The organism is Caballeronia sp. INDeC2 (assembly GCF_023631325.1).
In the GTDB taxonomy this organism is placed as follows: Bacteria; Pseudomonadota; Gammaproteobacteria; order Burkholderiales; family Burkholderiaceae; genus Caballeronia.
In genome coordinates, this window is record NZ_JALQDG010000003.1 from 961,235 (window position 1) to 1,015,586 (window position 54,352).

Here is a 54,352-nt window from a genome sequence, read left to right on the forward strand (position 1 = left end):
GTTATTTTGCGATGGCGTCGCTCGCCGGGCTGTTGTGCAGCATGCGATCGCTGTTCGGCGGCGGATTCGGACGCTTCACCGGCATGTTGTCGGGGTTGTCGGGGCGTGTGGCGCTTGCGGATGGAGCGCCGGGTGCGCTCGGCGGTTTGACCATCGAGGCGTTGTCGTCGGGGCGCGCGGTCTGGGCGTGGGCCGCAAACGTCGTAAATGTCGTGATGAGCAGAAGGGCGGCTGTGGCGAGGCAATGTCGGGTCATGATCGCTCTCCGCGAAGGGGAGACTTTTTGATGTGCATGGCGCGTGCCCGGCGCCCGGCGCGATTGGCAGGACGACCGATCCGCCGCGCTGCGGTAAAATCGCGGATTCCCCTTCAGATTCAGGCGGTTCGCACGAAAGCGCGGCTGCCGTCGCCCATGTCAGCCGTATCGAAGATCAGCCCCCGCCGCGTTTCCGTCGCACCGATGATGGATTGGACGGACCGCCATTGCCGGTCCCTGCATCGCCTCGTGTCGCGTCATACCTGGCTCTACACGGAGATGGTGACGACCGGCGCGCTGCTCTACGGAGATGTCGCCCGGCATCTCGCGTTCACGCCCGCCGAGGCGCCCGTCGCGCTGCAACTCGGCGGCAGCGAACCGGCGGATCTCGCCAAAAGCGCGAAGCTCGGCGAACAGTGGGGCTACGACGAGATCAACCTGAATTGCGGATGCCCTTCCGAGCGCGTGCAACGCGGCGCATTCGGCGCGTGCCTGATGAAGGAGCCGCAGCTCGTCGCCGACTGCGTGAAGGCCATGCGCGATGCCGTTTCGATTCCGGTGACGGTCAAGCATCGCATCGGCGTGGATACGGTCGAAGAATACGAGTTCGTGCGCGATTTCGTCGGCACGATCGCCGATGCGGGCTGCGAGGTGTTCATCGTGCATGCGCGCAACGCGATCCTGAAAGGCCTGAGCCCGAAGGAGAACCGCGAGATTCCGCCGCTCAAGTACGAGTATGCGTATCGTTTGAAGCGCGACTTTCCGCATTTGGAAGTGTCGATCAACGGCGGCATCAAGACGCTGGATGAAGTCGAAGAGCATCTGAAGCACGTCGACGGCGTGATGCTCGGCCGTGAGGCTTATCACAATCCGTACGTGCTCGCGGGTGTCGATACGCGCTTCTATGGCGCCGATACGCCGGTTCCCTCGCGCGAGGACATCGAGGCGGGGCTGATCGACTACGCGCGTGACGAACTTTCGCGCGGCACGTATCTCGGCGCGGTGACGCGGCATGCGCTGGGGCTGTATCGCGGCGTCGCGGGCGCGCGCGGATGGCGTCGCGTGCTCTCCGACAATCGCCGCCTCGCGAGAGGCGACCTGACGGTTTTCGACGAAGCGCGCAGCCACCTTCGCGAAGCTTTGGAAGCAATCGAGTCCTGACGCGCTCGCTTCGGAAAAAGATGCTCAAAGGTACTAGGCAAGCGCAATCTTTGTTCGTATAATCTCGCTTCTTGATTGCTGCGGCAAGTTTGAAGCGGTCAGGATCGCGGTAACAGTGGTGGCTGTAGCTCAGTTGGTAGAGTCCAGGATTGTGATTCCTGTCGTCGTGGGTTCGAGTCCCATCAGCCACCCCACCGAGAATTCAAGCAAAAAGCCCAGTCATTCGACTGGGCTTTTTGCTTTTCTGGCTCCGGCGGCGCAAACGTTCACCCGCTTTCCTTCACCATGCTAGGATTTCCAAACCACCCCCAACGACGACACTGGAGGCAGACATGACCACTTTGGCGATCGACGGTGTGCGCTGGGTCAACGACCGCGTGACCAACGTGCGCTGGGGCAGTTTCGATCCGGCCACGAACGACTGGGCCGCACCCACCACCATCGTGGACGTCCAGCAAGTCGTGGACGCCATCAAAAGCGGCAAGGAAGTCCGCACGCTCTTCACGCTCGGCGGCCGTGCGTTCCTCGGTCCGAAAGTCAGCGCGCTGCCTTATACGAACGGCCATATCGGCATCGAGGCGCGCGTGCAGGACGGGCAGATCGAGAAATCGCTCGAAGACCTGCCGCCCGTCTGAGCATGTCGCGAAAGGGCGCTCGCGGAGACACGCGTTGAATCGGCAACAGGCGCTTCAGTTCGAGACCGACTTCATGCCGCGCATCGTCGAGCGCGTGATGCGGGTCGTCGGGCACGGCGTGCGCGTCGAGATTCTTCCCTACGAGCGTGCGGCCGTGCCGACGCGTCTGCATGTCAGCGCCGAGCGCGCGCATCACGAGCGCGATGATCCGCGCGGCTATCCGTATTCGCTGAATGTATTTCTGACTTGGGACGACGAAGAGATCGAGCGTCTGATGGGCGCCGGCGGCGAGGCCCGTTTCCTGCGATATCTCGACGCGATGGCCGCGAAGTTCGACGCCTGGCAGGGCGCGCGCGACGTCGATCTCGCGACGCGCTCGCAAGCGGAGCCGTCGGTGCTGTTCGGCGGTCTCGATTTCGAAGCCTGATCACGGCGGCCGGCTGCCGCCTGTTAGCGTCCGTTCAGCCGACGCATCGTTTCCGCCTGCGCTCACGTATCGCGTGACGCCGGCAGGGCGCATCAACATGAACGTGGAGGTCGATATGGCATCGTCGAATGAAGGCGATCTGCGCGCATTCGTGCAGACCGCGGAACAAGCGGGCGGCTTTGTGTGGGTGCTGACGCTCGTCGATTTTTCGGCGCGCGAAGTCAAGCGCACCCTTGTCTCCGAAGAAAACTTCGCTACCGCCGACGCGGCCCGCGACGCCGGCAACGATCGCCTGAAAGGAATGTCGAACGACCGCTGACGAAGCGTCACACGCGCGGCGCGCGACGGATTCACTTCGTCGCGATCACCATCGAATCCGGTCCCACCAGAGGCTCGACGCGCGCCGCTGAAATCCCGCTTCCTTCATCCACGCTCGGCATTTGCGCGCCGGTGTAGTCAAGCCGCGAAGCGTCTCGACAGCACGTCGGGCTCATCAGAAGCCGAGCGCGTTCTGACGCCGTTCGTCGTCGATGAGGGCTGCCGCCCGGCTGCAGCGCCGCATGACCACTTCACATCTTCTGCGGCAGATTCCAGTCGTGCAGGACTTCGAGAAATCGCCCGCATGAAAGCGCAGCCGCTCCTGCAGTACGTTCGCCGCGATGTAATCGTCGAAGATCGGCCTGACCCCGGCAAGGCGGAGCCGCTTCCCGTCAGAAGATTTGCGGGCCGCATCACGCACAGAAAACTCGTTCGACGATATCGAACATGTGCGCCAACCATGTCGTACGGCAGCGCGCGAAGTCCCGCCCATAATGACTTCACACTGATCAACGTTCACAAGGAGAACGTCATGAATCGCTTCGAAGGCAAGACAGTTCTGGTCACCGGCGGCAACAGCGGTATCGGTCTCGCGGCAGCGCAGGCATTTGCGGCGGAAGGCGCGCGCGTCATCATCACGGGCCGTGACGAAAGCTCGCTCGCCACGGCGCGCGAATCGCTGGGCGCGAACGCGATCGCCATTCGCAACGTGGCCGGCACGGTCGGCGCCGCGCGTGAGCTCGCGCAATCGCTCGTCGATGCAAACATCCGGCTGGATGCGATCTTCGTCAACGCGGGCGTCGGCACGTTCGCGCCGTTCACCGACATCGACGAAAAGGCGTGGGACGAAACCTTCGCGATCAACGTGAAAGGGCCGTATTTCCAGATCCAGTCGCTGGTGCCGCTCTTGAACGAAGGCGCGTCGATCGTACTGAACGGTTCCATCAACGCGCATATCGGCATGCCGATGTCGTCGGTGTACGCGGCGAGCAAGGCGGCGCTCGTGTCGTTCGCGAAGACGCTGTCGGCGGAATTGCTGCCGCGCGGCGCGCGCGTGAACGTGGTGAGCCCCGGCCCGGTCTCGACGCCGCTGCACGGCAAGCTCGGCCTCGTCGACGAAGCCGCCGCCCAGCTTCAGAGCCAGATTCCGCTCGGGCGCTTCGGCAAGTCGAGCGAAGTGGCGGCGACGGTGCTGCATCTGGCATCGGCGGAATCGGGCTTCATCGTCGGCACGGAGATCGTGATCGACGGCGGCATGAGCCAGCTTTGAGCCGGCTTTGAGTCAAGCGCGCGGACCGCACGCGCGGTCCGTGCACCGTGAGGCATCCATCATGAGCGACATCACTTCTTTCGTCGTGCATCTGCCGGGCAAGCCGGAGCATCGCGAGGAACTCGAAACGCGTCTTCTCGACGTGCTGGAACGCATGTCCGAAGAGCCGGATTTCATCAACACGTATCTGCATCGCGCGGCCGACGATCCGGACACGCTCGTGCTGTATGAAACGTGGGCGTGCTCGGCCGAGCATTTCCGTGCGCAGCATCTGGGGCGGCCTTATCGGCAGGCATACGAGGCCGTTCTGCCGCAATTGCTCGCGCGCGAGCGGACGATCGAATTTCTCACGCCGCTGCGGGCCTACGAACGGAGCGCGCTCAGCGCATCGACGGCTGCAACTCGCCCCAGCTGACGAGAATCTGCTGGATGCTGCGCGCGTAGGCATCGCGATGTTTCGGCGACTCCGAGTGATAAGCGCCGATCGCGCGCCACGTGTTGCCGTACTTCACCATCTTCTGCTTGAGGAGCCACGCGGCGACGAACACGTTGACGCATGGATCGGCGAGCGCGCGATGCGGAATGCCCTGACGCGCGAGATCGGGAAAATGGATCGAGTTGATCTGCAACTGGCCTATATCGATCGAGCCGTTGGTATTGCGGTTGATCGCGGCGGCATCGCCCTTCGATTCGCGCCAGGCGACCGCGCGCAGCACGAGGGGATTCACGCCCTGATAGGCGCCGGCCTGCTCGAAGCAATCGTCGGCGTGCGCGGCGCTCGTCGCAAGCGATGCGCCGAACAGCACGCAGGCGGCGAGGGCGGCATGGGTCGATCGGAACATGAAGCGTGGCTCCTTCGGGAGTGGGACGTGGCGCTCAAGGCGCGAGCGCGATGTCGATGCGATGCTCGATGTCCTTCATGTACGTGCGCGATTCGTCGGACACGACGAGACGCGGCCCCGGGCCGCTGCATTTGCAATCGACGGCGACGCGGCGCGCTTTCTTGCTCTTTCTGCTCGCGGATTTGACGGGCGGTTCGTCGTCGTCGATGGCGGCGGGCGGCAGCATCGCGAGCGTCGGCAAGGGCGGATAGACCTTCTGGACGACGGGCGAGAGCGCCGCGAGCGTTTGCACGGAAGCGGGCGCGCTCACGTCGAGCGGACCGGCGATGGCGCTCGCCGAAAGCAGCATGGCGAGGCTCGGAATCAGGATTCGGCGCATCGCTTCAGCCTCCCTGCGTCGGCTTGATCGACACGCTGTAGGGCTGTCGCGCGCCGGCGGTCAGGTTCTCCAGGCTCAGCTTGACCGTGTGCCGGGAAGGAACGCCTTTCCAGATCGCCTGATTCAGATACGGGAAGTCCTGCGTGAGCGCGGTCACGAGGATGGTCGTCGGCTGCTTCTGCGCGGCCGCGAGCGCACCGGCTTTCGCGAGGATCGCGGTGAGTTGCGGGTCGCGCGCGCCGAGCGCGTCAGCGGGAATTTCGAAGCGGATGATGTCGGCGCTCGCCGCCGGCTTGTCGCTCTGGGCCGTGCTGAGCGGCGGCATCGGCGCGCAGCCGCTCAGGGCGAACGCGACGGCGACGGCGAAAAGAAATGAGGCTGCCCCCTTCACTGGAATCTCCTGATCGAATCGTGGCGATATGCGAGATGACGGCGCGCGCGCGCGACTTGATAGCCGCGCGCAAACGTTTCGCCAAATAGCAAGACTTGACTCAGAAGACAGCGATTCGAGAAATCTGCCGGCGCGCATCGCGTCGAACGATGCCGCGATGTCGCGGATCGGTCAGATGGGCCACCATGCGCCGATGCTCGGCTCGGCATCGAGTGCGCGGAGGAAGTCGTCGGCGAAGGCGTCGGCGGCGATCTCCCGTTCGGGCGAGCCTTCGGGCAGATCGTGAGGATTCTTGAGGCCGCGCGCGTGGCGGATGGCGGCAACCGTTTCGGTCAGGGCGGCGAGCGAGTCGAGGGTGTGGGAGTTCATACGGGGGATTACGGCACGCGCGGCGAAGGCTTGAGCCCTCACGTCATAAAACCCTCACCCTTTCGTCTTCCGATGCCCCGACACCAACGCGCCCGCGTCCCTCGCGAGCCCGAACAGATCCAGCACGCCGACGAGCCCGACAAACGCGACGATCAGAAACGCGACGCTGAAATCCTCCGGCCCGATCGAATGCGCATCGTGCCCGTGCAGCCACTCGCCGAAGCGCAATGCGATCGCGCCGACCGCGACGCCTATGCCCATCGTCATCTGAAAGAGCGTGCTCGAAAGCGCCGACGCGCCGCTCATCTGCGCTTTCGGTACGTCGGCGAAGCTCAGCGTATTGAGCGCCGTGAACTGGAGCGAGCGCGACAGGCCGCTCGCGAACAGCACGACGACGATCACGAGCGTGGGCGTCGCCGGCGTGAGCAGGCTCATCGCGGCAAGCGAGAGCGCCGCAATCACGCCATTGACGATCAGCACCGGCCGAAAGCCGAACTGGCGCATCACGGGCGTCGTGACGAGCTTCATCGACAGATTGCCCGCGAACACGGCGAGCGTGAGCAGGCCCGAATCGAACGCGTTCATGCCGAAGCCGACCTGGAACATCAGCGGCAATAAAAAAGGCGCCGCGCTGATCGCGATGCGAAAGAGTGATCCGCCGCCCATCGCCACGGCAAAGGTCTTTACCTTCAGCGCCGACAGATCGACGACCGGCTGCGCCGCGCGCCGCAGATGCCACCACGACACGATGCCCGCCGCCACGCCCACCGCGATGAGCACGCCGATGAAGGTCCAGTCGGCGTCGCTGCGGCCGACCAGCTCCATTGCGTAGAGCAGCGTCGTGCACGCGATCCCGCAAAGCGCGAAGCCCGGCAGATCGAAGCGCCGCGTCGCGTACTCGCGCTCGTTGCCGATGAAGCGCAGCGTCAGCAGCAAGCCGATCAGACCGAGCGGCACGTTCAGATAGAAGATCCAGCGCCACGACGAATACGTCGTGATGAAGCCGCCGAGCGGCGGGCCGATCACCGGGGCGACGAGCCCGGGCCACGTGATGATCGCGATGGCGCGCATCAGGCCTTCCTTGGGCGTCGCGCGCAGCACGGCGAGCCGGCCGACGGGCACCATCATCGCGCCGCCGATCCCCTGCAGCACCCGCGCCGCGGCGAACGCGGGCAGCGTCGACGTGGTCGCGCACAGCACGGACGCGGCGGTGAACACGGCGATCGCGCTCGCGAACACGGTGCGCAAGCCGAAGCGGTCGGCGGCCCAGCCGGAAATCGGGATGAACACGGCGAGCGTGAGCAGATAAGCCGTGATGCCGAGACTCATGTCGGCGGGATGCACGTCGAACGAGCGCGCCATCTGCGGCAAAGCCGTTGCGATGATCGTGCCGTCGAGGTTCTCCATGAAGAAAGTCGCCGCGACGAGCGTGACGATGAGCGACGAGCCTTTTTTCTCGCGATCGCTGGCGGACGGCATCGGTCGGGCGCTCCTGCATGACTCGTTGGAAGCTTGCCATTCTAGCCGCGAGAGCAGAGCTTTCGCGCCTATGGTAGTTTTTGCGATTGTCGGAAAACCAGCCCAGCAGCATTTCCGACAATGCGCCGACAGCGCGCAAACACAACGCCAACAAGAGGAATCAGCAATGAAGTTTCGGAAACTGGGTGATTCGGGTCTCGACGTCAGCCTGATCGGGCTCGGCACCATGACCTGGGGCGAGCAGAACACCGAAAGCGAGGCGCACGAGCAGATCGACTACGCGCTGGCCCAGGGCGTGAACCTGATCGATGCGGCCGAGATGTATCCGGTGCCGCCGCGCGCCGAAACGCAGGGCCGCACCGAGGAATACATCGGCACGTGGCTCGCCAGGAACCCCGCGAAGCGCGGCGACATCGTGCTCGCGACGAAGATCGCCGGGCCCGCGCGCCAGCCGCACAATCCTCGGCACATCCGCGGAGCGGGCAACCAGTTCGATCGCAAGAACCTGAACGAAGCCATCGACGCCAGTCTGAAGCGTCTGCAAACGGATTACGTCGACCTGTACCAGTTGCACTGGCCCGATCGCAGCACGATGACCTTCGGCCGCCCCGCATATCCGTACATCGACGATGAATACACGGTGCCTATCGAGGAAACGCTCGCGGCGCTCGCCGATCTCGTGAAGGCGGGGAAGATCCGTCATGTCGGCGTGTCGAACGAAACGCCGTGGGGCGTCGCGCAATTCCTGCGCGCGGCCGAAAAGGCGGGCCTGCCGAAGATCGTCAGCATTCAGAATCCGTACAGCCTCGTGAACCGCACGTATGAGCTCGGCCTGTCCGAATTCACGCACAAGGAAGGCGTCGGGCTGCTCGCGTATTCGCCGCTCGCGTTCGGCTGGCTGTCGGGCAAGTATGAAGGCGGGGCGCGTCCGGTCGGCGCGCGCATCACCTTGTTCGAGCGCTTTCAGCGCTATAGCAAGCCGCAGGCGCTCGCCGCCATCACGTCGTATGTCGAACTGGCGAAGCGCCATGGCCTCACGCCGACGCAGCTCGCGCTCGCGTTCGTCAACACGCGGCCGTTCACGACGAGCACGCTGATCGGCGCGACGTCGATGCCGCAGTTGAAGGAGAACATAGAGAGCGTGAACGTCGAACTGTCGGAGGAAATTCTGGCCCAAATCGAAGCGCTGCACGAACGCCAGCCGAATCCGGCGCCGTAAATTTCCCTGTCCGGTCAGGGATTTGTAGAAGAATCGGATGCGCCGGCCGCGAATGTGTCAGCATTCACGTTCGTATCAACGTTCGTCAGGCAGGCGTGCAGTGCCTGCATCCTTTTCGTAATACCGCCGTGCGTCGAAGCGCTTCACTGTTCGATGCACGGCGCACCCCTCGCAATGTTCGCCGTGCGGTGCCGGCTGCAAGGCACTACACTTGCTCGATGGTCCTGGTTGCCCGCTGCGGCGCCGTTCGCCACAGCGCGCTCTTCGCAAAGGAGTCGTCGCTCATGTCTCAAGCAACACCTCAGGCCAAAGATCTCGATCGCCTCACGATCGACACCATCCGCACCCTGTCGATGGACGCCGTGCAGAAGGCCAACTCCGGCCACCCCGGCACGCCGATGGCCCTCGCGCCCGTCGCGTTCCATCTCTGGCAGAACCATCTCCGTTACGATCCCGACGCGCCGCTGTGGCCCAATCGCGACCGCTTCGTGCTATCGGTCGGCCATGCGTCGATGCTGCTTTACTCGCTGCTGCATTTGGCGGGCGTGAAGGAATTCGACCAGAACGGCAAGCCGACGGGCAAGCCCGCGGTGTCGATCGAGGACATAGAGCACTTCCGTCAGCTCGACAGCAAGACGCCGGGTCATCCGGAATACCGCATGACGACCGGCGTCGAGACGACGACCGGGCCGCTCGGGCAGGGTCTCGGCAACAGCGTCGGCATGGCGATGGCCGCGCGCTGGAAGGAAGCCTACTTCAACAACGGCAACGACAAGATCTTCGATTACCGCGTCTACGCGCTGTGCGGCGACGGCGACATGATGGAAGGCGTGTCGCACGAAGCCGCGTCGCTCGCGGGGCATCTGCGGCTTTCGAACCTCATCTGGATTTACGACAGCAACCGCATCACCATCGAAGGCCATACGGATCTCGCCTATAGCGACGATGTCGAAGCGCGCTTTCACGGCTACAACTGGCACACGCTGCACGTCGACGATGCCAACGACGCGCAGGCGCTCGAAGACGCCATAAACAAGGCGAAGTCGCACACGGACAAGCCGACGCTGATCGTCGTGAAGAGCATCATCGGATGGGGCGCGCCGAACAAGCAGGACACGGCGAGCGCGCACGGCGAGGCGCTTGGCGAGGAAGAGGTCAAGCTCGCGAAGAAGTTCTACGGCTGGCCGGAAGACAAACAGTTCTATGTGCCCGATGGCGTGATGCAACACTTCGCCGACGGCATGGGCGCGCGCGGCAAGAAGCTGCATGCCGAATGGAAGGAGCGCTTCGACGCCTACGAGAAGGCCAATCCGGAACTCGCGAAGGAAGCGTGGCTGATGCTCGAATCGAAGCTTCCAGAGAACTGGGACGCCGACATTCCGACCTTCGAGCCTGACGAAAAAGGCATCGCCACGCGCGATTCATCGGGCAAGGTGCTGAACGCCATCGCGCCGCGCATTCCATGGCTGATCGGCGGCGCGGCCGATCTGTCGCCATCGACGAAGACGAATCTCAAGTTCGAGGGCGCGGGCAGCTTCGAGCACGACAGCTACGGCGGACGCAATCTGCACTTCGGCATCCGCGAGCATGGCATGGGCGCGGTCTGCAACGGCCTGGCGCTCTCCGGACTGCGTCCGTATGGATCGACGTTCCTGATCTTCAGCGACTACATGAAGCCGCCGATCCGGCTCTCTGCGATCATGGAAGTGCCGGTGATCTACGTGTTCACGCACGATTCGATCGGCGTCGGCGAGGATGGTCCGACGCACCAGCCGATCGAGCAACTGGCTTCCCTGCGCGGCGTGCCGGGTCTCTGCACGCTGCGTCCCGCCGATGCGAACGAGGTGAGCGAAGTGTGGCGCGTCGCGCTGACGCATTCGAAGGAGCCGTCGTGCATCGTGCTCACGCGCCAGGCGCTGCCGACCTTCGATCGCAAGAAGTACGCATCGGCCGATGGCGTGAAGCATGGCGCCTATGTGCTCGCCGGCGCTGACGGCGACAAGAAGCCCGAAGTTCTGCTGCTCGCGACGGGCAGCGAAGTGTCGCTGTGCGTCGAGGCCTACGAGAAGCTGAAGGCCGAGGGCGTCGCGGCGCGCGTCGTGTCGATGCCGTCGTGGGACATCTTCGAGAAGCAGGATCAGGCGTACAAGGACTCGGTGCTGCCGCCGGACGTGAATGCGCGCGTGTGCGTCGAACAGGCCGCGACGCTCGGCTGGGATCGCTATGTCGGCCGCCTGGGAACGCAGATCGTGATGCACACGTTCGGCGCATCGGCGCCATTGAAGGCGCTGAAGACGAAATTCGGCTTCACGCCGGAAGCGGTCTACGAAGCGGCGAAGAAGCAGATCGAACGCGTGAAATCCAACGGCAAGGAGTGAATCAACATGCAGATCGGCATCGTGGGACTGGGGCGCATGGGCGGCAACATCGGGCGGCGGCTGATGCGCGGCGGACATACATGCGTCGCGTACGATCACAATCCGCAAGCGACCGAAGCGCTCGCGAGCGACGGCGCGACGGGCGCGAAGGATCTGGGCGATCTCGTCGCGAAGCTGGCCGCGCCGCGTGTCGTCTGGCTGATGCTGCCCGCGGGGAAGATCACCGAAGACACGCTCAACGATCTGCGCAAGATCCTCGGCGCGGACGACGTGATCATCGACGGCGGCAACAGCTTCTACAAGGACGATATCCGCCGCGCCGCGCAGTTGCGCGAGCAGGGCATCCATTACGTCGATGTCGGCACGTCGGGCGGCATCTGGGGACTGGAGCGCGGCTACTGCATGATGATCGGCGGCGACGAAGCGGTCGTGCGCCGCATCGATCCGATTCTCGCGACGCTCGCGCCCGGACGCGGCGACATTCCCGAAACGCCCGGCCGCGAAGGGCGCGATCCGCGCGTCGAGAACGGCTACATGCATTGCGGGCCGGTCGGCTCGGGGCACTTCGTGAAGATGGTGCACAACGGCATCGAGTACGGTCTGATGCAGGCGTATGCGGAGGGCTTTCACATCCTGAGGCACAAGGAGTCGAAGGATCTCGCGGAAGGCGAGCGCTATACGCTCGATCTCGCGGATATCGCCGAAGTGTGGCGGCGCGGCAGCGTGGTGTCGTCATGGCTGCTCGACCTGACCGCGGGCGCGCTCGCCACCGACGGCACGCTCGAGCGCTTCTCGGCGGAAGTCGCGGACAGCGGCGAAGGGCGCTGGACGATCGAGGCGGCGATCGAGGAAGCGGTGCCCGCGCAGGTGCTGTCGGCGGCGCTGTACACGCGCTTCCGCTCGCGCGATGCCGAATCGTTCCCCGAACGCATGCTCTCCGCGATGCGCTTCGGCTTCGGCGGGCACCACGAGTTTCCCGCGAAGTAGCTTTTTTTCTTCGACGATACGGACACGGCGATGGACTAGCGGTCCAACGCCGTTTTTCATTTCATCATGCGTCGACGGAAAAGCCACGCGCACATAAAGAACGGCACGACCGCATACGCGATCAGCACGAGCACATGGAGCGCGGCGCCGTCGAACGGGCGGCCGAGCATCGCCGGGCGGATCAGTTCGACCGCGTGAAAGAGCGGCAGAACCTGCGTGACGTGCTGCGCGATCGCGGGCAGTTGCGCGATCGGAAAGAACACGCCGGAGAGCAGCAGCATCGGCGTGAGCGCGAGCGTCTGATAGAACATGAAGAAGTCGTAGCTCGGCGCGAGCGCGGTGATGACCATCGCCGTGCTGGCGAACGCGAGTCCCGTCAGCGCGATGACGGGCAGCGCGATCAGCATCGACGGAAAGCTCGCATAGCCGAGTGCACCCGCGACGATCATGATCGCCACGCCCGACAAGACCGACTTGCTCGCGGCCCATACGACCTCGCCGAGCACGATGTCGCCGAGCGTGAGCGGCGTATGCATGATCGCTTCCCACGTGCGCTGGACGTGCATGCGCGAGAAGCCCGAGTACATCGCCTCGAAGCTCGCGGACATCATCACGCTCGACGCCGCCGTGCCCGCCGCGAGAAACGCGATGTACGACACGCCGTCGACATGCCCGACCATCAGCCCGAGACCGAGCCCCAGGCCGAAGAGATAGATCATCGGATCGGCGAGATTGCCGATCATCGAGGCGATCGCGAGCTTCTTCCAGACGAGATAGTTGCGCCGCCAGACCGACATCCAGTGCGTTGCGTTGGCGGGCAGCGCGCTGGATAGCGGCGTGAATTTTTCCGCGTGCTTCGGCTCGCGTTTTCTTCCGATGCGGGATGGTTCGAGCGTATCCATTGTTTCAATCCACCATCTCGCGTCCCGTGAGACGCAGGAAAACATCTTCGAGATTCGCCGGACGATGCAGATAGCGCACGTCCACGCGGCCTTTCACGCGCGCGTGCACGGTCTGCGGATCGTCGACGTAGCAAAAGAGCGTTTCGCCGCTCACTTCCATGCGCGCGACCAACGGTTCGAGTTCCGCCGCGAGCGCTTGCGGATCGGGTCCGTAGATCTCGATCACATCCGAGCCGATCACCGATTCGATGAGCTCGTGCGGCCGTCCCTCGGCGATCTTGCGGCCTTCCTCGATCACGCAGACGCGGTCGCACAGACGCTCGGCTTCTTCCATGAAATGCGTCGTCAGAAGGATCGTCTTGCCGCGCGCGAGGAGCGAGCGCAGCCGCTCCCAGATCAGATGCCGCGCTTGCGGATCGAGCCCGGTGGTGGGTTCGTCCATCACGAGGACATCGGGATCGTTGACGAGCGCGCGCGCGAGCGTGAGACGACGCTTCATGCCGCCCGACAATTCACCGACGCGCGCATCGGCCTTGTTCTCCAGACGCGCGAATTCCAGCAGCGAAGGCACGAGCGCATCCATGCGGGCGCCGGTCAGACCGAAGTAGCGGCCGAAGACGGTCAGGTTTTCGCGCACCGTGAAATCGGGATCGAGATTGTCGAATTGCGGTACGACGCCCACGCGTTCGCGCGCGAAACGGGCGCGCGCGGGCACCGGCTCGCCGACGAGGCGGATCGCGCCGCTATCGGGCGAGGTGATGCCGAGCAGCATCTTGAGCGTCGTCGTCTTGCCCGCGCCGTTCGGGCCGAGCAGTCCGAAGCATTCGCCGGGACGCACATCGAACGACAGACCATCGACGACGGTGCGCTCACCGTAGTGCTTCCTTACTACGCTGAACTCGATGGCGGGCGCGCCGCTTTCGTCGGACTCGCGTGATGTTTGATCAGTCATGCATTCCTGCCGCAGGGAAAATCGCGTGTGGAAATCCAGCGGGCTAGTGTAATCCATTGCACCAAGGCGATGCCTGGCGTGCAACCGTGTGCGGCGAGGGCGTGTCAAACGTGTGCGGCGAGCGTCGAACCGGTTCCGGCCGAAAGTGCCAGAGGCTTGTCCGTCGGCGTGTTCGGAGTTCTGGCACGGTGCGAGCTAGCATGTTCGGGTCGGTAAGCGTTTTCCAGCGTTGCCACCCATGTGGCGACACACGATGATGAAGCAACGCCGCGGGTAAATCGCGCTTCGGTCGCATCGGGCGGGCGCGAAGGGCAAGTTGGCCAGGGAGGTCATGATGGAAAGCTACCGAAAAATTCTGCTCTGCTATGACGGCTCCAGAGAGGGTCGCAAGGCATTGCGGCAAGGCGCGAATCTCGCGCTGGATCTGAATGCGGAAACGCACGTCCTCGCGGTGGTCGACATGCGATCGAGCATCGCGCAGAGCGCTGGACTGCTAACCGATATGGCCTGCGGACGCTTCGAAGAGGCCGCGCGCGACATTCTGCAGGAAGGTGTCGACTGGCTGCGCGAACGGGGACTTCCGGCGCAGGGCCATTTCGCGTTCGGGCATCCGATCGACGAGATCGCGGCGCTCGCGGAAAGCCTTCAGGTCGATCTCGTCGTGGTCGGGCATCGCTGCCGCAACGGGCTCGCGCGCTGGTGGATGGGCGCGGGCAACACGCCGTTGCTCGACCGCGTGAAGTGCAGCATTCTCGTTGCCGTCTGTCAGGCCGGGGAGTCGGCGGAGGCCGAAGACGAGGCAGCCTACGCGGCGAAACCGGTCAAGGCCGAAGCCGGCGCTTGATTTGTCATCCGTTGAGATCGACCGCGACGAGCTTCCATGACACGAGGCCGTAGCGATGGAAGATCGCCGAGTATTGCGCGTCTCCCGCGCCGTGCCGATACGTGACGACGAACGTGTTCAGGCTTCGATAACCGGCCGTGGTCTGGGGCGGTTCCTTCGGTGCCGGCTGCGCGGTCGTGACGCCGGAGGCCGGCGCGTTCGAAGGCGCAGCCGGCGAGCCGCTGCCGGCCTGCGGCGGTTGCTCGCCCGGATCTCCACGCGGCGGAATGCCGTTGAGAATGGCCGCGACGCCGTCCGGGGTCGCATACGAATCCACCAGAGGACCGACGAGCGCCGCACCGATCATCGCCCCGATGATCGCGAGCGGATTGCCGCTCTTCTGAATGTCGACGCGGCGCGTGAGCAGCGCGCCGACCTGTTCCTTGAGGCTCGCGCGCAGCGCGGGAAAATCGACGTACTGATTGACGGTCTGAGCGTCGCGCGCATCGGCTGCGCGTTTCACGCGGTTCAGCGCGATGTAAGGTGACGCGTAGATAAAAGCGAGCGCCGCGACGAGAATCAGGACGACGAGCGCGGTAGCGACGGAGCGGGTCGTGCGGGACATGCGATGGCAAAGCCTCTTTCAAAACGTGAATCCCGGATTGACCACGCAGGCGCGCGATAAATCCCGCGAATTCACGTTCGTGCGAGTCCGCCTCGATTCAGGCGAGGATTCCGCCCGCAAGCCCCGCGTTTTCCTCGGCGATGCAACGGTCGATCATGCGCGACACTTCGTCGATCTTGCCGACCAGAATCACGCGCGACTGCCCGCGATAGACCCGCACCGGCGCGCGCTGCTCCGGCTCCGCATGCACCGTGCTGCTCAGCGACACACGTGCGAAAGCCGGTTGCCGCGACGGCAGCGCGGGCATTTCGTCGAAGAGATCGAGCGTGGGTTCGGCGCGCTGAACGCCGCACGTGATCAACGAGCGCAGATGGCGCAGGCGGCCGAATTGACGGAAGGGCAGCAGACGGGCAAAACGTTCCATGATGACTCTCCAGACGATAGGACGCACCGCGGCGCACCGCGCACGGCGGCCGTCATGCTTGTTTATGTTGAACCGCCTCGACTGAGCGTTAAAGCGGTTGGTGAGGCAATCTTGCGATGTCAATGAGACATTTGTTGTCCCGTTGCAAAAGTCTGCGGACAATTTTCCTTCGACTTTCGCTTCCCGCCCATGTCGAGCGCAGACCTCAGAACTCGCCCGACCGGATCAACCCGACCGCGATGCCTTCCAGCGCGAAATCGCTGCTCCCGGAGCGCACGAAAATGTTCTCGTAGTCCGGATTTTCGGCGATCAGCTCGACGCCGTCCGAACGGCGTTTCCAGCGTTTGACCGTGACATCGTCGCCAAGACGCGCCACCACGATCTGTCCGTCTTTCGCTTCAGTGCGCTTCTGCACGGCGAGCAGGTCGCCGTCGAGAATGCCGGCGTCGCGCATAGACAGGCCGCGCACTTTCAGCAGATAGTCCGGCTTGCTCGAAAAGAGCGCGGGATCGCAGGCGTAAGTTTGCGAGATGTGCTCCTGCGCGAGGATCGGACTACCTGCTGCGACGCGCCCGACGAGCGGCAGCGACAGTTGCATGATGCTCTGATGCGGAAGCGTGAATTGATGCGGCATCTCCTCCGAACGATCGATGCGCGAGGCATCGCCGAGCAGCCGGATGCCGCGCGACGAGCCCGCCGCCAGTTCGATCACGCCCTTGCGCGCCAGCGCCCGCAAATGCTCCTCGGCCGAATTCGCCGAGCTGAAGCCGAGCTCGGCCGCGATCTCGGCGCGCGTCGGCGGAAAGCCCGTGCGGTCGATCGCGCGCTGGATCAGTTCGAACACCTGTTGCTGGCGCGCGGTAAGCTTCGATGTCTTTGTCACTGGCTGAGGCCCTTGGTGCACTGTATGGATGGACAGGTGACTGTATTTTTATACAGTATTTCGCACTTTTCAAGCGTTACTTTAACTTCATCCCTGCCACGGCACCGCACGCTCGTTTCGTGACGACTATCGCTTTTTCCATACAGGAATATCGTTCTTAGCAGTTTTACGTATAAAAAAGTGACTAACGATTATTTTCAATCATATAGGCGCCTCGATAGACTGATTCCGTCAATTCGATAAGACGGAGAACGGGGAATGCAAAGCATCAGACTGGGATTGGGCAAAGGCGCGCGGCGCCTGCTCGCGGCGGCGGCGCTGACGGCGGCGGGCGTCGGGATGGCCGCGTCGGCGTACGCGCAGACGTCGTTTCTGAACGTCTCCTACGATCCGACCCGGGAGCTGTATCAGGACTTCAATCAGGCGTTCGCGAAGAAATGGAAGGCCGATACGGGCGAAACGGTGACCTTCAAGCAGTCGCACGGCGGCTCGGGCGGACAGGCGCGCGCGGTGCTCGACGGTCTGCAGGCCGATGTCGTCACGCTCGCGCTCGCCTACGACATCGATGCGCTGGCTTCCAAGGGACTCGTCAACGCCGACTGGCAGAAGCGCCTGCCGGACAACGCGTCGCCGTACACATCGACGATCGTGTTTCTCGTGCGCAAGGGCAATCCTAAGCACATCAGGGACTGGGACGATCTGGCCAAACCCGGCGTGTCGATCGTCACGCCGAATCCGAAGACCTCGGGCGGCGCGCGCTGGAACTATCTCGCGGCGTGGGCGTATGCGCAGCACAAGCCGGGCGGCAACGATCAGACCGCCAAGGATTTCGTGACGAAACTCTACAAGAATGCCGGCGTGCTCGATTCCGGCGCGCGCGGCGCCACGACGAGCTTCGTGCAGCGCGGCCAGGGCGACGTGCTGATCGCGTGGGAAAACGAGGCGTTCCTCTCGGTGAAGGAATTCGGCACGGACAAGTTCGAGATCGTGGTGCCGTCGGTGAGCATTCTTGCGGAGCCGCCGGTCGCGGTGGTCGACAAGGTCGTCGAGAAGCACGGCACGCGCAAGCTCGCCGACGCGTATCTCAAGTACCTGTATAGCGACGAAGGACAACAGATCGCCGCGCGCAACTTCTATCGGCCGCGCTCGGACAAGGTGCCCGCCGAACTCACGAAGCAGTTTCCGAAGCTGAAGCTCTACACCATCGACGACACGTTCGGCGGCTGGACCAAGGCGCAGAAGACGCATTTCGCCGACGGCGGCGTGTTCGATTCGATCTATCAGCCGCAGTAACAGAAGATGCGGGCGACGCGGCGCACCCATGACGCCGCGCGCCCGAAGCAGCGACGCGCGCCCGACCCCGGCGCGCAAAAAAGGATCAATCAAGGATGACGACCCTCACATTCAAGAAGCCGAGCGCGCTTCCCGGGTTCGGCTTGACGCTCGGCATCACGGTGGCGTACCTGAGCCTCGTGGTGCTGATTCCGCTCGCCGCGACCTTCGCGAAGACCGCGACGCTCGACTGGGCGCAGTTCGTACGCGCGGTGACCTCGCCGCGCGTGCTCGCGTCGTATCGGCTCACGTTCAGCGCGGCGCTCGGCGGCGCGCTCATCAACGCGGTGTTCGGCTTTCTCGTCGCCTGGGTGCTCGTGCGCTACACGTTTCCGTTCAAGCGCATCGTCGATGCGATCGTCGATTTGCCGTTCGCGCTGCCGACTTCCGTCGCGGGCATCTCGCTCGCCGCGGTCTATGCAGGCAACGGCTGGATCGGGCAATATCTCGCGCCGCTCGGCATCAAGGTCGCGTTCACGCCCCTGGGTGTGCTTGTCGCGCTGACGTTCATCGGCTTGCCGTTCGTCGTGCGCACGGTGCAGCCGGTGCTCGAAGAGTTCGAGCGCGAGCAGGAAGAGGCCGCCGCATGCCTCGGCGCGACGCGCTGGCTGACGTTTCGCCGCGTCGTGCTGCCTTCCGTTTTTTCCGCGCTCCTGACCGGCTTCGCGCTCGCGTTCGCGCGTGCGCTCGGCGAGTACGGCTCGGTGATTTTCATCGCGGGCAATGTGCCGATGAAGTCGGAGATCACGTCGCTGCTCATCATCACGAAGCTCGAACAGTACGACTATGCCGGCGCGACGGCGCTTGCCGTCGTGATGCTGTGCGTGTCGTTCCTGATGCTGTTGCTCATCAATACGCTGCAATGGTTCCTGCAACGGCGCACGAGCAGGACGGGCGCGCCGCCCGCCGTCGCGGCCGGCCCTTCGCTGCATGTCGGACATCAGGGCGGGGGGCACGCATGAGCACGCCCGATAGCAAGGCGCTGCCGGTACACGCCGCCGCGCGCGTGCGCAAGCACAGCCTGAATCCCGTCACCGAGCCGCGCGCCGTGCGCTGGCTGCTGACGGGCATCGCGCTCGTGTTTCTCGCGCTCTTTCTCGTCGTGCCGCTCGTCGCGGTGTTCGTGCAGGCGTTCGCGAAGGGCATCGACTATTACTTCGAGTCGCTGAAAGATCCCGATGCGTGGTCCGCGATCAAGCTCACGCTGATCACCGCCGCGATCGCCGTTCCGCTCAATGTCGTGTTCGGACTGGCGGCGTCGTGGGCGATCGCGAAGTTCGAGTTTCGCGGCAAGGCACTCTTGACCACGCTCATCGATCTGCCGTTCTCGGTGTCGCCGGTAATTTCCGGCTTGATCTACGTACTGATTTTCGGCGCGCAAGGCTGGTTCGGCCCGTGGCTCGCCGCGCATGACGTGCAGATCATCTTCGCGGTGCCGGGGATCGTGCTCGCGACGATCTTCGTGACGTTTCCGTTCGTCGCCCGCGAGCTGATTCCGCTGATGCAGGCGCAGGGCAACGACGAAGAGGAAGCGGCCCACGTCCTCGGCGCATCGGGCTGGCAGATCTTCAGGCGCGTGACGCTGCCCAACGTGAAGTGGGGCCTGCTCTACGGCGTGATTCTTTGCAACGCGCGCGCGATGGGCGAGTTCGGCGCGGTATCGGTGGTGTCGGGCCACATCCGCGGTCAGACCGACACGATGCCGCTGCACGTCGAAATTCTCTACAACGAATACAACTTCTCGGCCGCGTTCGCGGTGGCGTCGCTGCTTGCGCTGCTTGCGCTCGTGACGCTCGCGCTCAAGCTCCTCGCGGAGCGGCGCATGTCGCAAGCCGTCAGCGAAGCACGGACACCCGCACAGCATTGAAGAGGCCGACAACATCATGAGCATCATCGTTCGCAATCTGCAAAAACGCTTCGGCGATTTCACCGCGCTCGACAACGTCACGCTCGATTTTCCGGCGGGCGAACTCGTCGCGCTGCTCGGGCCTTCGGGCTGCGGCAAGACCACGCTCCTGCGCGTCATCGCCGGCCTCGAATTCGCCGATGCGGGGCAAGTCGTGCTGCATGGCGAGGACGTCGCGGCAGTCGGCGCGCGTGAGCGGGAAGTCGGCTTCGTGTTCCAGCATTACGCGCTCTTCAGGCACATGACGGTGTTCGAGAACGTCGCGTTCGGCCTGCGCGTGAAGCCCCGCCGCGAGCGTCCGAGCGAAGCCACGATCCGCGAGAAAGTGCATGAACTGCTGAAGCTCGTGCAACTCGACTGGCTTGCCGAACGTTTTCCTTCCGAGCTGTCGGGCGGGCAGCGACAGCGCATCGCGCTTGCACGCGCGCTTGCCGTCGAACCGAAAGTGCTGTTGCTCGACGAGCCGTTCGGTGCGCTCGACGCCAAAGTGCGCAAGGAACTGCGCAGCTGGTTGCGCCGCCTGCACGACGACCTGCATATCTCGACGCTCTTCGTCACGCACGACCAGGAAGAGGCGCTCGAAGTGGCGGACCGCATCGTCGTGATGAATCATGGGCGAGTGGAGCAGGTGGGCAGCCCGCAGGACGTGTACGATCATCCGCAGACGTCCTTCGTGTATGAGTTTCTCGGCGCGGCGAACCGGCTGCAGGGCAATGTCGATGCCAACGGCTTCGTCGCCGATGGCGCCGCGAGCCCGATCGCCGCACAGGCGCATTTCAGCGGCCGCGCGCTTGCCTATGTGCGTCCGCACGATCTCGCGCTCTATCCCGCCGATGGCGCGCATCGCGACGGCATCGTGGTCGACGTGCGGCGCGTCGTGACGCTGGGCGGCTCGGTGCGTGTCGAGCTGGAAGGCACGGGCGGCGTGATCGAGGCGGAGCTGGATCGCGAGTCATGGCGCGCGCTCGAGCTCGATATCGGCGATGGCGTGACGGCCGTGCCGCGTGCGCTGCGCGTCTTCCCCGCGCAATGACACCATCATAAAAACAGAGAGGCGGATATGAATTTTCAGCAATTGCGCTTCGTGCGCGAGGCCGTGCGTCAGAACATGAATCTGACGGAGGTCGCCAACGTGCTCTACACGTCGCAGTCGGGCGTGTCGAAGCAGATCAAGGATCTGGAGGACGAGCTCGGCGTCGATATCTTCATTCGCCGCGGCAAACGTCTCACGGGTCTCACCGAGCCGGGCAAGGAGGTGCATCAGCTGATCGAGCGCATGCTGCTCGACGCCGAGAACCTGCGGCGCGTCGCGCGCCAGTTCGCGGATCAGGACAACGGCCATCTGGTCGTCGCGACGACCCACACGCAGGCGCGTTACGCGCTGCCGAAGGTCATCCGCCAGTTCACCGAAATCTTCCCGAAGGTGCATCTCGCGCTGCGCCAGGGCAGCCCGCAGCAGATTGCGCAGATGATCATCAACGGCGAGGCGGATATCGGCATTTCGACCGAAGCGCTCGACCGTTATCCGGACATCGTCACGTTTCCGTGCTATTCGTGGCATCACACGGTCGTCGTGCCGAAGGATCATCCACTCGTCGGCCGGGAGAACATCACGCTCGAGCAGATCGCCGAATATCCGATCGTCACCTACGATCAGGACTTCACCGGCCGTTCGCACGTCGACCAGGCGTTCGCGAGCGCGGGCGCGATTCCCGATATCGTGCTGACCGCGATCGATGCCGACGTCATCAAGACGTACGTCGAGCTCGGCATGGGCATCGGCATCGTCGCGGCGATGGCCTACGACGCGAAGCGCGACACCGAACTCGTCGCGCTCGACACGCAGCATCTGTTCGAGGCCAGCACGACGCGCGTCGGACTGAGAAAGGGCGCGTTTCTTCGGGCGTATGCGTATCGACTGATCGAGATGTTCGCTCCGCAGCTCGAAGAAGCGCAGATCGCGGCCCAGCTTCGCGAAACGGCGTGATCCGCATGCCGGCTGATTTACAATCGCCGGCATGAATACATCCTCTCTCCCTCGCATCGCCGTGCTGGCGACGGGCGGCACCATTGCCGGGTCCGCCGGCGATGCATCGAAGACGGCGGGCTACAAGGCGGGCGTTGTGGGCGTCGACAAACTGCTCGATGCTGTGCCGGCGCTCGGTTCGGTCGCGCGCATTCACGCCGAGCAGATCGCGAGCATCGACAGCAAGGACATGAGCGTAGCGCTCTGGACTGCGCTCGCATCGCGCATCAATGAACTGCTCGCGCAGGACGATATCGATGGCGTCGTCGTCACGCATGGCACCGATACGCTCGAAGAAACCGCGTACCTGCTGCATCTCACGGTGAAGCACGCGAAGCCTGTCGTGCTGACGGCGGCGATGCGTCCATCGACCGCGCTTTCCGCCGATGGTCCGCTCAATTTGCTGAACGCGGTAACGGTCGCGGCGTCGAAGGACGCGGCGGGCAAGGGCGTGCTCGTCGCGTTCAATAACCAGATCCACAGCGCCCGTGATGTCACCAAGACGAGCACCTACGCCGTCGATGCGTTTCGATCGCCCGAAATTGGCGTGCTGGGCTTCGTGCAGGACGGGCGCGTCGAATTCCAGCGGACGGTCGTGCGGCCGCATACGGTGTCGAGCGAATTCTCTGTGACCGATGAATGGCCGATGGTCGAGATCGTTGCCAGTTACGCGGGTGTATCGCGTGTGACGGTCGATGCGCTCGTCGCGGCGGGTGTGCGTGGGATCGTCGTCGCGGGCACGGGCAATGGCTCGATGCATGCGGCCTTCACGCAGGCGCTCGTCGATGCGGTGAAGCAGGGGGTTGCGATGGTGCGGGCGTCGCGGGTAGGGTCCGGTCATGTTATGCGCAACGGGGCTGCGAATGACGATGCACTCGGAAGCGTTAGCGCGGGGACGCTTAACCCTTATAAGGCCCGGGTGTTGTTGATGCTGGCTTTGGCATCGGGAGTCGATGACCTGCAGCGCGTTTTTGATACTTACTAGGCTTGAGTGGTTGCTTGGTTTCTGTGGCCATCCACAGAAGCTCAAGCAAACAAAAAAACGCGAACCGAAGTCCGCGTTCGAATCAACGCAAAAACAAAAAAATTACGCAGGAATCCGCAACACCTGCCCCGGATAAATCTTGTCCGGACTCTTCAACATCGGCTTGTTCGCTTCGAAGATCACATCATTCTTCGAGCCATTGCCATAATACTTCTCAGCAATCTTCCAAAGATTGTCACCCGACACGACCGTGTAAAACTGCGACTCAGGTTCGCTATTAGGCACGGTCAACTGATCGTCGACCTTATCGACATGCTGCACATTACCCGCCGCGACGAGGATCTTTTCCTTTGTGGCCTGATCCGGCGCCTGGCCCGACACGGTCACCGTATGCGACGCGCCGTCGTACTTCACATCCAGATTGTCGGCATCGAGGCCTTGCGAACGGATGTACGTCGCGATGGCTTCGCCCGCTTTCTGATTCAGCGCCGCGACATCGACAGGCGCGGCAGCCGGAGCCGCTTCCGCATTCGACGAAACCGAGCCGAAGAGCTTTTCGCCCGCTTCCTTGATAAAGCTGAGAATTCCCATTGTGCAACTCCTTGATTAACGGTGGTGTTAAGGCCCGCGAAGTCTAGGCAGATTAGTCGCGGTGACCACCAGATAGTTCTGAGTTTCAACAAAAGGATTTATACAAAGCTCATGCTTCAGCGATAAGACACAAACTGCAACAATCCGACGCGGACACCCGACGACAAACCGTCTGACCGACCAAGGCTTACCCGGCGCACCGCCGGGTGCCGCTCTCGGACCCCACTTGCCGCCCTCAGCCCAGAGCGACATTTGTCCCGCGTGCCCATACGCGGGACGCCCCACGGTTCAGGCGACGAATCACGCGGCAGCTTTGGTCTGCTGCGGTTCTTCGGCCACCTGGTAGTTCGACATGATTTCGAGCGCACGCACGAGCGCCGAGTGATCCCACGCCTTTCCGCCGTTCGCGGCGCACACGCTGAACAATTGCTGCGCGCTCGCCGTGTGGGGCAGGGCGAGGCCCATCTTGCGCGCGCCGTCGAGCGCGAGGTTCAAATCCTTCTGATGCAGCTCGATACGGAAGCCCGGATTGAACGTGCGCTTGGTCATGCGCTCGCCGTGCACTTCGAGGATGCGCGACGATGCGAAACCGCCCATCAGCGCTTTGCGCACGCGCTCAGGATCGGCGCCCGAACGTGCCGCGAACAACAGCGCTTCCGCGACCGCTTCGATGTTCAGCGCAACGATGATCTGGTTCGCGACCTTGCAGGTCTGCCCCGCGCCGTTGTCGCCGATGAGCGAAATGTTCTTGCCCATCAGTTCGAACAAGGGCTTCGCGATCTCGAACGACTTCTCGGGGCCGCCCACCATGATCGTGAGCGTCGCTTCACGTGCGCCGACTTCGCCGCCGGAAACCGGCGCGTCGAGATAGTCGCAGCCGAGCGCGTTGATCTTCTTCGCGAACTCCTGCGTGTCGAGCGGGGCGATCGAGCTCATGTCGATCACGAGCTTGCCCTTCGTGAGACCCTTCGCGACGCCGTCATCGGCGAACAGCACATTGGCGACATCGGGCGTGTCGGGGACCATCGTGATGACGATCTCGCTTTCCTGCGCGACCGCGGTGGAATCCGCGACGATCTGCGTCTGCGCGCGGATATCGTCCGGCACCGGATACTTGCCGTTCACGACGAGCTTGTGGCCGCCCTTGATGAGATTGCGCGCCATGTGCGCGCCCATGATGCCGAGGCCGATGAAACCGATCGTTGCCATACTTCAAGCTCCTCCTGTGTGTCTGGTTTAAGCGGTTGCGCCTTGCTTCACGCCGCCGATCGATTGAAGCCAGCCGAGACCGGCTTCGGTGCCATTGAGCGGCTTGTACTCGCAGCCGATCCAGCCTTGATAGCCGATCTCGTCGAGCAGACCGAACAGATACGCGTAGTTGATTTCGCCCGTGCCCGGCTCATTGCGGCCGGGGTTGTCTGCGAGCTGGATATGCGCGATCTGCGGCAGGTTCTTCCTGATCGTCGCGGCGAGTTCGCCTTCCATGCGCTGCATGTGATAGATGTCGTACTGCAGGAACAGATTGTCCGATCCGACGGCGCGGATCACGTCCAATCCTTCTTTCGAGCGATTGAGCGCAAAGCCCGGAATGTCGTATGAATTGCACGGCTCGACGAGCAGTTTGATGCCTTCTTTCTTCAAGGCTTCAGCGGCGAAGCGCAGGTTCTCGATGATCGTCGCGCGCCCCTGTTCCGCCGATACGCCCGCCGTCGGAATGCCGACGAGGCAGTTCAGTTGCGGCACGTTCAGCGCCTTCGCATATTCGATCGCGCGCGGCACGCCTTCGCGGAACTCCGCGACGCGATCCGGCAGGCATGCTATACCGCGCTCGCCCGCTTCCCAGTTGCCCGCGGGCAGGTTGTGCAGCACGATCTGCAGGTCATTGTCCTTCAGGCGCTTCTGGATATCGCTGATCGAGAACGCGTAAGGGAACAGGAACTCGACCGCCTTGAAGCCCGCGTTCGCGGCCGCGGCGAAGCGGTCGAGGAACGGAACTTCGTTGAACAGCATGGTCAGGTTCGCGGCAAATTTCGGCATTGTTCTGTCCTGATGGTCGGTCAGTGGAAGTGCGCCGCGCGTCCAGGTTCTTCGACACGCGCGGCGCCGATACTCAGTCGAGCGGCGTAATCGCGGTCGGTGCATCGACCTTGCTTTCGGCGAGTTCCTCGAACTCGTTGATCGCGTCGATTTCGGTGCCCATCGCGATGTTGGTCACGCGTTCCAGAATCATCTCGACCACGACCGGCACCTGATGTTCGGCGGCCAGCGCCTGCGCCTGTTTGAGCGCCGGTCCGATGTCCTCCGGCTTGTGTACGCGCAGCGCCTTGCAGCCGAGGCCTTCGGCGACCGCGACGTGGTCCACGCCATAGCCTTCGAGTTCAGGCGCGTTGATGTTGTCGAACGCAAGCTGCACGCAATAGTCCATGTCGAAGCCGCGCTGCGCCTGACGGATCAGGCCGAGATACGAGTTGTTCACGACCACGTGCACGTACGGCAGCTTGAATTGCGCGCCGACCGCCAGTTCTTCGATCATGAACTGGAAGTCATAGTCGCCCGAGAGCGCGACGATCTTGCGTTGCGGATCTGCGGCACGCACGCCGAGCGCGGCGGGAATCGTCCAGCCGAGCGGGCCGGCCTGGCCGCAGTTGATCCAGTTGCGCGCCTTGAACACGTGAAGGAACTGCGCGCCCGCGATCTGCGAGAGACCGATCGTCGTCACGAAGCAGGTGTCGCGGTCGAACGCGAGGTTCATCTCTTCGTAGACGCGCTGCGGCTTCATCGGCACGTTGTCGAAGTGCGTCTTGCGCAGCATCGTGCGCTTGCGCTGCTGGCAATCGGCGACCCACGCGCGGCGATCCTTCAGCTTGCCGGCGGCCTTCCATTCCTTCGCCACTTCGACGAACAGTTCGAGCGCGGCCTTCGCATCCGACACGATGCCGAGGTCCGGACCGAACACGCGGCCGATCTGCGTCGGCTCGATATCCACGTGCACGAACTTACGGCCCTTGGTGTAAACCTCGACGCTGCCGGTATGGCGATTCGCCCAGCGGTTGCCGATGCCGAGCACGAAGTCCGAGGCGAGCATCGTCGCGTTGCCGTAGCGATGCGACGTCTGCAGGCCGACCATGCCTGCCATCAGCGGGTGATCGTCGGGGATCGCGCCCCAGGACATGAGCGTCGGAATGACGGGCACGCCGAGCGTTTCCGTGAACTGCACGAGCAGGTCTTCCGCCGCCGCATTCAACACGCCGCCGCCCGACACGATCAAGGGCTTGTCGGCGTCGTTGAGCATCGACAGCGCTTTTTCGACCTGGGCGCGCGTTGCCTTCGGCTTATAGACCGGCAGCGGTTCGTACGTGTCGATGTCGAATTCGATCTCCGCGAGCTGCACGTCGATCGGCAAGTCGACGAGCACCGGCCCCGGACGGCCCGAGCGCATCAGATGGAATGCCTGCTGGAACACGCGCGGCACGAGCGCCGGCTCGCGCACGGTGACGGCCCACTTCGTGACCGGCTTGGCGATCGATTCGATATCGACGGCCTGGAAGTCTTCCTTGTACAGACGCGCGCGCGGCGCCTGGCCGGTGATCGCGAGAATGGGGATCGAATCCGCCTGGGCCGAGTAGAGCCCGGTGATCATGTCCGTGCCCGCTGGACCCGACGTGCCGATGCAAACGCCGATGTTGCCGGGCGCCGCACGCGTATAACCTTCGGCCATGTGCGATGCGCCTTCGACGTGCCGCGCGAGCACGTGGCTGATGCCGCCCGACTTCTTCATCGCCGAGTAGAACGGGTTGATCGCGGCGCCGGGCACACCGAACGCGGTATCGATTCCTTCTTTCTCCAGCACGAGGACGGCTGCGTCGACGGCTCTCATCTTGGGCATGGTTGTCTCCTTCCTGGGGTCTCTATCCGAAATCGCTGTCTGCATACAAGCAGGGTTCCGTTGCACTTTAAGTCTGTGAAAAAGGTTTGATAAGATCAGCCGGAGTCGCTTTTTCCCAAACAAAAAGTATCGAATGCCGATTCCGCGCGAGTCCGGCGGCTGGAGACGAGAGATGGACCGCTTCAAGCAGATAGAAACCTTCGTGCGCGTGGCCGAAGCCGGCAGCCTGGCCGCGGCGGCGCTGGAAGAGGGCGTGTCGCCGGTGATCCTCGGACGGCGTATCGACGCGCTCGAAAAGCGCCTCGGCGTGAAGCTGATGTATCGCTCGACGCGGCGGCTCGTCGTGAGCGAAGAGGGCGCGGCGTTTCTCGACCGTTGCAAGAATCTGCTGCTGGAATGGGATCAGGCGGAGAACGAACTCACGGCGGGACGGCGCGCGGTGGGCGGGCATCTGATCGTGTCGGCGCCGGCGGCGTTCGGGCGCATGCACGTCGCGCCGCACGCGCCCGCGTTCGTCGCCGACAAGCCCGAATTGCAGATGTCGTTCAATCTGACCGACCGCGTCGTCGATCTGGTGCGAGAGGGCTATGACCTGTCGATTCGCATCGGCGGGGCGGTCGATCCGAATTTCGTCGCAGTGAAGCTCGCGAGCAACCGGCGCGTCGTGTGCGGCACGCCCGCCTATTTCAAAAAGCACGGCCGGCCGAAAGCGCTCGAAGACCTGCCGAATCACAATTGCCTCGCGTTCAATCTGCAGGGCGGACAGAATCGCGGCTGGTACTTCCGGCGCAACGGCAAGGTCGTGACGGTGCGCGTCACCGGCAATCTCGATTGCAACGACGGCGAGTTGCTGCACCGCTGGGCGTCCGAGGGACTGGGGCTCGGCTGGCGCTCGACGTGGGAAATCCAGCGGCAACTGGAATCGGGCGAGCTCGAAACCGTCCTCGATGAATTCGAATTGCCCGATTACGACATCCTCGCGGTCTACCCGCAACAGCGCTACGTACCGGCGCGCGTGCGCTATTTCATTGATTATCTTAAAGAAATCTATGCACAGCCCGGTTACTGGAGCCGTTCACCGACGTTGCCCGGCGAATCGCATCCAGAACGGAAGCACGGCAGCTAACTGCTTGAAAAGCCGACGATTTGACTTGCTCGACCGATTAATTCGCGCTATAGTTTCGGGCTTCTCACTTGCCACACCGGTCCGACGCCCGGGTGGCTCTAATCCACAAGTAGCTACAAGGAGTGAACATGCGTCATTACGAAATCGTCTTCATCGTGCATCCCGATCAGAGCGAGCAAGTGCCCGCGATGATCGAGCGTTACAAGAGCACGATCACGTCGCACGGTGGCCAGATCCACCGCATCGAGGACTGGGGCCGTCGCCAACTGGCCTACATGATCGAGAAACTCGCGAAGGCTCACTACGTCTGCATGAACATCGAATGCGACCAGGCTACGCTCGAAGAACTGGAACACGCGTTCAAGTTCAACGACGCCGTTCTGCGTCACCTCATCGTCAAGATGAAGAAGGCCGAAACCGGCCCGTCGCCGATGATGAAGGAAGTGCAGCGCGAAGAAGCCAAGAAGGCGGCCAGCCAGCCGTCCGAAGCGCAGGCTTAAGGACAGTTTCGAACTGTCAAGCCACCAGGGAACAGAAGCTATCTCGTGAACCGGCTGCAACTGACAGCAAGCGTCGTGGAACGCGAACCGGTGCGGTACACGCCCGCTGGCATCCCGATCGCAAGCTGCACGTTGCAACACGCGGCAGAAGTCGTCGAAGCGGGCATCGCCCGAAAGATCGAACTTACACTGCAGGCGGTCGCGACCGGAGAAGCGAGCGGCAGGCTGGAAAGCTGTCCGATGGGCGTCGAAGCACGCTTCACCGGATTTCTGGCCAAAAAGAGCCGTAACGCGCGAACCCTGGTGTTTCACATCACAGAATTGCAGGACATTGGAAAGGACTAATCATGCCCCGCCCGACTGGTAAGAAATTCGACAAGCGTCGTCAGCAACAAAACCCGCTCTTCAAGCGCAAGAAGTTCTGCCGTTTCACGGCAGCCGGTGTCGAGTACATCGACTACAAGGACACGGAAACGCTGAAGGACTTCGTCGGCGAAAACGGCAAGATCACACCGGCTCGTCTGACCGGCACGAAGGCGCACTACCAGCGCCAGCTCGACACGGCGATCAAGCGCGCGCGTTTCCTCGCGCTCCTGCCGTACACCGACCTGCACAAGGCCTAATCAGACGACGCACTAAGGAAAGCCAAAAATGCAAATCATTCTTTTGGAAAAGGTCGTCAACCTGGGCAACCTCGGCGATATCGTCAAGGTCAAGGACGGCTACGCACGTAACTTCCTGATCCCCGGCAAGAAGGCACGCCGCGCAACGAAGGACGCAATCGCCGAATTCGAAGTTCGCCGCGCCGAGCTCGAAAAGGTCGCCGCTGAAAAGCTGGCTACCGCGCAAAAGCAAGGCGAAAAGCTGAACGGCTTTACGGTTCAGATCTCGCAAAAGGCTGGCGTCGACGGCCGCCTGTTCGGTTCGGTCACGAACGCGGACATCGCCGAAGCACTGAAGTCGCAAGGCTTCGCGGAAGTGGAAAAGGCGCAAGTGCGTCTGCCGCAAGGCCCGCTCAAGATGGTCGGCGACCATTCGGTTCAAGTGGCGCTGCACACGGACGTGCTGGTCGACGTCACCGTGTCGGTGCTCGGCGAGCACGCGTAAGTTTTTCGCGAGACTCCGGTCTCGCGTGCGGTACGAAAAAGCGGAGCCTTTCATGGCTCCGCTTTTTTTCGTCTGAACGTAGCCTAGCGCGCGACATTAATCGATAATTCCACCCCATGAACGCTCCGTCCAAAGACCCGCAACTCGACGCGCTGAAGGTCCCGCCGCATTCGATCGAAGCCGAGCAATCCGTGATTGGCGGTCTGCTGCTGGACAACGCCGCATGGGACCGCATCGCCGATGTCATGCATCAGGGCGATTTTTATCGCTACGACCATCGGATCATCTATGAGCACATCGGTAAGCTGATCGCGTCGACGCGTCCCGCGGACGTGATCACCGTCTACGAAGCGCTCACGATGGCCGGCAAGGCCGAGGAAGTCGGGGGGCTTGCTTATCTGAACGCGCTCGCGCAGAACACGCCCAGCGCCGCGAACATCCGCCGCTACGCGGAAATCGTGCGCGACCGCGCCGTGCTGCGCCGCCTTGTGTCGGTCGCCGATGAAATTTCCGCCGACGCCTTCAATCCGCAAGGCAAGGAAGTCCGCCAGATTCTCGATGAAGCCGAAGCGCGCGTGTTCTCGATCGCCGAAGAAGGGGCGCGCGGCACGCAGGGCTTTCTGGAAATCGGGCCGCTGCTCACGCAGGTCGTCGAGCGCATCGACACGCTGTATCACACTGCGAATCCGAGCGATGTGACCGGCACGCCGACAGGCTTCGTCGACCTCGACCGCATGACCTCGGGCATGCATGGCGGCGAGCTGATCATCGTGGCGGGCCGTCCGTCGATGGGTAAGACGGCTTTCTCGATGAACGTCGGCGAATACGTGGCGGTGGAGTACGGCTTGCCCGTCGCGGTGTTCTCGATGGAAATGCCGGGCACGCAACTGACGATGCGTATGCTGGGGTCGGTCGGCCGGCTGGATCAACATCGCATGCGCACGGGCCGTCTCACGGACGAGGATTGGCCGAAGCTCACGCACGCGGTGCAGAAAATGAGCGAGGCGCAGCTTTTCATCGACGAAACCGGCGGCCTCAACCCGATGGAACTGCGCTCACGCGCGCGGCGTTTGTCGCGGCAATGCGGCAAGCTCGGCCTGATCATCGTCGACTATCTGCAGCTGATGTCGGGCTCGGGCGGCGGCGAAAACCGCGCGACTGAAATCTCCGAAATCTCGCGCTCGCTCAAGAGTCTTGCGAAGGAACTGGACGTGCCGGTGATCGCGCTTTCGCAGCTGAATCGCGGTCTCGAACAACGTCCGAACAAGCGCCCGATCATGTCGGATCTGCGCGAGTCGGGCGCTATCGAACAGGATGCGGATGTGATCCTCTTCATCTATCGCGACGAAGTGTACAACCCGGACAGCCCCGACAAGGGCACCGCTGAAATCATCATCGGCAAGCAGCGTAACGGTCCGATCGGCCCGGTGCGCCTTACCTTCCACGGTCAGTACACGAAGTTCGACAACTTCGCCGGCGCGCAAAACTTCTACGGCGGCGAATAGGCCTCGAGCGCATCCGCTGTCAATCCCTGGCGAGCTCTAACGCCGCGCGTCACGAACGCGCGGTGCGTCGGCTAACGCGCACAGGTACAATATGACAGTTTGATGTTGTCTCAAATTTGACCCATTTAGCGGGAATTTCATGTTTGGTCGTTTCATGCCCACCGAGGGCAAATTCTTCGAGATCTTCAACGCGCACGCGAAGTGCATGGTCGATGCCAGCCGCGAGCTCGAACTGCTGATCGATAACCTCGACGATGCCGAGGTCCACAAGCAGAACGTCCAGGCGAACGAAAAGCGCGCCGACAAGCTCACGCACGAGACCATCGATCTGCTGCACAAGACGTTCATCACGCCGCTCGACCGCGACGAAATCCACAAGCTCATCACGACGATGGACGACATCCTCGATCTGATGGAGGACGTCGCCACGGCCATTTCGCTGTACGACGTGCGCGCGGTGACGTCGGAGGCGAGCCAGCTCGCGCATATCTGCACCGGCACGGTCACGCGCGTGCAGAAGGCCGTCGAACTGCTGGCCGACATGAAGCGTGCAAGCGAAATCCTGAAGATCTGCGAGGAAATCGACCGTCTGGAGTCGGATGCCGACCGCGTGCTACGCGCGGCGATGTCGAAGCTCTTCCGCGAGGAAGACGACGTGAAGACGCTCATCAAGCTGAAGGCGATTTACGAGCTGCTCGAGACGATCACCGACAAGTGCGAAGACGTCGCGAACATCATCGAAGGCATCGTGCTGGAAAACGCCTGACCAAGCCGTCCAAGCCCCCGGCGCGCGGCAGGCCCGCGCGCGGCGGGACACGAGAAAACCGGGACGACAAACCGGCAGCGCATTTCAAGACCGGTCAAAACAACACCAACTGATGCATTCGATTCAACTCGCCATCTGGGCAGTCGCCTTGCTCGTCATAGTCGCACTCGCGTTCGACTTCATGAACGGCTTTCACGACGCCGCCAATTCCATCGCGACGGTCGTTTCGACCGGCGTGCTTAAGCCGCAGCAGGCGGTCGCGTTTGCCGCTGCGTTCAACGTCATTGCATATTTCATCTTTCACCTGAAGGTCGCGGCGACCGTCGGCAAAGGCACGATCGATCCTGAAATCGTCGATCACTACGTCATCTTCGGCGCGCTCGTCGGCGCGATCGGCTGGAATATCGTCACGTGGCATTACGGCATTCCGTCGAGCTCGTCGCATGCGCTGATCGGCGGGCTCGTCGGCGCCGCGCTCGCAAAGTCGGGCTGGGGATCGCTCAACTGGGACGGACTGCTGAAGACGGTCGCGTTCATCTTCATCTCGCCGCTGCTCGGCTTCGTGCTCGGCTCGTTCTTCATGCTGCTCGTGTCGTGGCTGTATTTCCGCACGCCACCCTCGAAGGTCGACCGGCGTTTCAGGCGCATGCAGCTCGTGTCGGCGGGGCTGTATTCGCTCGGCCACGGCGGCAACGACGCGCAGAAGACGATCGGCATCATCTGGATGCTGCTGATCGCGACCGGCTACGCGTCGGCCGCCGCCGATGCGCCGCCGGTCTGGGTAATCGGCCTGTGCTATCTGTCGATGGGTCTCGGGACACTCTTCGGCGGCTGGCGCATCGTGCGCACGATGGGTCAGAAAATCACGAAGCTCAAGCCGGTCGGCGGATTCTGCGCGGAGACGGGCGGGGCGATCACGCTCTTCGTCGCGTCGTTCCTCGGCATTCCCGTTTCGACGACGCACACGATCACCGGCGCGATCGTCGGCGTCGGTGCGACGCAAAAGTTCAGCGCGGTGCGCTGGGGCGTCGCGGGCAATATCGTGTGGGCCTGGATTCTGACGATTCCCGCGTCCGCCGCGCTCGCTGCGGCGGGCTGGTGGGTCGGCCACCGCTTCCTGTGAGCGTTCTTTCTCGCCTCGGGCCCCGGAAATTTGCGGGGCCCGGAGCGCATCAAATTATCGGCGACGACACCCCGTCCATCGGGATGATCGCGCCCGACACGTAACTCGCGCGGCGGCTCGCCAGAAAGAGCGCCACGTCGGCGATTTCCTCCGGTTTCGCGTAGCGCCCGAGCGGCACTTTCGACTGGCTGTCGGCGAGCACCTGATCGCGCGTGACGCCTTGCCGTTTCGCTTCCAGATCCAGCGCTTCCTCGACGCGCTCGGTCAGCGTCGCGCCCGGATTGATCGCGTTGATGCGAATGCCGAGCTTCGCGTAATGATGGGCGAGGCCGACGGTATTGAGCATCAGCGCCGCATTGGCCGCGCCGCCCGCGATGTGGATGTCCGTCGCGATCTTGCCGCCCATCCCGACGATATTGACGATCGCGCCCGGTTCGGCGCCCGGATCGTTTCGCAGGCGCTCGGCCATGCGCTTCAGCACGACCTGCTGCGGATAGACGTAGGAGAAGTATTTGGCGTCCATGGCCGCTTTGTATGCCGCGGCATCGAGCGTCTCCGGGTCGTAGCGACGAGCGGCGCCGGCGCTGTTGACGAGGATATCGATCGGCCCGAGCGCGGCGCTCGCTTCCTCGACGACATCTTCGGCGCTGTGCGCTTCGTGCAGGTCCGCGCGCGCCAAATGGACGTGATATCCGGCGCTGGCCAGTTGCTCTCGGGCGCGGGCGAGATTCGCGGCGTCGCGCGAGACGATCGCGACATTCGCGCCTTCGCTTGCGAACGCTTTGGCGCATGCAAATCCGATTCCCTTGCTGCCGCCCGTGATGAGGACGACCTTGCCCGCGAGTCCCAGGTCCATGGTGTTGCGCTCCGTCGAAGAATGATCGGAACACGATAGCAGAGACGCGATGCGCGCGTCAGTTCGTGCCGGTCGCGAAGCGGGCGATGGGATCGTCGTTTGGCGCGGGGCGCGGCGCGGCGATCGAACCGGTCGAGGCGCGCATCACGCGCACGGGCGGCTCGGCGGTATCGATGGACTCGCCGGCCTGAACGGCGCGCGCCTGCTGACGTGCGGCGCGCGAAGTCGGAGGCGGCGGCTCGAAGGCATCGGCGGCTGCCTGGATCGGATCGGGCGATGCGTCGATGACGGCGGCGGTTTGCGGCGCGGTCGCGCCCGCGGCCTGCGATTGTCGTTGCGCGGCGGTAAGCGTGGAGGGCGGCGGCTCGAAGACGTCGGCGTTTGCGGGCGCGGGCGTTCGTACGGGCGCGGGCGATGCAATGTAAGTCGGCGCATCGAACGGCGCGGGTGCGGCCTTCGGCGGCGCGACGCGCCGGATGCCGTCGAAGCGCTTCGCCCAATAGGGGTTCGTCAGATAGTCGAGCCGCACGGTGCCGCCCGTGGACGGCGCGTTCACGAAACGCAGCTTGCCGACGTAAATCCCCACGTGCGAATGCGGCCGCCCGGTCGTGTTGAAGAAGATCAGATCGCCCGGCGCGACTTCATCCGGCTCGACCGATTCGCCTCGCGAGCTCATATCGGCGGTCGTGCGCGGTAGATTGACCGACGCCGCACGGTCGACCACATAACGCACGAGTCCGCTGCAATCGAAACCCGCGTCCGGCGTATTGCCGCCCCAGCGGTACGGCACGCCGACGAGCGACATCGCCTGAATCGAAATTTCCTCGCGCCCGACGCTGTGATCCACAAAATTCGGAAAGCCGGGCGGCGTCTGATAGGTGCGATTGGCGGTCGTGCTGGCGGCGGGCTTGCGTGACGTCTGCTGCGGCGCGGTTCCACACGCGGCGAGCAGTACAGTGAGGGAAAGCAGCAACCAGATTCGACGCATTGCAGTAGGCGAGAATTCTCGCCGGGAAGGACACTGTGCCGATACTAGCCCGCAGAACGGGCGTGCGACAAGACGTCTTCAGAATTTACATGAAGTTTGTACCGTAAGTGTTGCAGCCGCGGAACGTCCAGACGAAAAGAAGCGGCCCGGCGAATTGCTCCGCCGGGCCGCTGAGACTACGAATACGCCGCCCTTAGAGAATGTCGGAAGCGTAATCGGCGAGGCGCGAACGTTCGCCGCGCGCGAGCGTCACGTGTCCGCTATGCGTCCAGCCCTTGAAGCGATCGACAACGTACGTAAGACCCGAACTGCCTTCGGTCAGGTACGGCGTATCGATCTGCGCGATGTTGCCAAGGCAAATGATCTTCGTGCCCGGGCCCGCGCGCGTGACGAGCGTTTTCATCTGCTTCGGCGTCAGGTTTTGCGCCTCGTCGATGATCACGTACTTGTCGACGAACGTGCGCCCGCGCATGAAGTTCATGCTCTTCACCTTCAGTCGCGAACGGATGAGTTCCTGCGTCGCGGCTCGGCCCCATTCACCGGCGGCGTCGTCGGTCTTTTGCAGGACTTCGAGGTTGTCGTCGAACGCGCCCATCCACGGCTGCATCTTTTCTTCCTCGGTGCCCGGCAGGAAGCCAATATCCTCGCCGACCGGCACCGTCGCGCGTGTCACGATGATCTCGTTGTAGCGCTTGTCGTCGAGCACTTGCGCGAGGCCCGCGGCGAGCGCCATCAGCGTTTTACCCGTGCCCGCCTGGCCGAGCAGGGTGACGAAATCGACTTCCGGGTTCATCAACAGGTTGAGCGCGAAGTTCTGCTCGCGATTGCGCGCCGTGATGCCCCACACGTTGTTCTTGTGATGGCCGTAGTCGCGCAGCGTCTGCAGGAGCGCGGTCTTGCCGTTCAGCTCGCGCACGACAGCGTGAAACGACGGTTCGCCGTTCTGCGGCTCCAGATAGACGAACTCGTTGACGAGCATCGACGGGCACAGCGGCCCGGTCACGCGGTAATACGTCGTGCCGGTCTTGGTGTCCTGCCAGCTCTCCATGCCCTTCGCGTGCTTGGTCCAGAAGTCCTGCGGCAGCGCCCGCACGCCCGAATAAAGCAGGTCCTTGTCTTCGAGAACCTGGTCGTTGAAATAGTCTTCGGCGGGCAGGCCGAGCGCGTGCGCCTTGATGCGCATGTTGATGTCTTTCGACACCAGAACGACCTGACGATCCGGCCGCTCTTTCTGCAGCGCGCGCACGACCCCGAGAATCTGGTTGTCCGCCTTCCCGACAGGCAAGCCTTCCACCGGCTCGATGTCGGTCAGCGTCGTCTGGAAGTAGAGGCGGCCGAGCGCGTCGCGGTTGCCTTGCGCGGCGAGCGGCAAACCTTCCGCCATCTTGCCGGCGTCGCCCGCGTGCGCGACGAGCGCATCGAGCGTGCGGCTCACCTGACGGGCGTTGCGCGCCACTTCCGACATGCCCTTCTTGTGATTATCGAGTTCTTCCAACGTCATCATCGGCAGATAGACGTCGTGTTCCTCGAAGCGGAAGAGCGAGCTCGGATCGTGCATCAGCACGTTGGTGTCGAGCACGAACAGTTTGCGCAGTTCGGCTTCGGACGCCGTGCCCTTGCGGCGCTTGTTCTGCGTGCGCGTGTCTTTCGCGACGGCCGGGGCCGATGCTTCGGGCGCAACAGGTGTTTCAGCGCGGGCCTCGACGGGTTCCGGCGTGGTGCGCGCGGCGGGCGCGGGCTGCAAGAGCGCCGCGGTCTGCTTCGATTTCCGACCGCGCGTCGGCACGGTGCCCGGCGCGGGCGGCGGCACGACCGCTTCCACATGCGCTTCGGCGGGAATCGGGGTCAGCACTTCGCTCGCGATCGAGCGCAGCGTGTGCGCGGCGTTCGTGGCGGCGGGACGCTCGGCGGCGACGGTCTCGACCGCGCCGTAGGCGTCGTCATCGCTCGCCGCGGCTTGTTTCTTCGACTGCTTAGAAGGCCGGGCTTTGGCCTTGTATTCTTCAGCCGGAAGGAGGTGGCCGAGCTTGGCCGGGGCGGTAGGCAAAGGCATAGTGTTCCCTCGAAAGGAATCGGGTCGTGTATCGTGCGCCGCCTGTCGCATCCTGCTCGTACGCCCTCGAAGCAATACGAATCCCGCAGTTTGCGCCCGGTGGCGCGCTTCGTTGTCGAAATCGCCGGTTCGCCTAGTTTCGATCTGCTCCTTGGAGGTCGCCTGCAACGCGTCGCGGGCGAGCCGATGAAGCGTGGCTTTTGCGCGACGCCAAATAAAAAAGCCGCCGTTCCGACTACCGGAACCAGCGGCTGACTTCTGCTTCAGAGCGCCTTTGCCTTGCCGACTCCACGTAGCCCGGGTCCATGCCGACCGTACCGGCAGGCACACGGCGGCTCGCGCTAAGGTAAAGAGAATGGGGAGGACAGGCGCTCATTGCGAATCAATATAACGTGCCTCAAATCGCTTGTACAGCCTCCACGATCGCCTCTACGTGGCCTGGCACCTTGACGCCGCGGAACTCGCGGCGGAGCACGCCTTTCGCGTCGATGAGGAAGGTCGAGCGCTCGACGCCGCGCACTTCCTTGCCATACATTTTCTTCATCTTGATGACATCGAAGACCGAGCAGATGGCTTCGTCGCCGTCGGAAACCAGCGTGTAAGGCAGCTCCAGCTTCGCCTTGAAGTTGTCGTGCGATTTCACGCTGTCACGCGAGATGCCGATCACTTCCGCGCCCGCCGCCTTGAATTGGTCGTAGTGGTCGCGAAACTGCAGGCTTTCGGTCGTGCAGCCCGGGGTGTTGTCCTTCGGGTAAAAGAAGAGCACGACCTTCTTGCCGCGCAGGGAGGACAGGGTGAACTCGCCACCCGTCGCGGGGGCGGTGAAGTCGGGAACGGGCTGGTCGACTGCGACTGACACGTAGGTTTCTCCGGTTGTTCTGGTTTGTAGGTGAGAAAGAAGAGGAAACGCGCGAGGAGACCCGAAAAGCGGCTACGCGCCGCTTCAGCCCGCCTGAACGATCAGCTCGCCCGCGCGGCCCGGAATCTCGCCCCACGTCACAGGGTACGTGGGCAGCGACGCGCGGTCCAGAGCGGCATGGTAATCGCCCATCGTGGCGAAGCTGTGTCCCTGCGCGCGCCAGCCCGCGAGCAGTTGCTCGAACACCGGCGCGAGCTTCTGGCCTTCGAGTTCGGCGTGCAGCGTGAACACCTGATCGTGCGGATTGTCGGCCGTATGACGCAGCATATGCGCCGCGACATTGCTTTCGTCGACGCCATCGACACCGAGCACTTCGTCGAGCGTCGGAAGCGTCGTGGGCATCTGGATGTGATTGAGCGTGCGGCCATCCAGCACGGGGATGTACGGCGTGTGGCCGCGCCCGTCGGATGCATAGCGCATGCCCCATGCATCGATCTGCTCGAACGCGTAGCCGTTCATCTGCCAGCCGGCCGCGCCATGCGTGACGGGCGGTGCGCCGAAGATCTCGATGAAGCGCGCATGGCTCTGCCGCATCTGCGCGACAGTCCATTCGCGGTCGCGCCCACGCACGTTGTCCTGCCAGTAGACGTGGTCCCACGTATGGATGCCGCATTCGAAGCCGGCCTCGTGAATCGCGCGCATCTCCGATACGGCTTCGCGGCCGATGTCCGGCCCGGGCAAGAGCACGCCGTACATGAGCGTCTTCACGCCGTAATGCTCGACCACCGACGTGCGCGACACCTTCTTCAGGAACCCCGGCCGGAACACGCGGCGCAGCGCCCAGCCCGTGTGATCGGGGCCGAGGCTGAATAGGAACGTCGCGCGGGCGCTGTACTTGTCGAGCAGACGCCCGAGATTGGGCACGCCTTCGCGCGTGCCGCGCAGCGTATCGACGTCGATCTTGAGAACGATGCGGGCCACGCTTTTTCCTCGCTTACGACTGCTCAACGAGCTTCCGGGCCTCGCCCACATGGCCGCGGTACGCTTCGAAGATCTTGCGCAGCGCGTCGTCCATGGTGGCTTGCGGCGCCCAGTTGAGTTCCTGCATCGTGTTGTCGATCTTTGGCACGCGGTTTTGCACGTCCTGATAGCCGTTGCCGTAGTACGCACCCGACGAGGTCTCGACGAGCTGCACCTTCTTCGCGGTGTCCGAGTACTCGGGGAACTCGTTCGCGAGCGCGAGCATCTTGTTGGCAAGTTCGCGCACCGAGAAGTTGTTCGTCGGATTGCCGATGTTATAGATCTTGCCCGACGCCACGCCGTCCTTGTTTTCGATGATCTTCATCAGCGCGCCGATGCCGTCGTCGATGTCGGTGAACGCGCGCTTCTGCGCGCCGCCGTCGACGAGGCTGATGTTCTCGCCGCGCACAATATGACCGAGGAACTGCGTCACGACGCGCGACGAACCCTCCTTCGGCGTGTAGATCGAGTCGAGGCCCGGGCCGATCCAGTTGAACGGACGGAAGAGGGTGAAGTTCAACCCTTCCATGCCGTAGCCCCAGATCACGCGGTCCATCAACTGCTTCGAGCACGCATAGATCCAGCGCGGCTTGTTGATGGGGCCGTAGGAGAGCATCGAGTTTTCCGGATCGAACTGCTCGTCCGCGCACATGCCGTAGACCTCGGAAGTCGACGGAAACACGAGATGCTTGCCGTACTTCACGGCCGAACGCACGATCGGCAGATTCGCTTCGAAGTCGAGCTCGAACACGCGCAGCGGCTGCTTCACGTAAGTCGCGGGTGTCGCGATCGCGACGAGCGGCAGGATCACGTCGCACTTCTTCACGTGATACTCGACCCACTCCTTGTTGATCGTGATGTCGCCTTCGAAGAAATGCATCCGCTCGTGATTCGCGAGGTCGCCCAGGCGATCGGTTTGCATGTCCATCCCGAAGACTTCCCAGTCGGTGGTTTCGAGGATGCGCTTGGACAGGTGATGGCCGATGAAGCCATTGACACCCAGGATCAGAACTTTTTTCATGAATGACGAGAGGATTGAATGATGCGGCCGAATTCGGCGGAATCGACGGGGCGCTCTTCGTCCACGGGTTGCGAATCGGCGTCGAGCGTCCGATGGCGCAATTCGTGGATGGCGATGACACGGCCATCGCCGCAAACGCCGAACAGCGCATTATCCGCCACCCTTAGGCCCGGGGGCAAACCCCGCAACTCGCGGAGTCTTTCGGCGGACAGGGCGGGCGCGCCGGTTTCGGGCACGAGCCGCGCTCGCGCCACGATGAAACGGTCCGCGCCGATATCCGTGAACGCGCCCGGATACGGCGGCGCGACCGCGCGGATCAGGTTATAGACGCGCTGCCCGGGCTGCGACCAGTCGATGCGGCCGTCTTCCGGCTTGCGCCCGCCGTAATAGCTGCCCGATGCGAGATCGTTCGGCAGATGCGGCGCTTCGCCCGCGAGCAGCGCGGGCAGCACGCGCCAGAGCGTCTGCTCGGCGGCGACGACCGTCTTGTCGAAGACGAGCGCCGCGGTGTCGTCGGGGAGGATAGGCACCGGCGTCTGCGCGAGGATCGCGCCCGCGTCGGGCTTCTCCGCCATTTCGTGCAGCGTCGCGCCGGATTCGGTCTCGCCGTTGAGCACCGCCCAGTTCGTCGGCACGCGGCCGCGATACTTGGGCAGCAGCGACCCATGCATGTTGTACGCGCCGCGCCGCGCGAGCGAGAGCAGCGAGACCGGCAGCATGTGGCGGTAGTAGAACGAGAAGACGAAGTCCGGCGAGATCTTTTCCAGCGCGTCGTGGAGCTCGGGCGATTTGGGATCGGCCGGCGTGATCGTGTCGATGCCGTGTTCCGCCGCAACCTGCGCGACGCTGCCGAACCAGATGTTTTCGCTCGCGCTGTCCTCGTGCGTGACGACGAGCGCGACATCGACGCCGCGCGCGAGCAGCACTTGCAGACAGCGCACGCCGACGTTGTGGTAGGCGAAGACGACTGCGCGCGGCTTCATCGGCCGTCTTCCTCACGCGTGACGACGGCCACGTGCTGCACGGATTCCTGAAGCGGCTTGATCGCGGCGGGCAGGCCGTCGCGCTCTTCGAGGATCGTCTGGACGAGATAGCGAGGCCGCGCGCGCACTTGCTGATAGATGCGCCCGATGTATTCGCCGAGCAGCCCGAGCGCGAAGATGATCACGCCGAGCATGAAGAACGTGATGGCGAAGAGAGTGAACACACCCTGGACTTCCGCGCCGAACATGAAGCGGCGAATCAACAGCAGCAGGAACAGGCCCGCTGAGCCGACCGACAGAATCACACCGATGAACGACAGCCATTGCAGCGGCACCACCGAGAAGCCTGTGACGAGATCGAAGTTCAGGCGGATGAGACTGTAGAGCGAATACTTCGACTCGCCCGCGAAGCGCTCTTCATGCGCGACATCGACTTCGATCGGATTCTGCGCGAACGTGTACGCGAGCGCGGGAATGAAGGTGTTGATCTCGCCGCAGCGGTTGATCGTATCGATGATATGGCGGCTGTACGCGCGCAGCATGCAGCCCTGGTCGGTCATGCGTATCTTCGTGATGCGTTCGCGCAGGCGGTTCATCGCGCGCGACGCTTTCTTGCGCCACAGGCTGTCCTGACGCTGCTGACGAATGGTGCCGACGTAGTCGTAGCCCTCGCGCATCTTGTCGACGAGCTTGGCGATTTCCTCGGGCGGGTTCTGCAGGTCGGCATCGAGCGTGACGACGATCTCGCCGCGCGACTGTTCGAAGCCCGCGAGAATCGCCATGTGCTGGCCGTAATTGCCGTTGAGCAGAATGACGCGCGTGGTGTCGGGCCGCGCGCGAAATTGCTGCGCGAGCAGCGCGGCCGACTTGTCACGGCTACCGTCGTTGATGAAGATCACCTCGTACGACGTGCCGAGCGCGTCGAGCGCCGGATACAGGCGCTGGAAGAGGGCGGCAAGGCCGTCTTCCTCGTTGTACACCGGGATGATCACCGAAAGTTCGGGGGACGTCGCCGGAAAATCCAAATGACTCATATTGGGCTGAGTGTCCTTGCTGGTTACCCGTTGTGCGCGAACTGTTCGCAGATTTCGTCGACCGACTTCACGACGTGTTCGACATCGTCCGTGCTCATCAGCGTGAAGAGCGGCAGCGTGACCGTCGACGCGCCGTAACGCTCCGCATGCGGATACATGCCTTCCTTATAGCCGCGCGCGCGGTACAGCGTGAAGAGATGCAGCGCCGGGTAGTGCAGGCCCGTGCCGACGCCACGCTCCTTCATCTCGGCCATAAACTCCGCGCGCGTGAGCCTGAGCTTGTCGAGCGGCAGCGCGATCTGAAACATGTGCCAGTTGCTGTCGGTGAAGTTGCGCGTCGGCAAGCCGATGCCGAGCTTGACCGCCGCGCCGCCTTCGAATGCATCGAAGTACGCGCGCGCGAGTTCGCGACGCTTTTCGGTGAAGCGCTCGACCTGCCGCAACTGGCCGAGCCCGACGCGCGCCGCCACATCGGTCAGGTTGTACTTGCCGCCGAGCACGTCGCAGTCCATGCCGTCGAAGCCCGTGCGTGTGATGCCCTGCAAGCGATATTTGCGCGCCAGTTCCGCTTCGTCCTCGTTGTTGAGCACGAGCGCGCCGCCTTCGATCGACGTCACGTTCTTGTTCGCGTGGAAGCTGAACGACACGATGTCGCCGATCGCGCCGATGCGCTTGCCGCGCCAGCTGGAGCCGAACGCCTGCGCGGCGTCCTCGATCACGCGCAGCTTATGGGAGCGCGCGATTTCGTAAAGCCTGTCCATATCGACGGGCAGGCCCGCCAGATAGACCGGCATGATCGCCTTCGTGCGCGGCGTGATCGCGCGCTCGAGCAGGTTCAGATCGATGTTGCGCGTGACCGGGTCGATATCGACGAAAACCGGCGTCGCACCGACTTCGAGAATTACGTTCGCGGTCGACACCCAGGTCATCGGCGTTGTGATGACTTCGTCGCCCGGGCCGACGCCGGCGATGCGCAAGCCGATCTCCATCGTGCATGTGCCCGAGTTGAACGCCCGCACCGGACGGCCGCCGACGTACGCCGACAGCTCCGCCTCGAATTGCTGATTCTGCGGTCCGGTCGTGATCCAGCCCGAGCGCAGCACCTCGACGACGCCTTGAATGGTTTCCTCGTCGATCTCGGGCTTCACGAAAGGCAGGAACGGCCGCGTTGTTTGAGTCATTGGACTATGCGTTTAAAAAAATGAATTGATCCGGTCGATGCTTCGGTTCGGCGAACTAGCCGCGCGCGAGCACCACCACGCCGATCAGAATGATGCCGATGCCGATGAGCCGCTGCATCGACAGCACTTCGCCGAACAGATACCACGCCGCGAACGCATTGACGACGTAGCCGAGCGAGAGCATCGGATAGGCGATCGATACGTCCACGCGCGACAGTCCGACGATCCACACTACGACGCTCAGCACATAGCACGCGAGCCCGCCGATGATCGGCCACTGCGTAGCAATCTTGAAGCCGACGGGCAGAATGTTGGCGGGCGTCATGTCGAAATGGCCCACCGCATTCACGCCGGCTTTGAGCAGAAGCTGGGCGCACGCGTTCAACGATACGCCGATGACGATGCAAATAAAGGAAATCGGGTTCATCGCGCGTTTTTCAAATGCGGAACAAGGATACTCGGTTCATCGGCAAATGCCGAACGATCGTGCGGCGCAACATGGCCGCTGACATCGATGACGAGGATGACGTGGCTCACGGCTGCGGCTTCTCCACGATCACGCGGCGCTGGTCGCTCGCGACGAGTCGCATCGGCACATGGCGCGCGGTCAGTTCTTCATAACGCGACGGCGGCATCAGCGCGAGCGCGTAGCGTTGGGAATCCCACAGCCTGATCCAGTCGTCGATGCTCGGCACCCATTTCTGCGGCTCCGTCTGCGTGCCGAAGGTCAGTTCGTCGGCTTCTCCGACCATGATCATCGTATGGCCGAGGTAGAAGGGCATCGTGTGATCGAGCTTCGCGATCGAATAAAACGGCGTGTCGGGCGGCAGCTTCGCCATCGCGGCCTTCACGGCGGGCACGAGCTTCACGCCCGAGCTTTGCGTGCCGAAGACGTCGTGGCCCGAGCCGGCGATCGTGCCGAGCAGCAGCCACGCCGCGCCGAGTCCCGCCGCGCCCGCGAGCACGCTGCGCCGGTTCAGCCAGATCGCGAACACCGTCACGACGAATGCGACGGCAAGGCCCGCGTAGACCCAGATCTGAAATTCGCGATAGAGCGCGTTCGGCGTGCTGGCGCTCCCCGCGCGGCCGATGAAGATCGCGCCGAACGCCGCCGCGATCAGAAACACGACGTAGCCGATCAGATGCATGCGATACCGCGCCTTCGTCAGCGACGGCAAATACAGCCCGATCACGAGCGCGATGGCAGGCGCGACCGGCAGCACGTACGAAACGAGCTTGGAGTGCGACGCGCTGAAGAACACGAAGATGAACGCGGTCCAGACGAGCAGCATCGTGACCGGCGCGAAACCGTTCGGCTGGCGCGGCGTCTTGAGGCCATGACGCACGCTCTGAAAGGCGATCGACAGCCACGGCAGAAACCCGACGAGCAGCACAGGCACGAAATAGTAGAACGCGCCCGGCCGGTTCTGCTCAGGCGTCAGATAGCGCTTGAACTGCTGAACGATGAAAAAGAAATTGAAGAACTCCGGGTTCTTCATTTGGACGAGCGCGAACCACGGACCGGTCACGATCAGAAACACGATCAGGCCGCTGCCGATATAGAGCCGCCGCCAGAGCGCCCAGTCCCGCGCAACGAGCGAGTACAAGACCAGCACCGCGCCGGGCAGGATCAGGCCGACCAGTCCCTTCGACAGCACGGCGGCGCCGATCGCGGCCCAGCAGAGCCACATCCACAGGCGAACGTCGCGCGTTGGCAGGCCGGGGCGCTGGGCGAGCAGCAGCGCGCAGAGCGTCAACTGCATCCAGAACGACAGACCCATGTCGAGCGTGTTGAAATGGCCCATCAGGTTCCAGTACGGGCAGGTCGCGAGGATGACCGCGGCGGCGAAGCCCGTCATCGCGTTGAACACGCGCGCGCCGGTGTAACCGATGAGCAGCACGCCCGCGAAGCCCGTCAGCGCCGTATAAAGCCGCGCCTGCCATTCGCCGATGCCGAACCACGCGAAAGACAGCGCATTCGCCCACGTCTGCAGCGGCGGCTTCTCGAAATATTTGTAGCCGTTGTAGCGCGGCGTGATCCAGTCGCCGGTCACGAACATCTCGCGCGCCATTTCGGCGTAGCGGCCTTCGTCGCTCGGCACGAGATGACGATAACCGAGCGGCGCGAACCAGATGATCGCAAGCGCGAGTACGAGAAGAATGAGCGAAAGACGCGTGAGCGGTAGCCGGGAAGGCGTATCGTTCATGAAGTCGACCTGTCCGATGCCGCGATGCGCGGCGCTAGTGAAACCAAATGGGCGATGGAAGCGGGCTGCGCGAAAACTTTCGGTGCGCGCATGCTCAGGCACGTATTTTCGCTTTGAGTTCGCGAGTTACTTCACGCGTGCCCCGACCGGTATGACGCAGCGCCTCCGCCGAATGCCTTCGAAATCCGCCCGGCATGCCGGCAAAGACGAATGCCGGGCGGGAGTGTAGCGCACGGCCAGCCGGCATTCGTCAAATTTGACGCAAGGGTGTAGCCGGCGGCGGAAGTCTGCCACCGCTTTCCTTAGCGTTTCCTTACGCGATTCTCAGGCTTCGATGAGCAGCGCCGCGGCCACGCGCCGGCCTTCAGACATCAATATGTTGTAAGTGCGGCACGCCGCGCCGAAATCCATCGTCTCGACCCCGATGCGGCGCTTCGCCAGTTGCGCCGTGAGCCGCGGATGCGGAAAGCGCAGCCGCGACCCGCTGCCGAAGATGACGACTTCGGGCGCCGCCTGAACGAGCGCATCGAAATGTTCGGGCGAGAGCGCTTCGAACGACGACACCGGCCACGCCGCGACGGGCGTCCCGGGCATGACGATCACGCTGCCTTCGTGCCTTTCGAGATTGATCGCCACGAAACCGTCTCCGTAGCTCGTGATGGTGTTGAGCGCGTTGTTGGATTCCTGGTGCAGTTTCAAAACGATGATCCGGCAAAAGAAAGAGTGACGACCCAGCACGTGCCGTAACGGCGAAGCGGCCTGCGCGCCTTTTGACGCATCGGCTCGGGGCCACACGGACGCGTTCCCTTGGTGCATTGCGGAACTGAGCCATAATCAGTAAATTATAACTTTTCGGCTGCCGGGCACGCTCGCGCGCCGTCCCATTGCGCTCGCGTGCCGCCACAAGCCGCCTCCGACACGCAATCCGGTCCGCATCGCCCATGCCCTACCTGGCGCGGCGTCTAAAATGCATCGTTCGGCGCTCGGGAACGAGCGAGTCGTCCGGGCGAGCCGCCTTCAGGCTTCACACCCGGTATTCATTGCAACGCCCCGTCCGCAGTTCGCGCGCGAGGCCGTTCGCCTGAACGCCGGGCCGCACCTGATCGACATCAGAAAAACCAGTCCGCATCAACACCCAGACCAAGAGCGCCAGCCGTGAAACCGATTCTCAAATCCAATAAGCTGCAAAACGTCTGCTACGACATTCGCGGGCCCGTGCTCGAACACGCGAAGCGCCTCGAAGAAGAAGGCCATCGCATCATCAAGCTCAATATCGGCAATCTGGCGCCGTTCGGTTTCGAGGCGCCGGACGAGATCATTCAGGACATGATCCGCAACCTGCCGGGATCGTCGGGTTATTCGGATTCGAAGGGTGTGTTCGCCGCGCGCAAGGCGATCATGCATTACACGCAGCAAAAGGGCGTGACGGGCGTCGAGCTGGACGACATCTACATCGGCAATGGCGCGTCCGAGCTCATCGTGATGGCGATGCAGGCGCTTCTCAACGACGGCGACGAAGTGCTGCTGCCCGCGCCGGACTATCCGCTGTGGACGGCCGCGGTGAGCCTGTCGTCGGGCACGCCGCGCCACTATATGTGCGACGAGAGCAACGGCTGGATGCCCGATCTCGACGACATCCGCGCGAAAATCACGCCGAACACCAAGGCGCTCGTCGTCATCAATCCGAACAACCCGACAGGCGCGCTGTACTCGGACGAGTTGCTGCGCGACCTGATCGCGATCGCGCGCGAGCACGGCCTCATCATTTTCGCGGACGAGGTCTACGACAAGATCATTTACGACGGCCAGACGCACACGTCGATGGCCGCGCTGTCCGAGGACGTGGTCACGGTCACGTTCAACAGCTTGTCGAAGAGCTACCGTTCGTGCGGCTATCGCGCGGGCTGGATGGCGATTTCCGGGCTGATCGAAGAGAACCGCCGCCGCGCGAAGGACTATCTGGAAGGCCTCGGCATTCTCGCGTCGATGCGCCTGTGCCCGAACGTGCCCGGCCAGTATGCGATCCAGACCGCGCTCGGCGGCTATCAGAGCATCAACGATCTGATCGTGCCGGGCGGACGCCTCTACAAGCAGCGCGAGCTCGCCTACGAGATGCTCACGGCCATCCCGGGCGTGACCTGCGTGAAGCCGCAGGCGGCGCTCTACATGTTCCCGAAGCTCGATCCGAAGATGTACCCGATCCAGGACGACCAGCAGTTCATCACCGACCTGCTGCTCGAAGAGCGCGTGCTGCTGGTGCAGGGCACGGGCTTCAACTGGCCGACGCCGGATCACTTCCGCGTGGTCTTCCTGCCGAACGTCGACGATCTCGCGGATTCGGTCAACCGCATCGCGCGCTTCCTCGACGGCTATCGCAAACGACATTCCGCTTAATCTCTCTTTTTAAAGACTCGCGCTGCATGGAACCGATCAAAGTAGGACTCTTGGGCTTCGGCACGGTAGGCAGCGGCACCTTCACGGTGCTGCGCCGTAACCAGGAAGAAATCAAACGACGCGCGGGACGCGGCATCGAAATCGCGCGCGTCGCAGTGCGCACGCCAGCAAAGGCCGAAGCCGCGAAGCAGCAAGGCATCGCCGTGACGGACGACTTTGACGCGGTCGTCGACGATCCTTCCATCGATATCGTGTGCGAAATGATCGGCGGCACGGGCTTCGCGCGCGAACTGGTACTGCGCGCGATCGCCAACGGCAAGCATGTCGTGACGGCCAACAAGGCGCTGCTCGCGGTGCACGGCACTGAGATTTTCGAAGCCGCGCGCGCGAAGGGCGTGATGGTCGCGTTCGAAGCGGCGGTGGCGGGCGGCATCCCAATCATCAAGGCGCTGCGCGAAGGGCTGACGGCGAACCGGATCGAATACATCGCGGGCATCATCAACGGCACGACGAACTACATTCTTTCGGAAATGCGGGACCGCGGGCTCGACTTCGCGACCGCGCTGAAGGCCGCGCAAGAGCTCGGTTACGCCGAAGCCGATCCAACCTTCGATATCGAAGGCGTCGACGCCGCGCACAAGGTCACGATCATGAGCGCGATCGCGTTCGGCGTGCCGGTGCAGTTCGACCGCGCGTACGTGGAAGGCATCAGCAAGCTGGCGGCGATCGACATTCGCTACGCCGAGGATCTCGGCTATCGCATCAAGCTGCTCGGCATCGCGCGGCGCACGGAGAAGGGTATCGAACTGCGCACGCATCCGACGCTGATTCCGGCCAAGCGTTTGCTCGCGAACGTCGAAGGCGCGATGAACGCGGTCGTCGTGCACGGCGATGCGGTCGGCACCACGCTGTACTACGGCAAGGGCGCGGGCGCGGAGCCGACGGCTTCCGCCGTGGTCGCCGATCTCGTCGACGTGACGCGCCTGCATACGGCCGATCCCGAGCATCGCGTGCCGCACCTGGCGTTCCAGCCGGATAGCTTGTCGAACACGCCGATCCTGCCGATCGACGAAGTGACGAGCGGCTACTACCTGCGCCTGCGCGTCGCGGACGTGACGGGCGTGCTCGCGAACATCACGCGCATTCTCGCGGACAAGGCCATCTCCATCGACGCATTGTTGCAGAAGGAATCGGAAGAAGTCGACGGCGCGAACAAGGGCGAAACCGACATCATCCTCATCACGCACGAGACGCTGGAGAAGAACGTGAACGCGGCGATCGCGCAAATCGAAGCGCTGTCCACGGTCGTTTCGAAGGTGACGAAGCTGCGCATGGAAGCGCTCAACTAAGGGCAAGCACGATGAACTACATTTCGACGCGCGGCGCCGGCAGCAACGAGCGCCACACGTTCTCCGACATTCTTCTCGGCGGGCTCGCGAAAGACGGCGGGCTGTATCTGCCGGCGGAATATCCGCGCGTATCGGCCGATGAACTCGCGCGCTGGCGCACGCTGTCGTATGCGGATCTCGCATTCGAAGTGCTGTCGAAGTTCAGCGACGACATTCCCGCCGAAGATCTGCGCTCGCTCACGCGCAAGACCTACACGGCGCAGGTGTACAGCAACGTGCGCCACGAAGAGAGTGCGGTGCAGATCACGCCGCTCAAGACGCTCGGTGAAGAGAACGGCACGACGCTGTCGCTGCTGGAACTCTCGAACGGCCCGACGCTCGCCTTCAAAGACATGGCGATGCAACTGCTCGGCAACCTCTTCGAGTACGCGCTGGCGAAGCACGGCGAGACGCTGAACATCCTCGGTGCGACTTCGGGCGACACTGGCAGCGCCGCCGAATACGCCATGCGCGGCAAGACTGGCGTGCGCGTCTTCATGCTGTCGCCGCACAAGAAGATGAGCGCGTTCCAGACCGCGCAGATGTTCTCGCTGCAGGATCCGAACATCTTCAATCTGGCCGTCGAGGGCAACTTCGATAATTGCCAGGACATCGTCAAGGCCGTATCGAACGATCACGCGTACAAGGCCAAGCACAAGATCGGCACGGTCAACTCGATCAACTGGGCACGCGTCGTCGCGCAGGTCGTGTACTACTTCAAGGGCTATTTCGCCGCGACGAAGAGCAACGACGAGCGCGTGTCGTTCACGGTGCCGTCCGGCAACTTCGGCAACGTGTGCGCGGGGCACATCGCGCGCATGATGGGCTTGCCGATCGACCAGCTCGTGGTCGCGACCAACGAAAACGACGTGCTCGACGAGTTCTTCAAGACGGGCGTGTATCGCGTGCGCGGCGCGGCGGAGACCTATCACACCACGTCGCCGAGCATGGATATCTCGAAGGCATCGAACTTCGAGCGCTTCGTGTACGACTTGCTCGGCCGCGATCCGGCGCGCGTGCTGCAACTGTTCCGCGACGTCGAGGAGAAGGGCGGCTTCGATCTTGCCGCGAGCGGCGATTTCGCGCGCGTGAAGGAATTCGGCTTCGTGTCGGGCAAGAGCGATCACGACGACCGCGTGAAGACCATCCGCGACGTGTTCGAGCGTTATCAGACGATGATCGACACCCACACCGCCGATGGCGTGAAGGTCGCGCGCGAGAACCTCGAGCCAGGCGTGCCGATGATCGTTCTGGAAACCGCCCAGCCGATCAAGTTCGGCGAGACGATCCGCGAGGCGTTGAATCGTGAGCCGGAGCGGCCGGTCGCTTTCCTGGGACTTGAAAAACTGCCACAAAGGTTCGATATCGTTCCGGCGGATGCCGGGGTGGTGAAGGCGTTCATCGCCGAGCGGACGTAACGCGGGATTCCCGTCCGCTTCGTGCGCGTCGTGACATAGCGTAAGGGGCGCGGTCGCATTGGCCGCGCCCCTTTTTCACGATGCGGGACCGCGCTCGCGGGCATTCGCTGCACCCCGCAAATATTGCCCTCCGGCAAAACCCCGTCAAAAGCTGCTAAAATCTTAGGTTTTTCGTCGTACCCCATTCAAAAGGACGCGCCGTGCTGTCTACCGCCAACATCACCATGCAATTCGGGCCCAAGCCCCTCTTCGAGAACATCTCGGTCAAGTTCGGCGAAGGAAACCGCTATGGCTTGATCGGCGCCAACGGCTGCGGCAAGTCGACGTTCATGAAGATTTTGGGCGGCGATCTCGAGCCGAGCTCAGGCAACGTCATGCTCGAGCCGAACGTCCGCCTCGGCAAGCTGCGTCAGGATCAGTTCGCGTACGAAGACATGCGCGTGCTCGATGTCGTCATGATGGGCCACACGGAAATGTGGGCCGCGATGACCGAGCGCGACGCGATCTACGCGAACCCGGACGCAACCGACGACGACTACATGCGGGCCGCCGACCTCGAAGCCAAATTCGCCGAATACGACGGCTACACGGCCGAAGCGCGCGCGGGCGAATTGCTGCTCGGCATCGGCATCGACATCAACGATCACAACGGCCCGATGAGCAACGTCGCGCCCGGCTGGAAGCTGCGCGTGCTGCTCGCGCAGGCGCTGTTCTCGAAGCCCGACGTGCTGCTGCTCGACGAGCCGACCAACAACCTCGACATCAATTCGATCCGCTGGCTGGAAGACGTGCTCAACCAGTACAACTCGACGATGATCATCATCTCGCACGATCGACACTTCCTGAATCAGGTCTGCACGCACATGGCGGACATGGATTACGGCACGCTGAAGGTCTGGCCGGGCAATTACGACGACTACATGCTCGCGTCGACGCAGGCCCGCGAGCGCCAGCAGGCGGCGAACCAGAAGGCGAAGGAGCGCGTGGCCGATCTTCAGGACTTCGTGCGCCGCTTCTCGGCGAACAAGTCGAAGGCGCGCCAGGCGACCAGCCGTCTGAAGATGATCGACAAGATCAAGATCGAGGAATTCAAGCCATCGTCGCGTCAAAATCCGTTCATCCGCTTCGAGTTCGAAAAGAAGCTGCATAACATCGCGGTGGTCGCCGAGGATCTGACCAAGAAGTACGACCGGACGATCTTCCAGAACTTCAGCATCAGCGTGCAGCCGGGCGAGCGAATTGCGATCATCGGCGAGAACGGCGCGGGCAAGACCACGCTGCTCAAGTCGCTCAAGGGCGCGATCGAACTCGATCACGGCACCGTGAAGTGGGCGGAAAACGCGAACGTCGGCTACATGCCGCAGGACACGTACGAAGAGTTTCCGAAGGACGAGACGCTGACCGAGTGGATCGACCAGTATCGCAAGGAAGGCGACGACGAGCAGATGATGCGCGGCACGCTCGGCCGCCTGCTGTTCAATGCGGACGACATCAAGAAAAACGTGAAGGTGCTGTCGGGCGGCGAGAAGGGCCGGATGATCTGGGGCAAGCTGATGCTCGGCCGTCACAACGTGCTGCTGATGGACGAGCCGACCAACCACATGGACATGGAGTCCATCGAGTCGCTGCAGATCGCGCTGGAGAAGTTCGAAGGCACGCTGATCTTCGTGTCGCACGATCGCGAGTTCGTGAGCGGGCTGGCGGATCGAATCATCGAAGTGAAGACCGATGGCACGCTGCGCGATTTCGGCGGGAATTACGAGGATTTCCTGTCGAGTCAGGGGATTCAGTAACCTTCCTGGTTACGCAAGCATCGAAGCGGCCCGTCTCGAATGAGCGGGCCGTTTTCATTGCGCTCAGAGCCGGTCGTTCCGGAACCGCATCGCCGTACCTTCGCGCGTGATGCGAACCCAGATCGCGCGTTTTTCCTCGTCGGTGAGGAAGACCCAATTGGACACCTCGCCCGCGGTCCGGCCGCAGCCTTTGCAGACGTCGTCGAAAAGCGTGGAGCACACGCCAATACAGGGGCTGTCGGGCAGATCGTGAAGATTCGAGGACATTGGGCTAGCTCGTGGCCGCATCGTCGCCGGGAAAAGAGGGCGACAACGCGGCGTTCAAATTCTAAAAAAACTCAGCGCGCGATACTGTAGCCTATCCGCGCGATCCAGTGACGCCGCTGGTTGTAATCGAGGATGTCCTCGCCGTAGCCGTTGAAGTAGCTCACGAACAGGTAGCCGCCCCATGCGCTGCCGATCAGCTTCGCGAGCGGGTACGTGAGCTGCGAATCGACGCTGCCGTACCAGTGCTTCGTGCCCTTGCGCAGTGTCGTTGCGAGCTGCCAGCCGTCCGGGCTGCCGTACTTCACGAGAAAATCCACATAGCCGCGATAATCCGCGATGTCCTGATTGCCCGACTTCGACAGGTAGTAAAAGAACTTCGGCGAAAGCGTCAGGTGATTGCCGGTCAGGTCGCCGAAATCCCAGGTCGGGCGCACGAACGCAATGTTGATCGCGCGCGATTCGTCGCCGCTCTTGCCGTTCGATTCGTGTCCGATTCCCGCCGCGACGCCCATGCGCGTAAAGAGCGCGCTCTTCCAGCCGGTGTCCTCCACGTAATAGAACAATTGCGGCTGAAAGCTGATGTCGCGAAACGGCACGGACTCGGCGGAGAGATTCCAGATCGCCGTCTGCGTGTAGCCGAAGTAGAGATTGTCCAGGAAGCCGCGTGAGCGCGGATCGTCGGGCAGATGCAGGCGGTACTTGAAGCTGAACTGGAATTTCGCGAGGTTGTCGCCGTTCTTGCCGTCGGCGAAGTACGTCGGTTCGAAGGTCGAGAAGCGGCCGGAGAGCATCGTGTCGGTGGTGGTCGTCGGCACGGCGGCGGTATTCGCGGCGGCGCTCGCGCTCGCGAGTTGCGCGGGCGTCGTCGCCTGTGTTTCGCGGTGCTCGGCGGCGGCGACTTGCGTTTGCGTGTCGCTTCGATTGATCGTGACGAGCATCGGCGACGCATCGAAGCCGACCGGATCGATCTTCACCGTGCCGCGCGCCGCATCCGGCCAGGGCGCGGAGTAGCGCACACGCCGATACTGGCCGGGCGCGAGGCGCACACGGTCCGGCACCTTGGGATCGCGTTCGAGCGTGAGCGGCGCGGGCGGCAGATCGCCGTTCGTCAGGTTCACGGTCAATTGTCTGGGGACATCGATGGTGAGGGGTTTCGCGTCGTCGTCGGTGTAGAGGAGCGTCAGCTCGAGCGGCTGCGCGGGGGGCGCCGCGCGCGCCCGGGGCCCGCCCCCCCCCCGCGCCTGTGCCGGGCCCCACCCCCCCCCCGCGGCCACCACAACATCCACCGCCCGGGCGCGCGGCGCAAACTCTAACTAA

The 54,352-nt window shown here is 63.2% G+C and carries 58 protein-coding genes and 1 tRNA gene; 29 read left to right on the forward strand and 30 right to left on the reverse strand.

Annotation, left to right across the window (positions count from 1 at the left end; all coding sequences use genetic code 11):
- Window position 1 precedes the first annotated feature (1 nt).
- The gene (locus tag NCS28_RS06335) at window positions 2-256 is read right to left on the reverse strand and encodes a hypothetical protein (protein ID WP_250512976.1); all 255 of its coding nucleotides are present in this window, start codon (window positions 254-256) and stop codon (window positions 2-4) included.
- Window positions 257-412: 156 nt separating this feature from the next.
- On the opposite strand from NCS28_RS06335, the gene dusA reads away from it, so the two are divergent.
- The 5 genes from dusA (at window position 413) to NCS28_RS06360 (ending at window position 2,798) form a co-directional block, all read left to right on the forward strand.
- On the forward strand, window positions 413-1,417 hold the full coding sequence (dusA, locus tag NCS28_RS06340) for a tRNA dihydrouridine(20/20a) synthase DusA (protein WP_250512977.1): 1,005 nt from the start codon (window positions 413-415) through the stop codon (window positions 1,415-1,417).
- 118 nt (window positions 1,418-1,535) lie between these two features.
- Window positions 1,536-1,611 (forward strand) — tRNA-His (locus tag NCS28_RS06345).
- Between the two features lie 138 nt (window positions 1,612-1,749).
- Complete coding sequence (locus NCS28_RS06350) at window positions 1,750-2,052, forward strand: hypothetical protein (protein ID WP_250512978.1); 303 nt, start codon at window positions 1,750-1,752, stop codon at window positions 2,050-2,052.
- A 34-nt stretch (window positions 2,053-2,086) separates the two neighbouring features.
- On the forward strand, window positions 2,087-2,479 hold the full coding sequence (locus NCS28_RS06355; protein WP_250512979.1) for a DUF5594 family protein: 393 nt from the start codon (window positions 2,087-2,089) through the stop codon (window positions 2,477-2,479).
- A gap of 115 nt (window positions 2,480-2,594) precedes the next feature.
- A complete protein-coding gene (locus NCS28_RS06360; protein WP_061117621.1) occupies window positions 2,595-2,798 on the forward strand; it encodes a hypothetical protein in 204 nt (67 codons plus the stop codon).
- 174 nt (window positions 2,799-2,972) lie between these two features.
- On the opposite strand, the gene NCS28_RS06365 is transcribed toward NCS28_RS06360, so the two are convergent.
- On the reverse strand, window positions 2,973-3,218 hold the full coding sequence (locus tag NCS28_RS06365) for a hypothetical protein (RefSeq protein WP_250512980.1): 246 nt from the start codon (window positions 3,216-3,218) through the stop codon (window positions 2,973-2,975).
- Between the two features lie 111 nt (window positions 3,219-3,329).
- Here NCS28_RS06365 and NCS28_RS06370 point away from each other — a divergent pair, with 111 nt between their 5' ends.
- Both NCS28_RS06370 and NCS28_RS06375 read left to right on the forward strand, forming a co-directional pair.
- Entirely contained in the window at window positions 3,330-4,067 is a 738-nt protein-coding gene (locus NCS28_RS06370; RefSeq protein WP_250512981.1) for an SDR family oxidoreductase, read from the forward strand.
- Between the two features lie 61 nt (window positions 4,068-4,128).
- Window positions 4,129-4,482, forward strand: a complete 354-nt coding sequence (locus NCS28_RS06375; protein ID WP_250512982.1) for a putative quinol monooxygenase — start codon at window positions 4,129-4,131, stop codon at window positions 4,480-4,482.
- Here NCS28_RS06375 and NCS28_RS06380 read toward each other — a convergent pair.
- The 5 genes from NCS28_RS06380 to NCS28_RS06400 form a co-directional block, all read right to left on the reverse strand.
- Window positions 4,448-4,909: a lytic transglycosylase domain-containing protein gene (locus NCS28_RS06380; protein ID WP_250512983.1), complete on the reverse strand. Its 462-nt coding sequence runs from the start codon at window positions 4,907-4,909 to the stop codon at window positions 4,448-4,450. The two genes, NCS28_RS06375 and NCS28_RS06380, sit on opposite strands and share 35 nt — an antisense overlap.
- A gap of 34 nt (window positions 4,910-4,943) precedes the next feature.
- Entirely contained in the window at window positions 4,944-5,288 is a 345-nt protein-coding gene (locus tag NCS28_RS06385) for a hypothetical protein (RefSeq protein ID WP_250512984.1), read from the reverse strand.
- A 4-nt stretch (window positions 5,289-5,292) separates the two neighbouring features.
- A complete protein-coding gene (locus tag NCS28_RS06390; protein WP_284504775.1) occupies window positions 5,293-5,613 on the reverse strand; it encodes a hypothetical protein in 321 nt (106 codons plus the stop codon).
- 237 nt (window positions 5,614-5,850) lie between these two features.
- Window positions 5,851-6,048 carry a hypothetical protein gene (locus NCS28_RS06395; RefSeq protein ID WP_250512986.1) on the reverse strand — a complete coding sequence of 66 codons (198 nt, stop codon included), beginning with the start codon at window positions 6,046-6,048 and terminating at the stop codon, window positions 5,851-5,853.
- Window positions 6,049-6,102: 54 nt separating this feature from the next.
- Entirely contained in the window at window positions 6,103-7,527 is a 1,425-nt protein-coding gene (locus NCS28_RS06400) for an MFS transporter (RefSeq protein WP_250512987.1), read from the reverse strand.
- Between the two features lie 166 nt (window positions 7,528-7,693).
- On the opposite strand from NCS28_RS06400, the gene NCS28_RS06405 reads away from it, so the two are divergent.
- The 3 genes from NCS28_RS06405 (at window position 7,694) to gnd (ending at window position 12,111) form a co-directional block, all read left to right on the forward strand.
- Complete coding sequence (locus NCS28_RS06405) at window positions 7,694-8,746, forward strand: NADP(H)-dependent aldo-keto reductase (RefSeq protein ID WP_250512988.1); 1,053 nt, start codon at window positions 7,694-7,696, stop codon at window positions 8,744-8,746.
- 284 nt (window positions 8,747-9,030) lie between these two features.
- A complete protein-coding gene (tkt, locus tag NCS28_RS06410; RefSeq protein WP_250512989.1) occupies window positions 9,031-11,124 on the forward strand; it encodes a transketolase in 2,094 nt (697 codons plus the stop codon).
- Window positions 11,125-11,130: 6 nt separating this feature from the next.
- Window positions 11,131-12,111 carry a phosphogluconate dehydrogenase (NAD(+)-dependent, decarboxylating) gene (gene gnd, locus NCS28_RS06415; RefSeq protein ID WP_250512990.1) on the forward strand — a complete coding sequence of 327 codons (981 nt, stop codon included), beginning with the start codon at window positions 11,131-11,133 and terminating at the stop codon, window positions 12,109-12,111.
- 56 nt (window positions 12,112-12,167) lie between these two features.
- On the opposite strand, the gene NCS28_RS06420 is transcribed toward gnd, so the two are convergent.
- Window positions 12,168-13,013: an ABC transporter permease gene (locus NCS28_RS06420; RefSeq protein WP_284504745.1), complete on the reverse strand. Its 846-nt coding sequence runs from the start codon at window positions 13,011-13,013 to the stop codon at window positions 12,168-12,170.
- A gap of 4 nt (window positions 13,014-13,017) precedes the next feature.
- Complete coding sequence (gene nodI / locus NCS28_RS06425) at window positions 13,018-13,965, reverse strand: nodulation factor ABC transporter ATP-binding protein NodI (protein WP_250512991.1); 948 nt, start codon at window positions 13,963-13,965, stop codon at window positions 13,018-13,020.
- A 334-nt stretch (window positions 13,966-14,299) separates the two neighbouring features.
- Here nodI and NCS28_RS06430 point away from each other — a divergent pair, with 334 nt between their 5' ends.
- Window positions 14,300-14,809, forward strand: a complete 510-nt coding sequence (locus NCS28_RS06430) for a universal stress protein (RefSeq protein ID WP_250512992.1) — start codon at window positions 14,300-14,302, stop codon at window positions 14,807-14,809.
- A 4-nt stretch (window positions 14,810-14,813) separates the two neighbouring features.
- On the opposite strand, the gene NCS28_RS06435 is transcribed toward NCS28_RS06430, so the two are convergent.
- From NCS28_RS06435 to lexA, 3 genes are all read right to left on the reverse strand, one after another.
- Complete coding sequence (locus NCS28_RS06435; RefSeq protein WP_250512993.1) at window positions 14,814-15,413, reverse strand: DUF2939 domain-containing protein; 600 nt, start codon at window positions 15,411-15,413, stop codon at window positions 14,814-14,816.
- 97 nt (window positions 15,414-15,510) lie between these two features.
- Complete coding sequence (locus NCS28_RS06440; RefSeq protein WP_250512994.1) at window positions 15,511-15,837, reverse strand: hypothetical protein; 327 nt, start codon at window positions 15,835-15,837, stop codon at window positions 15,511-15,513.
- A gap of 205 nt (window positions 15,838-16,042) precedes the next feature.
- Window positions 16,043-16,720, reverse strand: coding sequence for a transcriptional repressor LexA (lexA, locus tag NCS28_RS06445; RefSeq protein WP_250512995.1), 678 nt, complete (start codon window positions 16,718-16,720; stop codon window positions 16,043-16,045).
- 258 nt (window positions 16,721-16,978) lie between these two features.
- On the opposite strand from lexA, the gene NCS28_RS06450 reads away from it, so the two are divergent.
- From NCS28_RS06450 to NCS28_RS06475, 6 genes are all read left to right on the forward strand, one after another.
- Window positions 16,979-18,013 (forward strand): sulfate ABC transporter substrate-binding protein, encoded by a 1,035-nt coding sequence (locus NCS28_RS06450; protein ID WP_250512996.1) that lies wholly within the window; start codon window positions 16,979-16,981, stop codon window positions 18,011-18,013.
- A 95-nt stretch (window positions 18,014-18,108) separates the two neighbouring features.
- Complete coding sequence (cysT, locus tag NCS28_RS06455) at window positions 18,109-19,014, forward strand: sulfate ABC transporter permease subunit CysT (protein ID WP_250512997.1); 906 nt, start codon at window positions 18,109-18,111, stop codon at window positions 19,012-19,014.
- On the forward strand, window positions 19,011-19,919 hold the full coding sequence (gene cysW, locus NCS28_RS06460; protein ID WP_250512998.1) for a sulfate ABC transporter permease subunit CysW: 909 nt from the start codon (window positions 19,011-19,013) through the stop codon (window positions 19,917-19,919). The genes cysT and cysW overlap by 4 nt, the downstream gene beginning before the upstream one ends.
- Before the next feature lie 16 nt (window positions 19,920-19,935).
- On the forward strand, window positions 19,936-20,991 hold the full coding sequence (locus tag NCS28_RS06465; RefSeq protein ID WP_250512999.1) for a sulfate/molybdate ABC transporter ATP-binding protein: 1,056 nt from the start codon (window positions 19,936-19,938) through the stop codon (window positions 20,989-20,991).
- Window positions 20,992-21,018: 27 nt separating this feature from the next.
- Window positions 21,019-21,945 (forward strand): CysB family HTH-type transcriptional regulator, encoded by a 927-nt coding sequence (locus NCS28_RS06470; protein WP_250513000.1) that lies wholly within the window; start codon window positions 21,019-21,021, stop codon window positions 21,943-21,945.
- A 31-nt stretch (window positions 21,946-21,976) separates the two neighbouring features.
- The gene (locus tag NCS28_RS06475; protein ID WP_250513001.1) at window positions 21,977-22,969 is read left to right on the forward strand and encodes an asparaginase; all 993 of its coding nucleotides are present in this window, start codon (window positions 21,977-21,979) and stop codon (window positions 22,967-22,969) included.
- Between the two features lie 102 nt (window positions 22,970-23,071).
- Here NCS28_RS06475 and lysM read toward each other — a convergent pair whose 3' ends face one another.
- The 4 genes from lysM to gcl form a co-directional block, all read right to left on the reverse strand.
- Window positions 23,072-23,560: a peptidoglycan-binding protein LysM gene (gene lysM, locus NCS28_RS06480; RefSeq protein ID WP_250513002.1), complete on the reverse strand. Its 489-nt coding sequence runs from the start codon at window positions 23,558-23,560 to the stop codon at window positions 23,072-23,074.
- Window positions 23,561-23,860: 300 nt separating this feature from the next.
- Window positions 23,861-24,769 (reverse strand): 2-hydroxy-3-oxopropionate reductase, encoded by a 909-nt coding sequence (locus NCS28_RS06485; RefSeq protein WP_250513003.1) that lies wholly within the window; start codon window positions 24,767-24,769, stop codon window positions 23,861-23,863.
- 27 nt (window positions 24,770-24,796) lie between these two features.
- Entirely contained in the window at window positions 24,797-25,597 is an 801-nt protein-coding gene (hyi, locus tag NCS28_RS06490; RefSeq protein ID WP_250513004.1) for a hydroxypyruvate isomerase, read from the reverse strand.
- 73 nt (window positions 25,598-25,670) lie between these two features.
- Window positions 25,671-27,446: a glyoxylate carboligase gene (gene gcl / locus NCS28_RS06495; RefSeq protein WP_250513005.1), complete on the reverse strand. Its 1,776-nt coding sequence runs from the start codon at window positions 27,444-27,446 to the stop codon at window positions 25,671-25,673.
- Window positions 27,447-27,618: 172 nt separating this feature from the next.
- On the opposite strand from gcl, the gene NCS28_RS06500 reads away from it, so the two are divergent.
- The 8 genes from NCS28_RS06500 (at window position 27,619) to NCS28_RS06535 (ending at window position 33,573) form a co-directional block, all read left to right on the forward strand.
- Window positions 27,619-28,572, forward strand: a complete 954-nt coding sequence (locus NCS28_RS06500) for a LysR family transcriptional regulator (RefSeq protein ID WP_250513006.1) — start codon at window positions 27,619-27,621, stop codon at window positions 28,570-28,572.
- A gap of 128 nt (window positions 28,573-28,700) precedes the next feature.
- Complete coding sequence (gene rpsF, locus NCS28_RS06505) at window positions 28,701-29,072, forward strand: 30S ribosomal protein S6 (protein WP_061117413.1); 372 nt, start codon at window positions 28,701-28,703, stop codon at window positions 29,070-29,072.
- 45 nt (window positions 29,073-29,117) lie between these two features.
- Entirely contained in the window at window positions 29,118-29,417 is a 300-nt protein-coding gene (priB, locus tag NCS28_RS06510) for a primosomal replication protein N (protein ID WP_250513007.1), read from the forward strand.
- A gap of 2 nt (window positions 29,418-29,419) precedes the next feature.
- Window positions 29,420-29,695, forward strand: a complete 276-nt coding sequence (rpsR, locus tag NCS28_RS06515) for a 30S ribosomal protein S18 (RefSeq protein ID WP_060857153.1) — start codon at window positions 29,420-29,422, stop codon at window positions 29,693-29,695.
- 28 nt (window positions 29,696-29,723) lie between these two features.
- Window positions 29,724-30,179, forward strand: a complete 456-nt coding sequence (gene rplI / locus NCS28_RS06520) for a 50S ribosomal protein L9 (RefSeq protein ID WP_250513008.1) — start codon at window positions 29,724-29,726, stop codon at window positions 30,177-30,179.
- 116 nt (window positions 30,180-30,295) lie between these two features.
- The gene (locus NCS28_RS06525; protein ID WP_250513009.1) at window positions 30,296-31,684 is read left to right on the forward strand and encodes a replicative DNA helicase; all 1,389 of its coding nucleotides are present in this window, start codon (window positions 30,296-30,298) and stop codon (window positions 31,682-31,684) included.
- 139 nt (window positions 31,685-31,823) lie between these two features.
- A complete protein-coding gene (locus NCS28_RS06530; protein WP_250513010.1) occupies window positions 31,824-32,450 on the forward strand; it encodes a DUF47 domain-containing protein in 627 nt (208 codons plus the stop codon).
- A 112-nt stretch (window positions 32,451-32,562) separates the two neighbouring features.
- Window positions 32,563-33,573, forward strand: coding sequence for an inorganic phosphate transporter (locus NCS28_RS06535; RefSeq protein WP_250513011.1), 1,011 nt, complete (start codon window positions 32,563-32,565; stop codon window positions 33,571-33,573).
- 49 nt (window positions 33,574-33,622) lie between these two features.
- On the opposite strand, the gene NCS28_RS06540 is transcribed toward NCS28_RS06535, so the two are convergent.
- The 12 genes from NCS28_RS06540 to NCS28_RS06595 form a co-directional block, all read right to left on the reverse strand.
- Window positions 33,623-34,429: an SDR family oxidoreductase gene (locus NCS28_RS06540; protein ID WP_250513012.1), complete on the reverse strand. Its 807-nt coding sequence runs from the start codon at window positions 34,427-34,429 to the stop codon at window positions 33,623-33,625.
- Between the two features lie 58 nt (window positions 34,430-34,487).
- Window positions 34,488-35,417, reverse strand: a complete 930-nt coding sequence (locus NCS28_RS06545) for a C40 family peptidase (RefSeq protein ID WP_250513013.1) — start codon at window positions 35,415-35,417, stop codon at window positions 34,488-34,490.
- Window positions 35,418-35,610: 193 nt separating this feature from the next.
- Entirely contained in the window at window positions 35,611-37,470 is a 1,860-nt protein-coding gene (locus NCS28_RS06550; protein ID WP_250513014.1) for a PhoH family protein, read from the reverse strand.
- Between the two features lie 397 nt (window positions 37,471-37,867).
- Window positions 37,868-38,329 (reverse strand): peroxiredoxin, encoded by a 462-nt coding sequence (locus tag NCS28_RS06555; RefSeq protein WP_250513015.1) that lies wholly within the window; start codon window positions 38,327-38,329, stop codon window positions 37,868-37,870.
- An 84-nt stretch (window positions 38,330-38,413) separates the two neighbouring features.
- Entirely contained in the window at window positions 38,414-39,310 is an 897-nt protein-coding gene (locus NCS28_RS06560; protein ID WP_250513016.1) for a polysaccharide deacetylase family protein, read from the reverse strand.
- Between the two features lie 13 nt (window positions 39,311-39,323).
- On the reverse strand, window positions 39,324-40,370 hold the full coding sequence (locus NCS28_RS06565) for a bifunctional UDP-4-keto-pentose/UDP-xylose synthase (RefSeq protein WP_250513017.1): 1,047 nt from the start codon (window positions 40,368-40,370) through the stop codon (window positions 39,324-39,326).
- The gene (locus NCS28_RS06570) at window positions 40,367-41,353 is read right to left on the reverse strand and encodes a formyltransferase (protein ID WP_250513018.1); all 987 of its coding nucleotides are present in this window, start codon (window positions 41,351-41,353) and stop codon (window positions 40,367-40,369) included. Before NCS28_RS06570 ends, NCS28_RS06565 begins: the two co-directional genes overlap by 4 nt.
- Entirely contained in the window at window positions 41,350-42,387 is a 1,038-nt protein-coding gene (locus NCS28_RS06575) for a glycosyltransferase (protein WP_250513019.1), read from the reverse strand. The genes NCS28_RS06570 and NCS28_RS06575 overlap by 4 nt, the downstream gene beginning before the upstream one ends.
- Before the next feature lie 23 nt (window positions 42,388-42,410).
- Window positions 42,411-43,568, reverse strand: coding sequence for a DegT/DnrJ/EryC1/StrS family aminotransferase (locus NCS28_RS06580; protein ID WP_250513020.1), 1,158 nt, complete (start codon window positions 43,566-43,568; stop codon window positions 42,411-42,413).
- Window positions 43,569-43,623: 55 nt separating this feature from the next.
- Window positions 43,624-43,995, reverse strand: a complete 372-nt coding sequence (locus tag NCS28_RS06585; protein ID WP_250513021.1) for an SMR family transporter — start codon at window positions 43,993-43,995, stop codon at window positions 43,624-43,626.
- 106 nt (window positions 43,996-44,101) lie between these two features.
- Window positions 44,102-45,775: a glycosyltransferase family 39 protein gene (locus NCS28_RS06590; RefSeq protein ID WP_250513022.1), complete on the reverse strand. Its 1,674-nt coding sequence runs from the start codon at window positions 45,773-45,775 to the stop codon at window positions 44,102-44,104.
- Between the two features lie 324 nt (window positions 45,776-46,099).
- Entirely contained in the window at window positions 46,100-46,474 is a 375-nt protein-coding gene (locus NCS28_RS06595; protein WP_250513023.1) for an Mth938-like domain-containing protein, read from the reverse strand.
- A gap of 456 nt (window positions 46,475-46,930) precedes the next feature.
- On the opposite strand from NCS28_RS06595, the gene NCS28_RS06600 reads away from it, so the two are divergent.
- From NCS28_RS06600 to NCS28_RS06615, 4 genes are all read left to right on the forward strand, one after another.
- Window positions 46,931-48,169 (forward strand): pyridoxal phosphate-dependent aminotransferase, encoded by a 1,239-nt coding sequence (locus NCS28_RS06600; RefSeq protein ID WP_250513024.1) that lies wholly within the window; start codon window positions 46,931-46,933, stop codon window positions 48,167-48,169.
- A 26-nt stretch (window positions 48,170-48,195) separates the two neighbouring features.
- Window positions 48,196-49,518, forward strand: coding sequence for a homoserine dehydrogenase (locus tag NCS28_RS06605; protein ID WP_250513025.1), 1,323 nt, complete (start codon window positions 48,196-48,198; stop codon window positions 49,516-49,518).
- Between the two features lie 11 nt (window positions 49,519-49,529).
- Window positions 49,530-50,975, forward strand: coding sequence for a threonine synthase (gene thrC, locus NCS28_RS06610; RefSeq protein ID WP_250513026.1), 1,446 nt, complete (start codon window positions 49,530-49,532; stop codon window positions 50,973-50,975).
- Window positions 50,976-51,175: 200 nt separating this feature from the next.
- Window positions 51,176-52,768, forward strand: coding sequence for an ABC-F family ATPase (locus NCS28_RS06615; RefSeq protein ID WP_250513027.1), 1,593 nt, complete (start codon window positions 51,176-51,178; stop codon window positions 52,766-52,768).
- Between the two features lie 63 nt (window positions 52,769-52,831).
- Here NCS28_RS06615 and NCS28_RS06620 read toward each other — a convergent pair whose 3' ends face one another.
- Window positions 52,832-53,035, reverse strand: a complete 204-nt coding sequence (locus tag NCS28_RS06620) for a DUF1289 domain-containing protein (RefSeq protein WP_250513028.1) — start codon at window positions 53,033-53,035, stop codon at window positions 52,832-52,834.
- A 71-nt stretch (window positions 53,036-53,106) separates the two neighbouring features.
- Complete coding sequence (locus tag NCS28_RS06625; RefSeq protein ID WP_502801155.1) at window positions 53,107-54,312, reverse strand: phospholipase A; 1,206 nt, start codon at window positions 54,310-54,312, stop codon at window positions 53,107-53,109.
- Window positions 54,313-54,352: the final 40 nt, after the last annotated feature.

Bases quoted from the DNA above. Each gene is read 5' to 3' on its own strand.
- NCS28_RS06335 (WP_250512976.1), bottom strand. From the start codon at position 256: ATGACCCGACATTGCCTCGCCACAGCCGCCCTTCTGCTCATCACGACA.
- dusA (WP_250512977.1), top strand. From the start codon at position 413: ATGTCAGCCGTATCGAAGATCAGCCCCCGCCGCGTTTCCGTCGCACCG.
- NCS28_RS06350 (WP_250512978.1), top strand. From the start codon at position 1,750: ATGACCACTTTGGCGATCGACGGTGTGCGCTGGGTCAACGACCGCGTG.
- NCS28_RS06360 (WP_061117621.1), top strand. From the start codon at position 2,595: ATGGCATCGTCGAATGAAGGCGATCTGCGCGCATTCGTGCAGACCGCG.
- NCS28_RS06370 (WP_250512981.1), top strand. From the start codon at position 3,330: ATGAATCGCTTCGAAGGCAAGACAGTTCTGGTCACCGGCGGCAACAGC.
- NCS28_RS06375 (WP_250512982.1), top strand. From the start codon at position 4,129: ATGAGCGACATCACTTCTTTCGTCGTGCATCTGCCGGGCAAGCCGGAG.
- NCS28_RS06380 (WP_250512983.1), bottom strand. From the start codon at position 4,909: ATGTTCCGATCGACCCATGCCGCCCTCGCCGCCTGCGTGCTGTTCGGC.
- NCS28_RS06385 (WP_250512984.1), bottom strand. From the start codon at position 5,288: ATGCGCCGAATCCTGATTCCGAGCCTCGCCATGCTGCTTTCGGCGAGC.
- NCS28_RS06390 (WP_284504775.1), bottom strand. From the start codon at position 5,613: ATGCCGCCGCTCAGCACGGCCCAGAGCGACAAGCCGGCGGCGAGCGCC.
- NCS28_RS06395 (WP_250512986.1), bottom strand. From the start codon at position 6,048: ATGAACTCCCACACCCTCGACTCGCTCGCCGCCCTGACCGAAACGGTT.
- NCS28_RS06400 (WP_250512987.1), bottom strand. From the start codon at position 7,527: ATGCCGTCCGCCAGCGATCGCGAGAAAAAAGGCTCGTCGCTCATCGTC.
- NCS28_RS06405 (WP_250512988.1), top strand. From the start codon at position 7,694: ATGAAGTTTCGGAAACTGGGTGATTCGGGTCTCGACGTCAGCCTGATC.
- tkt (WP_250512989.1), top strand. From the start codon at position 9,031: ATGTCTCAAGCAACACCTCAGGCCAAAGATCTCGATCGCCTCACGATC.
- gnd (WP_250512990.1), top strand. From the start codon at position 11,131: ATGCAGATCGGCATCGTGGGACTGGGGCGCATGGGCGGCAACATCGGG.
- NCS28_RS06420 (WP_284504745.1), bottom strand. From the start codon at position 13,013: ATGGATACGCTCGAACCATCCCGCATCGGAAGAAAACGCGAGCCGAAG.
- nodI (WP_250512991.1), bottom strand. From the start codon at position 13,965: ATGACTGATCAAACATCACGCGAGTCCGACGAAAGCGGCGCGCCCGCC.
- NCS28_RS06430 (WP_250512992.1), top strand. From the start codon at position 14,300: ATGGAAAGCTACCGAAAAATTCTGCTCTGCTATGACGGCTCCAGAGAG.
- NCS28_RS06435 (WP_250512993.1), bottom strand. From the start codon at position 15,413: ATGTCCCGCACGACCCGCTCCGTCGCTACCGCGCTCGTCGTCCTGATT.
- NCS28_RS06440 (WP_250512994.1), bottom strand. From the start codon at position 15,837: ATGGAACGTTTTGCCCGTCTGCTGCCCTTCCGTCAATTCGGCCGCCTG.
- NCS28_RS06450 (WP_250512996.1), top strand. From the start codon at position 16,979: ATGCAAAGCATCAGACTGGGATTGGGCAAAGGCGCGCGGCGCCTGCTC.
- cysT (WP_250512997.1), top strand. From the start codon at position 18,109: ATGACGACCCTCACATTCAAGAAGCCGAGCGCGCTTCCCGGGTTCGGC.
- cysW (WP_250512998.1), top strand. From the start codon at position 19,011: ATGAGCACGCCCGATAGCAAGGCGCTGCCGGTACACGCCGCCGCGCGC.
- NCS28_RS06465 (WP_250512999.1), top strand. From the start codon at position 19,936: ATGAGCATCATCGTTCGCAATCTGCAAAAACGCTTCGGCGATTTCACC.
- NCS28_RS06470 (WP_250513000.1), top strand. From the start codon at position 21,019: ATGAATTTTCAGCAATTGCGCTTCGTGCGCGAGGCCGTGCGTCAGAAC.
- NCS28_RS06475 (WP_250513001.1), top strand. From the start codon at position 21,977: ATGAATACATCCTCTCTCCCTCGCATCGCCGTGCTGGCGACGGGCGGC.
- lysM (WP_250513002.1), bottom strand. From the start codon at position 23,560: ATGGGAATTCTCAGCTTTATCAAGGAAGCGGGCGAAAAGCTCTTCGGC.
- NCS28_RS06485 (WP_250513003.1), bottom strand. From the start codon at position 24,769: ATGGCAACGATCGGTTTCATCGGCCTCGGCATCATGGGCGCGCACATG.
- hyi (WP_250513004.1), bottom strand. From the start codon at position 25,597: ATGCCGAAATTTGCCGCGAACCTGACCATGCTGTTCAACGAAGTTCCG.
- gcl (WP_250513005.1), bottom strand. From the start codon at position 27,446: ATGCCCAAGATGAGAGCCGTCGACGCAGCCGTCCTCGTGCTGGAGAAA.
- NCS28_RS06500 (WP_250513006.1), top strand. From the start codon at position 27,619: ATGGACCGCTTCAAGCAGATAGAAACCTTCGTGCGCGTGGCCGAAGCC.
- rpsF (WP_061117413.1), top strand. From the start codon at position 28,701: ATGCGTCATTACGAAATCGTCTTCATCGTGCATCCCGATCAGAGCGAG.
- rpsR (WP_060857153.1), top strand. From the start codon at position 29,420: ATGCCCCGCCCGACTGGTAAGAAATTCGACAAGCGTCGTCAGCAACAA.
- rplI (WP_250513008.1), top strand. From the start codon at position 29,724: ATGCAAATCATTCTTTTGGAAAAGGTCGTCAACCTGGGCAACCTCGGC.
- NCS28_RS06525 (WP_250513009.1), top strand. From the start codon at position 30,296: ATGAACGCTCCGTCCAAAGACCCGCAACTCGACGCGCTGAAGGTCCCG.
- NCS28_RS06530 (WP_250513010.1), top strand. From the start codon at position 31,824: ATGTTTGGTCGTTTCATGCCCACCGAGGGCAAATTCTTCGAGATCTTC.
- NCS28_RS06535 (WP_250513011.1), top strand. From the start codon at position 32,563: ATGCATTCGATTCAACTCGCCATCTGGGCAGTCGCCTTGCTCGTCATA.
- NCS28_RS06540 (WP_250513012.1), bottom strand. From the start codon at position 34,429: ATGGACCTGGGACTCGCGGGCAAGGTCGTCCTCATCACGGGCGGCAGC.
- NCS28_RS06545 (WP_250513013.1), bottom strand. From the start codon at position 35,417: ATGCGTCGAATCTGGTTGCTGCTTTCCCTCACTGTACTGCTCGCCGCG.
- NCS28_RS06550 (WP_250513014.1), bottom strand. From the start codon at position 37,470: ATGCCTTTGCCTACCGCCCCGGCCAAGCTCGGCCACCTCCTTCCGGCT.
- NCS28_RS06565 (WP_250513017.1), bottom strand. From the start codon at position 40,370: ATGAAAAAAGTTCTGATCCTGGGTGTCAATGGCTTCATCGGCCATCAC.
- NCS28_RS06570 (WP_250513018.1), bottom strand. From the start codon at position 41,353: ATGAAGCCGCGCGCAGTCGTCTTCGCCTACCACAACGTCGGCGTGCGC.
- NCS28_RS06575 (WP_250513019.1), bottom strand. From the start codon at position 42,387: ATGAGTCATTTGGATTTTCCGGCGACGTCCCCCGAACTTTCGGTGATC.
- NCS28_RS06580 (WP_250513020.1), bottom strand. From the start codon at position 43,568: ATGACTCAAACAACGCGGCCGTTCCTGCCTTTCGTGAAGCCCGAGATC.
- NCS28_RS06585 (WP_250513021.1), bottom strand. From the start codon at position 43,995: ATGAACCCGATTTCCTTTATTTGCATCGTCATCGGCGTATCGTTGAAC.
- NCS28_RS06590 (WP_250513022.1), bottom strand. From the start codon at position 45,775: ATGAACGATACGCCTTCCCGGCTACCGCTCACGCGTCTTTCGCTCATT.
- NCS28_RS06605 (WP_250513025.1), top strand. From the start codon at position 48,196: ATGGAACCGATCAAAGTAGGACTCTTGGGCTTCGGCACGGTAGGCAGC.
- thrC (WP_250513026.1), top strand. From the start codon at position 49,530: ATGAACTACATTTCGACGCGCGGCGCCGGCAGCAACGAGCGCCACACG.
- NCS28_RS06620 (WP_250513028.1), bottom strand. From the start codon at position 53,035: ATGTCCTCGAATCTTCACGATCTGCCCGACAGCCCCTGTATTGGCGTG.